The sequence below is a fragment of the Nocardioides sp. JCM 18999 genome, from assembly GCF_055391175.1.
This window is the reverse complement of record NZ_AP043887.1, coordinates 3,472,063-3,529,733: the sequence shown is the minus strand read 5'-3', so window position 1 is coordinate 3,529,733 and position 57,671 is coordinate 3,472,063. Positions and strand designations below refer to the sequence as shown.

Here is a 57,671-nt window from a genome sequence, read left to right as displayed (position 1 = left end):
GAGGCTATGACTCCTATGAACCTCTAACCGGATCGATCTCTCGTGAAATCCACTCCACGCCCTTACCTGGGGAAAACCACACCGGACTCCCGCTCGGTGGGCGTGCGTGGCAGGATTCAGATCCCATGTCCGCTCCCATGTCCTGACATGAACCCCGTCATGACCGCGAAAGGTCGTACACCGTGAAGTTCCGCGTCGACCGCGACGTCTTCGCCGAGGCCGTGGCCTGGGCTGCCCGCAGCCTGCCCGTCCGTCCGAGCACGCCCGTCCTCTCCGGACTCCTGATCGAGGCGACCGATGCCGGTCTGGTGCTCTCGAGCTTCGACTACGAGACGTCGGCTCGCGCCACGCTCACCGCCGAGGTCGCCGACGAGGGCACCGCCCTGGTCAGCGGGAAGCTCCTGGCCGACATCGTGCGCAGCCTCCCGGCCAAGCCGGTCGAGCTCGCCCTCGACGGCGCCCGGGTCAGCCTGACCTGCGGCTCGGCGCGGTTCAGCCTGCAGACGATGCCGGTCGAGGACTACCCGACGCTGCCCGAGATGCCGACCGCTGCCGGCACCGTGACCAGCGAGGACTTCGCCCACGCCGTGTCGCAGGCGGTCACCGCCGCCGGTCGTGACGACATGCTGCCGGTGCTCACCGGTGTCCGCCTCGAGATCGACGGCTCGACGATCTCGCTGCTGGCCACCGACCGCTTCCGGCTCTCGATCCGCGAGGTCGCCTGGAACCCCTCCACGCCCGACTCCACGCTGGCCGCCCTGGTCCCGGCGAAGGTCCTGGCCGACACGGCCAAGTCGCTCACCGCCGGGTCGGAGATCACGATCGCCCTGGCCACCGGCGGCGCCGGTGAGGGGATCATCGGCTTCGAGGGCCAGGTCGCCGGCGGAGTCCGCCGTACGACGACCCGCCTCCTCGACGGGGAGTTCCCCAAGGTGCGCAGCCTCTTCCCGACCGAGCACCTCACGGTCGCGAAGGTCTCCAAGGCCGAGCTGATCGACTCGGTCAAGCGCGTCTCCCTGGTCGCCGAGCGCAACACCGCGGTCCAGCTCGCCTTCAACGACGGCGTCCTCACCCTCGATGCCGGCAGCGGCGACGAGGCGCAGGCGTCGGAGTCGATCAGCGCTGACACCACCGGCGAGGACCTGACCACGGGCTTCAACCCGCAGTACCTGCTCGACGGACTGAACGCGATCGATGCCGGGGTGGTCGAGCTGGCCTTCACCCAGGCGTCCAAGCCGGTCGTCATCTCCGGCGCTGAGGACGCGGAGAACCAGTTCCGCTACCTGCTGATGCCGCGTCGTCTGCTCTCCTGACGACGCCACTCACCCGAACCAAGCCACGAACCACGCGAAGGAACCCGCCATGCATCTCGGTCTGATCGGTCTGGGCAAGATGGGCGGCAACATGCGCACGCGACTGCGCAACGCCGGCCACGAGGTCACCGGCTTCGACTTCAATCCGGACGTCACCGACGTGGCCAGCCTGGAGGAGCTCGTCGCCGCGCTGCCCTCGCCGAAGGTGGTCTGGGTGATGGTCCCCGCGGGCGACCCGACCCGCTCCACGATCGCCTCCCTCAAGGAGCTCCTCGGCGACGGCGACCTGGTCGTCGACGGCGGCAACTCGAAGTACACCGACGACGCGATCAACGCGGCCTCCCTGGCGGAGAAGGGCATCGGCTTCGTCGACTGCGGCGTCTCCGGCGGTGTCTGGGGCCTGCAGAACGGCTACGCCCTGATGTACGGCGGCAAGGCGGAGGACGCCGCCAAGGTGATGCCGGCGCTCGAGGCGCTCAAGCCGTCCCACACCGAGGACGGCCTGGTCCACTGCGGTCCGACCCCGGGTGCCGGGCACTTCGCCAAGATGGTTCACAACGGCATCGAGTACGCGATGATGCAGTCCTACGCCGAGGGCTGGGAGCTGCTCGAGAAGGTCGACATCGTCGAGAACGTCCCGGAGATCTTCGCCTCCTGGCGCACCGGCACCGTGGTCCGCTCCTGGCTGCTGGACCTGCTGGTCGACCAGATCCGCGCCGACGAGCACCTTGACGAGATCCGCGGCTACGCCGAGGACTCGGGTGAGGGTCGCTGGACCGTCGAGGCCGCCATCGAGAACGCCGTCCCCGTGCCGGCCATCTCCGCCTCCCTCTTCGCCCGCTTCGTCTCCCGCCAGGAGGACGACTACGCGATGAAGGCGATCGCCGCGATGCGCAACGGGTTCGGTGGTCACGCGGTGATCTCCGAGTCGGAGGCGTGACCCGCCCCCTCCGTCGTGATCGATAAAGAGATAAGTCGACTTATTGACTTTCGGAGGTGAGGGCGTCGCACGTCAGCCACCTCACCCTGCACAACTTCCGCTCCTACGCTGACGTCGAGGTTCCGCTCGACGCGGGCGTCACGGCGTTCGTCGGCCTCAACGGTCAGGGCAAGACCAACCTGGTCGAGGCGATCGACTACCTGTCCCGGCTGCAGTCACACCGGGTCGCCACGGATGCCCCACTGATCCGTGCCGGTGCCGAGCAGGCCCTCATCCGGGCCGCCGTCATCCGTGACGGGCGGACCGCGACGCTCGAGGTCGAGCTCAACCCGGGCCGGGCCAACCGGGCGCGGATCAACCGGTCACCGCTTCCCCGGACGCGGGACCTGATCGGCCTCGTCCGCACCGTCGTGTTCTCCCCCGAGGACCTGACCCTGGTCAAGGGCGACCCGTCCGACCGGCGCCGGTTCCTCGACGACCTCCTCGTCCTCCGGACGCCGCGCCTGGCCGGTGTCCGGGCCGACTACGAGAAGGTGCTCCGGCAACGCAACACCCTGCTCAAGTCCGCTCGCGCCCGTCGAGGTGCCGGAGCCGAGGGGATGCTCGCGACGCTCGGGGTCTGGGACGAGCAGCTGGCCCGCGCCGGTGCCGAGATCCTGGCCGCCCGGCTCTCCCTCGTCGACGCGCTCGGTCCCTACGTGGCGAAGGCCTACGAAGCCGTCGCCCGCGGGGCGACCCGCGACGACGCCGAGATCGAGTACCGCTCGTCGGTCGACCTGAGCGGCGTCGATCCCGCACTCGCCGGCGACCTGGGTGAGCGCGGCGTCGACGTCCGCCCACTGATCGAGCAGATCCTGCTGGCCGAGATCGACCGACGCCGTTCCGACGAGCTCGACCGCGCCGTCTCCCTCGTCGGGCCGCACCGCGACGACCTCGTCCTCACCATCGCCGGCGACGGCCAGCGGTTGCCGGTCAAGGGGTACGCCTCGCACGGGGAGTCCTGGTCGTTCGCGCTGGCGCTCAAGCTGGCCGCCTACGACCTGCTCCGATCCGAGGGCGACGACCCGATCCTGATCCTCGACGACGTCTTCGCCGAGCTCGACACCGGACGCCGGGAGCGGTTGGCCGACCTGGTCGCCGGTGCGGAGCAGGTGCTGGTCACGGCCGCGGTCGGTGCCGACGTACCCGAGGCGCTGCAGGGCACACGCTTCCTGGTCCGGGCCGGGGAGGTCTCACGTGAATCCTGAGGACGAGGCACCCGTGGGTGCGACGCCGCCGGAGGAGCCGGAGCCGGCACCCGACGGGCTGGACCTGGCCCGTTCCCTGACCCGGGCGGTGGCGAACGCGTCGCCACGGGCCAAGGCCCGCAACCGCAACCGTTCGTCGACGCGGAAGTCTCCCCGGGTGAGCGGGGCCCATCCGGACGACCGCGACCCGCAGCTGCTCGAAGGACTGGTGGGTCGGCTGGTCGAGGACCGCGGCTGGCAGGTCGACCTCAAGGTGCAGAGCGTGCTCAGCCGGTGGGCCGAGCTGGTCGGCGACCAGATCGGCGACCACTCCTCCCCGGAGACCTTCGCCGACGGGAAGCTCGTGGTCCGCACCGACTCGACCGCCTGGGCCACCCAGCTGCGCCTCTTCCTGCCCGACATCCTGCGCCGGCTCAACACCGAGCTCGGGCACGGAACGGTGCTCGAGATCGAGGTCCTCGGGCCGGTCGGACCGACCTGGAAGAAGGGCCCCCGATCCATCCGCGGGGCCCGTGGACCACGCGACACCTACGGCTGATCAGCGGCCCGGTCGCCATACAGACCCCTAGCCGTACCCCTCGGAACGGCTTCCAGAGGCGTTCTCTGCCCCTTTTGGGGCCATTTGGGGCTCTGGTTGTCCCCACCCTGAGGGCGTACCCTGAATTCCCGGGCGCTAGCCGGTACGATGAAGGGTGTGACCGATTCGGATCAGACCCCTGTGACCGACGCGCCTGACGGAGTCGAGGAGAACAGCTACGACGCCTCGGCGATCCAGGTCCTCGAAGGCCTGGAAGCGGTGCGCAAGCGTCCCGGTATGTACATCGGCTCGACCGGTGTCCGCGGCCTCCACCACCTGGTCTGGGAGATCGTCGACAACGCGGTCGACGAGGCCCTCGCCGGCTACTGCGACACCATCATCGTCACGCTCAACGACGACGGTTCGGTCAGCGTCGCCGACAACGGTCGTGGCATCCCGACCGACATCGCGCCCGGCCAGGAGCTTCCGGCCGCGACCCTCGCCCTGACCGTCCTGCACGCCGGTGGAAAGTTCGGCGGCGGCGGCTACAAGGTCTCCGGCGGTCTGCACGGTGTCGGCTCCTCGGTCGTCAACGCCCTCTCGGACCACCTCCGGATGGAGGTCCGCAACCGCGGCCAGGTCTGGGAGCAGGACTTCAGCCTCGGTGCCCCCGACTACGCGCTGCGCGCGGTCCGTCCGCTCGAGGACGGTGAGGGCACGGGCACCACGATCACCTGGACCGCCTCGCCCGACATCTTCGAGACCACGACCTACAACCTGGACACCATCGTCACGCGGTTCCGCGAGATGGCCTTTCTCAACAAGGGTCTGCGAATCATCCTGCGTGACCAGCGCCCCGAGGGTGCCGAGCTGGCCGACATCGTCGAGGACACGCTCGACGGCGAGGCCGTCGAGGTCGACGACACCGACCTGCACGCGGTCAGCGACGAGTCCGGCGCCCGCAGCCTGGAGCAGATCTTCCTCTACGAGCGCGGCCTGGCCGACTACGTCGACTTCCTGAACAAGCGCAAGCACGCGCTCTCCCCGGTGATCTCCTTCGAGGCCGAGACCGGCGACAGCGCGGCGAACCCGATGAGCCTCGAGCTCGCGATGCAGTGGCAGGGGTCGTCGTACAACGAATCGGTCCACACCTTCGCGAACACGATCAACACCCCCGAGGGCGGGACGCACGAAGAGGGCTTCCGTGCCGCGCTGACCAGCCTGATGAACCGCTGGGGCGAGGAGTGGGGCCTGATCAAGAAGAAGGAGGACCGACTCACGGGTGACGACATCCGTGAGGGTCTGACCGCGATCATCAGCCTCAAGATCTCCGAGCCGCAGTTCGAGGGTCAGACCAAGGCCAAGCTCGGCAACACCGAGGCCAAGGGCTTCACCCAGTCGACGGTCAACGACCAGCTCGGTGCTTGGCTGGAGCAGAACCCCGGTGAGGGCAAGGAGATCATCCGCAAGGCCCAGGCTGCGGCCACCGCCCGGATCGCTGCCCGCAAGGCGCGTGACCTGGCCCGCGGTCGCAAGGGTCTGCTCGGCAACGGTGCGCTCCCCGGCAAGCTGGCTGACTGCCAGTCGAACAACCCGGAGGAGTGCGAGGTCTTCATCGTCGAGGGTGACTCCGCCGGCGGCTCGGCCAAGACCGGTCGTGACCCGCGGATCCAGGCGATCCTCCCGATCCGAGGAAAGATCCTCAACGTCGAGAAGGCCCGCCTGGACAAGGTGCTCGCCAACCAGGAGGTCCAGGCGATCATCTCCGCCCTGGGCACCGGCGTGCACGACGAGTTCAACGCCGACAAGCTGCGGTACCACAAGATCGTGCTGATGGCCGATGCCGATGTCGACGGTCACCACATCAACACCCTGCTCCTGACCCTGCTGTTCCGGTTCATGCCGCAGCTGATCACCGAGGGGTACGTCTACCTCGCCCAGCCGCCGCTGTACCGGATCCGCTGGAACAAGCCGGCCGAGCACGAGTTCGTCTACTCCGACGCCGAGCGCGACGCGGTGATGAAGGACGGCCTCGCCAGCGGCAAGAAGCTCCCGAAGGAGCAGCCGGTCCAGCGGTACAAGGGTCTCGGCGAGATGAACGCGGACGAGCTGTGGGAGACCACGCTCGACCCCGACCAGCGGATCCTGCTCCAGGTGACGCTCGAGGACGCGGCCCAGGCCGACGAGATCTTCTCGATCCTCATGGGTGAGGACGTCGAGTCCCGACGCACCTTCATCCAGCGCAATGCCAAAGACGTTCGCTTCCTCGACATCTGATCTCGGAGTACTGACTCGTGACTGAGACCCCTACCCCCACGCCCGGAGGCGGCCGCATCCAGCCGGTCGAGCTGCAGCAGTCGATGCAGGCCTCCTACATCGACTACGCGATGGCCGTCATCGTCGGCCGCGCGCTGCCCGACGTCCGTGACGGGCTCAAGCCCGTCCACCGACGCGTGCTCTACGCCATGTACGACGGCGGCTACCGCCCCGACCGCGGGTTCAACAAGTGCGCCCGTGTCGTCGGTGAGGTGATGGGTATCTACCACCCGCACGGCGACTCGGCGATCTACGACACCTTGGTCCGCCTCACCCAGCCCTGGGTGATGCGCAACCCGCTGGTGATGGGCCAGGGGAACTTCGGTTCGCCCGGTAACGACCCCGCCGCGGCCATGCGATACACCGAGTGCCGGATGGCGCCGCTTGCCATGGAGATGGTCCGCGACATCACCGAGAACACGGTCGACTTCCAGCCGAACTACGACGGCAAGGAGCAGGAGCCGACGATCCTGCCGGCCCGGTTCCCGAACCTGCTGGTCAACGGCTCGGCCGGTATCGCGGTCGGTATGGCGACGAACATCCCGCCGCACAACCTGCGTGAGGTCGCCGAGGGCGCCACCTGGGCGCTCGAGCACCCCGACGCGACCCGCGAGGAGCTCCAGGACGCCCTGATCGAGCGGATCAAGGGGCCGGACTTCCCCAACGGGGCGCTCCTGGTCGGCCGCGCCGGCATCGAGCAGGCCTACCGCACCGGCCGTGGCTCGATCACCCAGCGCGCGGTGATCGAGATCGACGAGGACAACCGCGGTCGCACCTGCCTGGTCGTCACCGAGCTGCCCTACATGGTCAACCCGGACAACCTGGCGCTCAAGATCGCCGAGCTCGCCGACTCCGGTCGCGTGCAGGGCATCGCCGACGTCCGTGACGACACGTCGTCGCGGACGGGACAGCGCCTCGTCGTCGTGCTGAAGCGGGACGCGGTCGCCCGCGTCGTGCTCAACAACCTGCTCAAGCACACCGAGCTGCAGACGAACTTCAGCGCCAACATGCTGGCGCTGGTCGACGGTGTGCCGCGCACGCTGACGATCGACCAGTTCATCTCCAACTGGGTCGCCCACCAGATCGACGTGATCCAGCGCCGGACGGCGTACCGCCTGGCCGAGGCCGAGAAGCGGGCCCACATCCTGCGCGGTCTGGCCAAGGCGCTCGACATGCTCGACGAGGTGATCGCCCTCATCCGGCGCTCGCCGGACGTCGAGGACGCGCGGATCGGCCTGATGGGGCTGCTCGACGTCGACGAGGACCAGGCCAACGCCATCCTCGAGATGCAGCTGCGTCGCCTCGCCGCGCTGCAGCGCCAGCGGATCATCGACGAGCTCGCCGAGATCGAGCTCGAGATCGCCGACCTCAAGGACATCCTCGAGCAGCCCGTTCGCCAGCGCGCGATCGTGATCGAGGAGCTCGCCGCCATCGTCGACAAGTTCGGCGACGACCGGCGCTCGCAGTTCATCGCCGCCGACGGTGACCTGTCGATGGAGGACCTCATCCCCGATGAGGACCTCGTCGTCTCGATCACCCGTGGTGGCTACGCCAAGCGGACCCGCGCCGACCAGTACCGGCTGCAGAAGCGCGGCGGCAAGGGCGTGCGTGGCGCGACCCTGCGCGGCGACGACGTGGTCGAGCACTTCATCGCGACCACCAACCACCACTGGCTGCTGTTCTTCACCACCGCGGGTCGGGTCTACCGGACCAAGGCGTACAACCTGCCCGAGGCGGCACGTGACGCCAAGGGCGGCCACGTCGCCGGCCTGCTCTCGTTCCAGCCCGATGAGTCGATCGCGCAGGTGCTGGCGATCCGTGACTACGAGCAGGCGCCGTACCTCGTCCTCGCGACGCGGTCGGGTCTGGTGAAGAAGACCCGTCTGGCCGACTACAACTCCCCGCGCCAGGCCGGCGTCATCGCGATCAACTTCCGTGAGGACGACGACGAGCTGATCGGCGCCGAGCTGGTCAACTCCGACGACGACGTCCTGCTGGTCTCCCGCAAGGGTCAGGCCATCCGGTTCATCGCCGACGACACCCAGCTGCGTCCGATGGGTCGCGCCACGTCCGGTGTGTCGGGGATGAAGTTCCGTGACGGCGACGCGCTGCTGTCGATGTCGATCATCCGCGCCGAGGAAGCCGCCTCGGAGACCAGCGACGAGAACGTCCAGTACGTCTTCACCATCACCGACGGTGGCTTCGCCAAGCGCACCCGGATCTCGGACTACCGGATCCAGTCGCGTGGCGGTCTCGGGATCAAGGCGATGCAGCTCTCCGACGAGAAGCGCGGCTCGCTCGTGGGTGCGTTCATCGTCAAGGACGGCGACGAGATCCTCTCGATCACGGCCTCCGGGCAGGTCGTCCGGTCCCCGATCGACGACAACTTCTCGCCGAAGGGTCGCTCGACGATGGGGGTGAAGTTCGTCTCCCCGAAGAAGAACGACACCGTCGCGGTGGTCACCCGTTCGGTCGAGGCGCGTGACGAGGACGACGAGGCTGGCGACATCAGCGAGGCCAACGGCGATGAGGCGTCGCTGGAATCGGCGGCTAACCTCGAGGAGAACGGCAGCGTTGAGGCTGCCGAGCCGACTGAGACGCCGGAGGACTGATGGCCGACACCGACAACGCCGACACCGCCGTCCGCTCCGGACTGGGACAGCAGATCAAGGAGCGGCTCTCCGCCGCTGCCGAGGAGTTCAAGACGACCGCGGTCGGGGAGAACGGACCGGTGAAGGCCAGCGGGAAGCAGGCCCGCCGGGCCCGGCTCACCCTGTCCCGGGTCGACCCCTGGTCCGTGATGAAGGTGTCGTTCGTGCTCTCGATCGCGTTGGCGATCGTGACCGTCGTGGCCGTGTTCATCGTCTGGTCCGTGCTCGGTGCCGCCGGCGTGTGGGAGTCGATCAACTCCTCGGTCCGCGACGTCGTCGGCAACCAGGACAGCACCGAGTTCAACGTCGAGGACTACCTCGGCACCGGTCGGGTGATGGGCTTCACCGTGCTCGTCTCCGTGATCGACATCGTGCTGATCACCGCGATCGCGACGCTGGGTGCGTTCCTCTACAACATGGCCGCAGCGCTCGTCGGGGGCATCGACACGACGCTCACCGAGGAGCGGTGACGCCCCGATTTCGTCTCCCGGCGTCGCTCCGGTAAGTTTTTCCTCGGTCCAAAGGGCTTCCACCTGCGGACCACCTGCGCTTATAGCTCAGACGGTTAGAGCACCACACTGATAATGTGGGGGTCGGAGGTTCAAGTCCTCCTAAGCGCACGCGATAGACGGCTCGTGTCACCAGACGCGGGTCGTCTCTTCAGTTAGGGGTCGAGATGAAGAAGCTGATCGTCCTGGCGCTCGCGGTCATCGCCGCGATCTTCGCCAAGAAGCAGCTCGCCAAGTCGAACGCCGAGCGTGCCCTCTGGGCCGAGGCGACCGACACCGTCCCGCCCGCGAACTGAATCCCGAGCCGTCGTACGGCGGCCACCGGGGCCTTGGCGCAATTGGTAGCGCACCTGCTTTGCAAGCAGGGGGTTAGGGGTTCGAGTCCCCTAGGCTCCACACGATGGAACCCCAGGTGAGCCTGGGGTTTCTCTCATTTCGGGCTTCGATCGACTCCCGTACCCCAAGTGGCCCCAAATCCCGCTCCGAACTACTTGCCCGGTCACTTTTGGGGCCACTTGATGGTCAACCTGAGCCTCCGGAAGCAGCGATTCCGTAGGCGAACATGTCCCGGGATTGGTCTCCCAGTTCCGGAGCAGACCTTCCCACTCGTTCGCGAGAAATCGCTGCTCGCGGCCCAACCGATCGACATGCTCGTCCCGTCTACTGAGTGACAGCGTTTCGACGACAGGAGCCAGCGTGCGTAAGACCAGCGAGGCGGAGTACAGCGAGTTCGCCAGCTCCGCGTGGCCGCAGCTCTACCGCACGGCCGTGCTGATCGTGGCGGACCGGCAGCTGGCCGAGGACCTGGTCCAGTCCGCGTTGGTGAAGACCTACGTGGCCTGGCCGCGACTCCGCGAGCGGGACAAGGCGCTGGCCTTCGCCCGGCGGGTGATGGTCAACGTCGCTCGGGACTGGTTCCGGAAGCACTCGTGGTCGCACGAGTCCGTGACCGACACAGCACCCGACGACGGCGCAGTCCACGGCGATCACTCCGCCGCGCTGGTCGACCGTGTCGCCCTGGGCGATCTCCTGCGGGAGCTGCCCCTGGGTCAACGCTCGGTCGTCGCGCTGCGCTTCCTCGACGACCTGTCCGTGCAGGAGACCGCCGACCTGCTCAACGTGTCCACGGGCACGGTCAAGAGCCAGACCTCGGCCGCCCTCGCGGCCCTTCGTTCCTCCGCCCACCTCCTCCCGGAAGGCAGCCACCATGACTGACCAGCTGGTCGACCAGATCCGTACCCACGCCGCAGCCGAGCAGGTCCCGGACCTGGACCTCACCGGGGTCCTCCGCCGGGGCCGGCAGGCACGGCGACGTCGCTCCCTCACCCAACGCGGCATCGCGGTCGCGGCCGTGGGACTGGTCGCGGCGACCGCCGTGGTCGGAGCGAACCGGGGCAACGACGACCTCCGGCTGGATGCCAGCACCAGCATCACGGCGAGCGACGTCGGTCTGGTCTCGGCCGCCTACCGCTCCGGTGGTGCCTTCTCGCGGGGTGACACCCTCTGGTTCAGCGACCCCGAGTACGCCGTCGACCTCGGCGTCGAGATCCAGCTGATGTACTATACGGCCGACGGTGTCGTGGCCGGTGTGACGAACGACAACGCCGGCGACGTGAAGCGTGACTACGTCTACGTCGGCACCGACGGGTCGGTGCGGGAGCTCCACCTCCCGGGCAAGGTCGTGCCGGGAGCCGATGCTCAAGCGGATCGCTTCGCCTACCTGACCCAGGCCGGCACCGGATACACGATCCATGTCGTGGAGGCATCCACCGGACGCGAGCTCGCGACCCAGCCCTTCGACGCGGCGTACACCTGGGCCGGATGGGACGTTCCCCCGATCGGGCTCACCGGGGACTTCGTGGTCCTCGGCGTGGATGACGCCCAGCAGGTGATCAACTGGCGCACCGGCGACCGTGTTGCCGACGTCCCGGTCGGGCAGCTGCCGTCGACCGGCGGCGGACGGGCACTCGGCGGCGGGAACGGGGAGACCGTCTACCAGCTGGGCGACTCGACTCCGCTGCGGTCCACGAAGGACCTCGAGGTCTTCGATGAGTTCGATCGCGCCCACGAGCATCCCTCAGCCTGGAACACGCTGTCCCCCGACGGGCGGTTCGTCCTGACCACGAACACGATGCTGTCGTACGACGAGGATGGGCGCTTCCTCGGCGTTATCGCAGGGCCCGGTAGCGCCGAGGTGATCAAGGACCCGGTCGTCTATCTCACCGATGTCGCCACCGGCCACCGGATCACGCTGCCCGGCCACTCCAGGACCTACGGGTGGACGCCGGACGGACAGGTGATGCGGGTCGACGGCACCCAGATCACCACCTGTGAGAGCGCCACCGGGGACTGCACCACGCGGACGATGCCGGCCGGAAGCGGCACCATCCGGATGGCCGGGAAGTACCTCGGCTCCTGACCGTCTCGCCGCGGAGTGGGATTTCAGCGCGCCGCGGGCCCACCAGTCATACTCGGGCGGTGGACATCCAGGCCTCACCGCTGCTGCGCACGACGCGCGCTGCGCTGTTGGCCGCGGTCGTCCTGCTCGTGGGCGTGGTCGCGCACACCAGCGCCGGGGGTCTGCTCCCGGGGCCGGCGGGGATGGTCGCGCTCTACCTGATCACCCTCGCCGGATGCTCCCTGTTCCTGGGACGTGAGGCGTCGACCCTCAAGCTGGTCGCGCTCACGGTCGGAGGCCAGGCCTTCATCCACAGTGCCCTCGCCGCCGTCGCCGGCCACCGTGGCGACCACGGTCAGGTCGCGGCCCAGCACGTGGTGTCGTCGATGCCGCATCCGCGGATCGCGCCGACCACCGGGTCGGGGGCGTTGATGGACGCCCAGGACCGGCTGATGCAGGGACTGCCGCAGGGGCAGGCCGGGCCGACGGAGCTGGCGATCCCGGGCTGGGTCGTGCACACCTTCGCCGACATCACGGCGAACCCCCTGATGGCCTCGCTTCACATCGTCGCCGCCGTCCTGGTCGGGCTGTGGCTCGCGATGGGCGAGCGCGCGCTGTGGACGCTGATCAAGCTGGCCGCCAGCCGCTTCCACGCGCTGGTCGCCGACCTCGGCATCGCCGTCAGCGCCCAGGTCGCCGTCCTCCTCGGCATCGATCGGGTCACCCCCGTGCGGCCGGGCACCTACTTCCCTCTCCCGGTCCTCGCGGTGTGGTCGCGCGGCCCGGCACGGCGCGGCCCACCCGCCGCACTTCTCGCCCGCTAGAGCTCAGCTCCCCGGGCATCCGCATGTCTTCACCGCACCCACGAGGTGCGGTATCCCTACGTGCACGAGGAGATCCCGTGACCACCACGCTCGACCCCGCAGAGCCCGCGTCCAAGAAGCGCGGCCGCCCCACCCCGACCGGACTGTTCCGTGCCTTCTGGCGCTGGCACTTCTACGCCTCGTTCCTCGTCCTGCCCATCTTCGCGATGCTGGCGGCGACCGGACTGATCTACCTGTTCCGGTTCCAGATCGAACCGATGATGCATGCCGACGTGATGCGGGTGGAGCGCCCGGTCGGCCAGACCAACCAGACCAGCCTCGCCTTCCAGCTCGCCAAGGTGGAGGAGAAGTACCCCACCGCCCAGGTCAGCCTGATCCGCGAGGGTCGGGACGACGACGACGCCAACGCCTTCGCGATCACCCGAGCCGACGGTTCCACGACCGACGTCTTCGTCGACCCCTGGCACGCCAAGGTGCTCGGGTCGGTCAACCCCGACACGACGCTGTCCGGCTACGCCATCCGGCTGCACGGCGACCTGATGACCGGCAAGTGGGGCGACGGGCTGATCGAGGTCGCTGCCTGTTGGGCGATCGTGATGGCCCTGACCGGCTACTACCTCTTCTTCGCCGGCCGGGCCGCACGGCTGCGCCGCAAGGCCAAGAAGGCGGCCGGCGCCGCACTGCGTCACCGGCACGCCTGGGTCGGGGCCGTGGCCGGGATCGGGATCCTGTTCATGGTCTTCACCGGTCTGCCCTGGACGGGCTTCTGGGGCGAGAAGGTCCAGACGATCGCGACCAACAACGGCAGCTCGATGTGGAGCACCGACCCCGGGGCGATCTCCGAGCCGGGGTCGAAGCTCGACGAGTCCCTCCCGCACAGCCACGCCGTCCAGGTCCCGTGGGCGCAGGGCGACACCGAGGTCCCCACCTCCGACGCCGACCAGGGATCGGTGGCTGACGTCGACACCGCCGTCGTGGTGGCGGAGCAGAAGGGCCTCAAGCACCCGATGTCGATCGTCCTTCCCTCCGGGGACGGCGGCGTCTACTCGGTGATGGGCGATGCCTTCCACGACCCGAGCGACGAGCGGACCGTGCACGTCGACCAGTACTCGGGCCAGGTGCGCGGTGACTACAGCTTCGCCGACTACCCGCTGCTGGCGAAGGCGGTCTCGCAGGGCATCGGTCTGCACGAGGGACGCAGCCTCGGACTGGTGAGCTTCTGGGGCGCCGCCGCGTTCTGCGTGTCCATCTTGTTCCTCTGCGTCACCGGACCGCTGATGTGGTGGCGACGCCGGCCGTCCAACAGCAGCTCGATCGGGGCTCCGCGGGGCCGGTTGCCGATCAAGGGCACCTGGTGGTTGGCCGCCGCACTGGTCGGGCTGGGGCTGTTCCTGCCGCTCTTCGGCGCCACCCTCGTCGCCGTACTGCTGCTCGACCAGCTGGTCGTGCGGCGGGTTCCGGCGCTGAAGGCGGCGTTCGACACGGTCGACTGACACGGCCGGGGTGAGCGGGTCAGGATGTCGCCATGAACCTGACCCGCTCCCTCCAGTACGACGCCTCGGTCGCTGCGGTCGTCGCGATGATGCAGCACCCCGACTTCTGGGATCAGGTCGCCCAGGCGACCGCCGCGATCTCGAGCTCGACCACCGTGTCGGGCGGCGGGGACTCCGTCGTGGTGACGACCGACCAGCGTCAGGCCGTGACCGGCGTGCCCTCGTTCGCGAAGAAGTTCGTCGGGGAGAGCACGCAGGCGATCAGCACCCACACCTGGTCCGGCACGTCGGCCGACGTGGTGGTCGACGCCCCCGGGAAGCCGACCTCGATCACCGGGACCGTCGTGGTCGCCGAGGCGGGGACGGGCAGCACGCTGACCTACTCCTTGGAGGTCAAGGCGTCGGTGCCGTTGATCGGCGGCAAGCTGGAGAAGCTGGTCTGCGACCTCACCGGTGCCGGGTTCGACCTGGAGCAGGGTGTCGGCGCGACGTGGCTCGCCGAGCACGCCTGACGCGGTGTGGACCAGGCCACCTGAACAAAACCTGAGAAAGCCATAACAGCAACATGTTCTCGTCGTTGTGTCGGCAGTGGGCGGCGTCATGGGGGCGCCGCCCATGTCGAAGGGTGCCACTGCCGTGCGTCGACTTGTCCTTGCTCTCGCTGTCCTCCTCTCCGGGCTGATCCTGGTCACGCCCCAGGCCCAGGCCCATGTCGAGAGGCCGTCGTACTGGCCCGACCCGAAGCCCGACTGCACGGTCAAGCCGTGTGCCGGCGGTGCGGTCCCGACCGCGCGGACGTTGACCTCGTCGCTGAACAAGAAGCTGGTCGGCACCACCCGCGTCGTGTGCCAGAGGGACTCGATGAAGCGGGTCCGTGCCTCGATCAGCAAGGCGCGCAAGCGGGGCTACAACATCCGCCCGACCGACCACCGCACGTTCAGCAAGGCAGCGGCGCGCAACCTGCTCAAGATCAACAAGAAGCTGTTCAAGCAGTGCAAGTTCCGCGAGATCCAGCCGGCCGTGACCGCCTCGCGCAACAACGACCGCGTCGTCGTGATGCCGGGCCTCTACACCGAGCCGACCGCGGCGAAGCAGCCCACGCACGACAAGCGCTGCATCGCGAAGTGGGCCACCAAGGCTGACAGCGGCGACCCGGGTGCGCTCAGCCACGACTACCAGCTCAACTGCCCCAACGACGCCAACCTGGTCGCCGTGATCGGCCGCGGCCCGGACACCGCACCGCTGCCGGCCACGCCGCACGAGGACCGGCACGGCATCCCGAACGTCGGCTCCTGCATCCGCTGCAACGTCCAGCTCGAGGGCTCCGGCGTCAGCGCCGACGACGTGATCGTCGAGGCCGGCGATCCCAAGGCGGGCAACGGCGGACCCTCCGCCGCCGGTCACCGCAAGGACGTCGGCATCTTCGTCGACCGCGCCGACGGCTTCGTGCTGCGCAACGTCACCGTCCGGCACGCCCGCGAGCACGCCATCTACGTGATGGAGACCGACGGCTACCTGCTCGACCGGTTCAAGACCTACTACGCCGGCGGCTACGGCGTCCTCACCTTCGTCGAGGACCACGGCGTGATGCAGAACTGCGAGGCGATGGGCAGCGGCGACTCCGGGCTCTACCCCGGTTCGGGCGCCGACTCGACCGACAAGCGGTACGAGAAGTTCTACCCGAAGGCCCGCTTCAGCCAGGTCGTCCGGCTCTGCGACAGCCACCACAACGCGGGTGGCTTCTCCGGGACCAACAGCCACGGCACGCTGGTCGAGCACAACAACTTCTACGACAACGCGCTCGGCTACACGACCGACGTCTTCACGGCGCCGGGCCACCCCGGGTTCCCGCAGCACGGCAACACGATCCGGAACAACAACTTCTACAGCAACAACTTCAACCCGTACGTCGCCGGCAGCGACGTGGCGCCGTTCATCGCCTCACCCGTCGGCACCGGCCTCTGGCTCGCCGGCGGCAACGCGAACACGCTCGAGGGCAACCGGTTCTACGACAACTGGCGTCGCGGCGTGATGCTCTACGCCGTGCCGGACGCGACCGTGTGCGGTCCGATCATCGGCAGCACGACGCCGGTGCCCGGCTGCAGCACCACCGGGATCTCGACGTCGTACGACAACAAGTTCCACCACAACATCATGGGCGAGGCCCCGAACGGCGCGAAGAAGCCCAACGGCACCGACTTCTGGTGGGACAGCTTCGTCGGCAACACCGGCAACTGCTGGTGGAGCAACCGAGGGGCCGGCGGCGCCGCCGTCACCAGCGCACCCCCGGTGCTCCCGGACTGTGCCGGTGGCACCAACCCCGCGCTCAGCGTCGGGCTGCTCGACGTGGTCAACGAGGCCGAGCTGGTCGCGTGCCTGGCCGGCTTCCAGATCGCCGGATACCCGAACGGGGACAGCAACACCTGCTCCTGGACGGTGACGCCGAGCAAGCCGGGCACCGGCAGCCCGACCGCCCTGGCGGCGGCCGCCGGACCCAGCCGGGCCGACCAGCTGAGCATGTTCGCCGACATCTGCGCGGCGGGGTTCTCGCCGAAGCTGTGCTCCCCCTTCGCCGGCGTGCTGACCAGCCAGGTCGCCCGTCAGGCCGCCACGGCGACCGCGGAGAAGTGGGCCTCGGCCGCCATCACCGCGGTGCAGACCCCGGGAGCGCTGTCGAGCTTCACCTGCAGCTGGTGGCGCAAGGCCGACGCCAGCCACCGGCTCGGGATGGTGCAGCGGATCCGGAACTTCGCCACCGGCCCGATCAACGGCTCGCCGGGTGACGCCGCCTACGGGTACGGCGCCGGGATGACCGACGCCCGCGCCACGGAGCTGTTCGACGACCGGTGCAGCTTCTTCGGTGCCGGTCCGTTCGGCCTGTACAAGATCTACGGAGCCGCCGCACCGTTCGCCGCGCTGGCGGGCTGAGCCCCGGGGGCGGGCTGGGGCGCCTAGGATCGCCTCTCGTGACCACGCCGCACCCGAATCTCGACCACCTCGCCAACGCCCGTGACGTCGGCGAGGTGGTCAGCGGCGTCCGTCCCGGCGTGCTGCTGCGCAGTGACGCTCCCCTGGCGGGCGACGAGGCGCCGGGGATCGCCGCCTGGCCGCCGGCGACGGTGCTCGACCTGCGTGACACCGTCGAGGCGGTCTCGCACCACCCGCTGGCCGAGGAGGCCCGCGTGGTCTCCCTGCCGCTGCTCAGCGGCTCCAACCTGACCCAGATGCCGCAGAGCCTCGGCGAGGTCTACCTCGGCTTCCTGCAGCCGCCGCTGGCCGCGATCCTGGTCGACGTCATCACCGAGATCGCGACCGCGGCGACGCCGGTGCTCGTGCACTGCTCGGCCGGCAAGGACCGCACCGGGGTCTCGGTCGCGGCCGCGCTGGCGCTGGTCGGGGTCGACCGGCAGGCGATCATCGCCGACTACGTCCTCACCGCCGGTGCGATGGAGGGCGTGTGGGCCCGGATGGAGCGCTCGGTGGCCGGCTTCTCCGGCGGCGTCACGCTGGCGACCCTGCCCCAGTATCTCGCCGCAGCACCGGCCGACGCGATCGGTGACTTCCTCGACGCGCTCGACGCCGCGGGAGGCAACGCCTGGTTCCTCGGCCACGGCGGCACCCAGGAGACCCTCGACCGGTTGGCCGAGCGCCTGCTCGACTGAGCTCAGCGGCTGGGCTCAGTCGGTCGAGCGACCGGATCGGGGATGGCGGTAGGCACGCTCCACCGTCGCGATCCGCACCTCGTAGTCGTCGTACCAGGCGTCCTGGCCGCGCCGTTGCGCGATCGCGTGCTCGGAGACCAGCTTCCACGCGGCGGCCGCAGCATGGTCGACCCAGTAGGAGACCGTGATCCCGAGGTCTTCACGGGCCGACTCGACGCCGAGGAAGCCCGGCTGCTGCGCGGCCAGCGCCTCCATCCGGGCCGACATCACCGCGTAGCCCTGATCGCCCTCGGTGCGGGTCGAGGTGAAGATGACCGCGGTGTACGGCGGCTCCGGAGTCGAGGCGATGGTCACTGGATCCCCTGGTCGATGGCTAGGCTCGGCGAGTGATCTCCGATCATTCCATCGCCGACTTCCCGCCCCTCCTCGCGTACGGCGCCTGGTGGCTGCGGCAGCAGGTCTTCATCCTCGAGCAGGCCTGTCTCTACCCGGACCTCGACGGCCGTGACGCCGAGCCCGGCACGCGTCACGTCGTCCTGGTCGAGGACGACGACGTGGTCGGCTACCTCCGGGTGCTCGACGACGGTGACGAGTGGCGGATCGGGCGGGTGGTGCTGTCGATGGCCGCGCGGGGGCAGGGACTGGCCGACCAGCTGATGACCCACGCGTTGGCGATCACCGCCGAGCGTGAGCCGGAGCGCGACGTGGTGCTGGACGCCCAGACCCCGCTCACCGGCTGGTACGGCTCGCTCGGCTTCGAGCGTGACGGGGAGGACTTCTTCGAGGACTTCCTGCACACGCCCATGCGGCTCCGCCGCGGTTGAGGGCAGCGGCTCCGCCGCGGTTGAGGGCAGCGGCTCCGCCGCTGATCAGGACTCCACGTCGGAGAGATCGCGATCGGCGTGGGTGCCGGTGACTTTGTTGATCACCAACGTCAGCGCCCAGAGCGCCACCCCGATGCCGAGCAGGACCGCGGCGATCTTGTACTGCTCGGGATCGCGTCCGCTGAACGGCAGCACCAGGTAGACGCAGCAGACCGCCGCCGTCACCGCGGCGACGGGCCAGGTGCGGAAGTGCCGGTGCTCGACGGGGCTGCGGCGCAGCACCAGCACCGCCACGTTGACCACCGCGAAGACGCAGAGCAGCAGCAGCGCGGTGGTGCCGCCGAGGAGCGCGACGACCGAGCTCTCGGGATCGGCGTTGACGAAGACGACCAGGCCGAGACCGATCACGGTGGTGAAGATGATCGCGATCCACGGGGTGCGGCGGTTCTCATGGACCGTGGCCAGCACCTTCGGAAGCACCCCCGACCGGGACATCCCGTAGAGCAGCCGGCTCGCCATCATCATGTTGATCAGCGCGGTGTTGGCCACGGCGAACATCGAGATCCACGGCAGCAGGTCACCGATGGGGAAGTTGGGTGCGGCGGTCTCGACCACGGTCACCAGAGGAACCTCGCTGTTGGCCAGCTCACCGACCGGCACGATCGCGACGGCGCAGATTGAGACCAGCACGTAGATCACCGCGGTGATGCCGAGGCCGGTGAGCATCACCTTCGGGAAGATCTTCACCGGGTCCTTGGTCTCCTCGGCCATGTTGACCGAGTCCTCGAACCCGACCATCGCGAAGAAGGCGAGCGCGGTCGCGGTCGTGAGGGCGACCCAGGTGCTCTTGTCGTCCGGTGACTCGAAGACGGTCACCGCCTCCCAGTTGGGGTCCTTGTCGACCAGGAACCACAGCCCGATCATGATCACCAGCAGCAGGCCGGAGAGCTCGACCAGGGTCAGCACCACGTTGGTCCCGACCGACTCGGCGACGCCGCGGAAGTTGACCATCATCACGACCAGCAGGAAGCCGAGCGAGATCGCCATCAGGGACGGCTCGGTCGGGTCCGGTGCCGTCCCGCCGCTGAACGCGGTCAGCATGTTGACCGCGAACGCGCGCGACGCGGTCGCCGCCGACGTGATCCCCGAGCACATCACCGTGAACAGCACGATGAAGGTGACGAAGTGGATCCCGAACGCCTTGTGCACGTAGAGCGCGGCGCCGGCCGCCCGGGGGTACTTGGTGACCAGCTCGAGGTAGCTGAACGCGGTCAGCGTCGCGATCCCGAACGCGATCAGGAACGGCGCCCACGCGGCGCCGCCGACCTCGCCGGCGACCTGGCCGGTGAGGGCGTAGATGCCGGTGCCGAGGATGTCTCCGACGATGAGGAGCAGGAGGAGCTTCGGGCCGATGACCCGCTTGAGCTCCGGAGGCGTGCTGGGTGATGCGGTCGGTGCCTGGGTCATGACCGGTCTCCTGTCGCTGATCGCGCCGGGGTCAGTTCGTCCAGCACGATCAGGGTCTTGGTGCCGGTGAGCTTGCCCGTCTTGCGCATCTGGTTGACCACCCGAGCCAGGTGGTCCACGTTGTCCACCCGGACCCGGACCAGGGCGTCGGGATCACCGGCGATGGTGAGCATCTGCACGACTTCGGGCATCACCTGCAGATCGGCCCAGACCTCGCCGGTGTCGATCGAGCCCAGCACCCGGATCTCGATGAACGCCTCCAACGCTACGCCCGTGGCGGCGTAGTCGACGACGGTCGTGTAGCCCTGGATGACCCCGTCGCGTTCCATCCGGTCGATCCGGCGCTTCACCGGAGCCGGTGAGAGGCCGACCTCGGCGGCGATGTCGGCGACCGGACGGCGGGCGTCGGCGGTGAGCAGGGCGAGGATCTGGTGGTCGATGGCATCCACGCATCAATCGTACGTCCGACTCCCGGAATCAAGCGTCTGGAAGACGTCGAGATGGCTTAATCGTGCGGAGATCGCAGGGAACGTGCGTCAATGTTGCGCCAGCGACCGCCGGGGAGCAGTGTGATCCACGACACACACGGCCACGGAGGTGGGGTCCATGACCCGGAGCGTGACCACGCTCGACGAGCGCTACAGCGCGACCGCAGGAGAGGTTCCTCTCACCGGGATCCAGGCGCTGGTCCGGACCATGCTCGACCAGCGTCGCCTCGACGCGGCTCGCGGCCTGAGCACCGGCCTGTTCATCTCCGGCTACCAAGGCTCGCCGCTGGGCGGGATCGACCGCGAGGTGATCCGGCTCGAGCAGATGCTGACCCCCGCCGGGGTCGTCTTCCGCGCCGGCCTCAACGAGGAGCTCGCCGCGACCGCCGTCGCCGGCACCCAGCTCGTCGGAGAGCTCGACCACCGCACCGTCGACGGGATCACCGGCGTCTGGTTCGGCAAGAACCCCGGCCTGGACCGCGCCGCCGACGCCCTCCGCCACGGCAACCTCAGTGGGACCGCACCGCTGGGCGGAGCGGTCGCCTGGATCGGCGACGACCCGTCGAGCAAGTCCTCGACGCTTCCGAGCTCGTGCGAGCCGATGTGCCGCAGCCTGGTGATGCCGCTGCTCGCCCCCGGAACCGTCGAGGAGATCCTCAGCCTCGGCCTGCACGCCTTCGCGATGTCGCGGTACTCGGGACTGTGGACCGGACTCAAGATCGTCGCCGACGTGGCCGACTCCTCCGCGTTCGTCGAGGTCGGCGGTCTCCTCGACTCGATCCCCGACCTGACCCGACCCGGCACCTTCGCTCCCCCGACCCTGCTCCCTCCGTCCAACCTCGACGCCGAGTTCGACCAGATGACCGCCCGCCTCGAGCGTGCGATCGAGTACGCCGACGTGGCGGGTCTGAACCGGATCACGCACGAACCGCCTCGGGCACGGACCGCGATCGTCGCGGCCGGGCTGAGCTACCAGGCACTGCTGCGTGCGTTCAGCGACCTCGGCCTCGACGACACCGCGCTGGACGCCCACGGCATCCGCCTGGTCCAGCTCGGGATGCCCTGGCCGCTCGGGGTCGACTGCGCCCGCCGACTCTTCACCGGGGTCGAGCAGATCCTCGTGATCGAGGACAAGCTGCCCTTTCTGGAGGGCCTGATCCGCGAGGCCCTCTACGGCACCCCGGACCAGCCGGCGGTGCTCGGCAAGACCGACGCGGCCGGCGCCGCACTCCTCAGCCCGCGCAGCGAGCTGCTCTCCGACGACATCATCAGGGCCCTCGTCCGAGTGCTTCCCGAGCTCGCGCCGACCGTCTCGGTGCCCGCACCGCGCAGCCGGATCCGCCAGCTCACCCTGCTGCCCTCGCGCACCCCCGCGTTCTGCTCCGGGTGCCCGCACAGCATCTCGACCCGGGCCCAGGCCGACCAGCTCGTCGGCGTCGGGATCGGCTGCCACGCCATGGTCGCGCTGGAGAAGAACCCGACCGGACCCCAGCGGGGCAAGCTCGTCGGGATCACCCAGATGGGCGGTGAGGGCACGCAGTGGCTGGGCCTGGAGCCGTTCACGACCGACCGGCACTTCTTCCAGAACGTCGGCGACGGCACCTTCTACCACTCGGCGTCACTGGCGATCCGGGCTGCGGTCGCGGCCGGCGCCACGATGACCTACAAGCTGCTCTTCAACGACGCGGTCGCGATGACCGGCGGGCAGCACCCCTCGGGCCAGATGGACATCCCGACACTGACCCAGTGGCTGACGCTGGAGGGCGTCGGCCGGATCGTGATCACCACCGCCAACCCGCAGGCGTGGCGCGGCACCCGGTTCGGGCGCAACGTCGAGGTGCACCACCGCGACCGGCTGCAGGAGCTGCAGCGCACGCTCGAGGACGAGCCCGGGGTCAGCGTGCTGCTGCACATCGACCGCTGCGCCACCGAGGAGCGCCGGATGCGCAAGCGGGGCAAGGCCCCGATCCCGGCCGACCACGTCTGGATCAACGAGCGGGTCTGCGAGGGCTGCGGCGACTGCGGCGCCAAGTCGACCTGCCTGTCCGTCGTCCCGACCGAGACCGAGTTCGGCCGCAAGACCCAGATCCACCAGTCCTCGTGCAACCAGGACTTCTCCTGCCTCTCCGGTGACTGCCCCTCGTTCGTGATGGTGCGCACCCAGGGCCGTCCGAAGCCGCGCACCGTCCCCGACGTCGCCCTGCCCGAGCCGCAGCGGCGGGTCGGTTCCGAGGTGCTCGTCCGGATGCCCGGCATCGGCGGGACCGGGGTCGTGACCGTCTCGGCGATCCTGCAGATGGCGGCCTTCCTCGAGGGCCGCTACGCCGGCGGGCTCGAGCAGATCGGGCTGGCGCAGAAGGGCGGCCCGGTCATCTCCGACCTGCGCCTGGCCGACCACCCGATCACCGGCCAGCTCCGGGCGGGACGTGGCACCGTCGACGTACTCCTCGGGCTGGACCCGCTCGGTGCGGCCAGCGACGCCCACCTGGACTCGCTGCGCCCCGGCGCGATCGCGGTGGTCAACACCGGTGAGACCGCGACCGCCACGATGGTGCAGGACACCGGGACGACGATGCCGACCTGGCAGAGCCTGCGCACCCGGATCGACGCCGCGACGGGCGGCGACAACCTGTACGTCGACGCCGAGGGGCTGTCCAAGACGTTCTTCGCCGACCACCTGCCGGCCAACCTGATCACCATCGGTGCCGCCTACCAGCACGGCGCCCTGCCGATCTCGGCCGACGCCATCGAGCAGGCCATCCGGCTCAACGGCTCCGCGGTCGAGTCCAACCTGGCCGCCTTCCGCCTCGGCCGGATCGCCGCGCACGACCCGAGCCTGCTCGACGAGCACCAGCCGCGCAGCGCCGAGGAGGGCGAGCACCGACTCGACCGGCTCACCGGCGAGCTCCGGGCCTGGCAGGACCAGCGCACCGCCGACCGGTTCATCGCCGACGTCGCCGGCACCCGCGCGCAGGCACTGACCCAGGGCGCCCGGATGGACCAGGCCGACCGGATCGCCGCGGCGTACGCGGAGGGCCTCTTCAAGCTGACCGCCTACAAGGACGAGTACGAGGTCGCCCGACTGCACCTCGACGGCGTCGAGGCCGCTCGCCGTGACGCCTCGCTCGGTGAGCCGACCAAGGTCCGGATCATGCTGCACCCGCCCGTGCTGCGGGCCCTCGGGATGAAGCGCAAGATCGCCCTCGGCCGCTGGTTCGTGCCGGTGCTGCACCTGCTGGTGGCGCTGCGCTTCCTGCGCCGCAGCCGGCTCAACCCGTTCGGCTTCGGCACCGTCCGTCGCACCGAGCAGGCGCTGCCGGGCGAGTACCGCGCCGTCGCTGAGCGGGCACTCGACCGCACCCTCGACGAGGCGTCCCTCGACCTCGTCCTCGAACTCCTGGCCGCACCCGACCTGGTGCGCGGCTACGAGCACATCAAGCTCGCCAACGTCGAGCGCTACCGCGCCCGCGTCGATGAGCTGATGGCCCAGCTGGAGGCGCGAACCGCCGACCCAGCTCCCCTCTCGGGAAACCCCGCGCGGGTGGCGATCCTGCCCGCACAGTCGAAAGGAAACACACGTGAGCACCACCCGGGTCGAGCTCCCCGACGTCACGGCGTCTGAACAGCTCATCTTCTGCTCCGATCCCGAGATCGGCCTGACCGCGGTCATCGCCATCGACAACACCACGCTCGGCCCCGGCCTCGGTGGCGTCCGGATGCGCTCCTACCCCACGGTGTGGGACGGCGCCCGCGAAGCGCAGCGTCTCGCCCGCGCGATGACCGCGAAGAACGCCCTCGCCGACCTGCCGTACGGCGGCGCGAAGTCGGTCATCATCGACGACGGCTCCTCGACCGACCCGGTGGTGCGCGAGGCCTGGATGCGTCGCTTCGGCGAGTTCGTCGCCCGCCTCGACGGCGCCTACCTCCCCGGTGTGGACATGGGCACCTCGGCGACGGACCTGGCGCTGATGGCCGAGGCCGGCGCGGAGGCCACCTGCTCCCACGAGGACCCGTCGCCGTGGACGGCGCTCGGCGTGCACGAGTCGATCCGCAGCGCCTGCCGGCACGAGTTCGGCACCGAGAGCCTCGAAGGCGTCCGAGTCCTGGTCCAGGGCGTCGGACACGTCGGGCACTCGCTGGCCAAGCAGCTGCGCGAGCACGGTGCGGTCGTCACCGTCACCGACGTCGACGTGAATCGCGCTCACGACGTGGCCGCCGCGATCGGCGCCTCCGTGATCGGTCCCGACGAGGTGCTCGGCTTCGAGTGCGACGTCTGGGCTCCGTGCGCCACCGCCAAGGTGGTCTCGGTCGAGGTGCTGCCGCAGCTGCGCTGCAAGATCATCGCCGGCGCCGCCAACGACACCCTGACCGAGGAGTCGATCGCCGACCTGCTCGCCGAGCGCGGGATCCTCTACATCCCCGACTTCATCGCCAACGCCGGCGGCGTGATCCACATCCACGGCCTGCGGATGGAGTGGAAGCACGACCGGATCTCCCGCGCCGTCGAGGCCATCGGGGTCCGGGTCGACCGGCTGCTCGCCGACGCCGAGGCGCACGGGATCACCCCGCTGGCCGCGGCGGACCTGCAGCGCGACCGGATCCTGGCCGGCCACCCCGCCTGACGGCTGATTCGGTGGGCGTTGGCTGTCGACGTACCCTCCAGGTATGCCTGCTGACGTCCCACCGGAGTCGTGGTGGAGTCGCCGGATGTGGGGTGCCCACCTCGTCGGTGCGGTGCTGCTGGCGGCCGCCGTCGCGCTCGGCGCGTGGCAGTGGGGCGTGTGGCAGGACCACCGCACCGCCTCCCAGGTCGACCTGACGGGTGAGAGCCCCGTCCCCCTCGACGACGTCTTCGGCTCCGACGACCCGTTCCCGGGCGGGGACGTCGGACGCCCGGTGACGATCACCGGCGCCTGGGTCCCGACGGGGACCGTCTACGTCAGCGGCCGTGAGCACGACGGTGAGCAGGGCTACTGGGTGGTTACGCCGGTCGCCGTCGGCGGCGAGGGCGAGCCGGCGATCCCGGTCGTGCGCGGCTGGGTCCTCGACCCGGCGTCGGCTCCCGCGGCCCCGACCGGCGACGTCACCCTCACCGGCTGGCTGCAGCCGGGCGAGGGCACGCTCGAGGCCGACACCGATCCCAGCGACGACGAGCTGCCGCAGATGCGGATCGCCGACCTGATCCAGCACGTCGACCAGGACCTGTACGGCGGCTACGCGATCGCGACCGAGCCGACCGCCGGTCTGGCCGCCGCCGAGCTCGCCCAGCTCCCCAAGAGCGACGGCGGCGCCGGCCTGCGCAACTTCCTGTACGCGATCGAGTGGTGGTTCTTCGGCGCGTTCGCGCTGTTCCTGTGGTGGAAGTACGTCCAGGAGCTGCGCCACCCCGAGCAGGACGAGCGGGAGCCTGAGAACGCTCCTCAGGACGCCCCGGTAGCCTCGCAGCCGTGATCAAGCTCTTCACCGCCTACCGGATCCTCGCGATCGCGGTCGGCGTGCTCCTCCTCGCGGCCAGCATCGACTGGGTCCTGGTCCACTTCGTCAGCGAGGACATCCCGGACCTGTGGTGGCTGTGGATGATCCACGGCTACGTCTACATGGTCTACCTGATCGTCGCGGTGCCGTTCATCCGTCGCACCGGGTGGCCGCTGTCGTCCTTCGTCGCCATCATCGTCGCCGGCCTGATCCCGGTCCTGATGTTCTTCGTCGAGCACCGCGTCTCGAGCCGGTTCAAGGCCGAGCACCCCGAGCTGTTCGAGCCGGCACCAGCCACCGTCTAAGGTTGCTGCGTGACTTCAGCGATTCTGCACACCAACCGCGGCGACATCACCATCGAGCTCTTCCCGAACCAGGCTCCGGCCACGGTCGAGAACTTCGTCGGCCTCGCCAAGGGCGAGAAGGGCCAGGACGTGAAGTCCGGCCCGTTCTACGACGGCCTGATCTTCCACCGCGTCATCGAGGGCTTCATGCTCCAGGGTGGCTGCCCCCAGGGCACCGGCACCGGTGGCCCCGGCTACCAGTTCAAGGACGAGTTCACCTCCGAGCTCACCTTCAACAAGCCGTACCTGCTCGCCATGGCCAACGCCGGCCCGGGCACCAACGGCTCGCAGTTCTTCATCACCGTCGCCGAGACCCCGTGGCTCAACATGCGCCACACCATCTTCGGTGAGGTGACCGACGCCGCCTCGCAGGCCGTCGTCGACGCGATCGGCACCACCCCGACCGCCGCGGGTGACCGCCCGGTCGAGCCGGTCGTGATCGAGTCCGTCGAGATCATCGACTGACCCACCCCTGCTGCACCCATCTGACGTCTCACGATGAGTGACGCGACGCCCGCGCCCGGGGTTCCGACCTGTTATCGGCACCCCGGGCGCGAGACGCACATCCGGTGTCAGCGGTGCGACCGCCCCATCTGCCCTGACTGCATGGTCAGCGCGAGCGTGGGCTTCCAGTGCCCCGACTGCGTGCGCGAGGGCAACGAGAACGTGCGCCAGGCGCGCACGACGTACGGCGGCCTGATCCCTTCCGGTCGATCGATCGCCGTCGTCATCGTGATCATCAACGTCGTCGTGTGGGGACTGATCCAGCTCACCGGCGGCAACGGCTCCTCGCTCGTCCCGTGGCTGGCGATGCTGCCCAAGGGCTTCTGCGAGATCCCCGGCGAGAGCCTGATCGGGATCAACCAGCAGGTGTGCGACGTGAACGGCCTCGACTGGTATCCCGGCGTCGCCGACGGCGCCGTATGGCGGATGATCACGTCCGTCTTCGTCCAGGTGGGTCTCACGCACCTGTTCTTCAACGTGCTGAACGTCTGGATCCTCGGCTCGCAGCTCGAGGCCGTCTTCGGCAAGGCGCGCTTCCTGGCGATCTACCTGCTCTCGGGCTTCGCCGGGTCCGTGGCCGTCTACTGGTTCGGCTACGAGCACGGCCTCACCGTCGGCGCCTCGGGGGCGGTATTCGGTCTGCTGGGCGCGTTGCTCATCGTCGTACTCAAGACTCGGCAGGCCCCGCAGGGGATGCTGATCTGGATCGCGATCAGCGTCGCCTACAGCTTCGCGGTGCCGGGCATCTCCTGGCAGGCCCACCTCGGTGGCCTGGTCGGTGGTGCTGTGATCGCTGCGGCGATCGTGTGGGCACCGCGCGGCCCGAAGCGGGCGACGTACCAGTGGGGCGCCGTCGTCGCGATGGGCGTGCTGCTGGCGGCGCTCACCGTGCTGCGCACCGCCGTGCTCAACGCCTGAGCCGGTCGACGTCGGGCTACTTCAGCGGCCGGGCGTAGGAGAGGTCGCGCAGACCGGCGTATGCCGGCGCCGTGATCGAGCTCGCCCCCTGGATGCTCCAGCCGACCGCGATCGTCGGATCGGCCGCCGCCTCCCGGTAGAGGGAGACGTAGGAGTCCTGGTTGACCGCGTGCATCAGGAGGGTCGGGTTGCCGACCGCCTCGATCACGAACGGCTGCGGGTAGGGCACGCCCTGCAGGCTGATCGTGCTGCCGGTGCACTTGATCCCGGTGGTCGAGATGATCCGCTGACCGTTGATCGTCATCGCGGTCGCGCCGCCGCGCCAGAGCGCGTTCACGACCGCCTGGACGTCCTGCTGGTGGACGACCATCTGGTTGGCGGTGTCGTTGCTCGCCGCGGCGATCAGGTCGTCGTCGGCGTCCTGCATGGTCACGGCCACGCCCGCTCCGGTGACCTGGGTCGAGCCGGCGTCCGCGCGCAGCTGCTCCGCCTGGACGCGCAGCTTGCGCACCCCGGTGTCGGAGACCCGGGAGGTGAGGTCGTTGACCTCCGAGGTCAGGTCGCTGACCTGCTCCTCGAGCCCCTGGTAGCGCTGCGCCTCGCTCCCGACGAACTGGTAGAGGTCGACGTAACGCCCCGGGCGCAGGTCGGTGCCGTTGCTGTTGAGGGCGCTCACCACGAAGAGCGCGCCGCAGGTCCCGACGGCCACGGGGGTGCCGATCCGCCACGCGCGGGACCGCCAGGTGCGCGGCGGGGTGGTGTTCGGCTCAGACACATGGCCTAGGCTACGGCCCGTGTCTCGACTGAAGCGTTCCGGTGGCAAGGATGACGATGCTCTCCGCCACCTCGACGGCCCCCGCGAAAAGATCTTCACGGTCCGGTTCATCATCTCGCTGGCGCTGATCATCGCCGGCATCGCCTGGATCACCTTCTACTACGCGGTGGTCCGGCCGGGTGACGACGGCAAGGCGGGTGGCCCCGAGTTTCTGCAGAACTGGGGTCACTGGAACTACCTGATCGGATTCGGCCTCTTCTTCGCCGGTCTGATCTTCGCCGCGCACCCGTCGACCCCGCTGGGTCGCGGCCGGGGCGTCGTGGTCGGCATGCTCGGCTCCTTCCTCGCCGGTCTGATCTGGATCTGCGTCTTCTACGTCTTCAGCGACGACCTCTCGCCGATCTGGGTGATGAACGACTTGGGGCAGAAGAACCTCTTCGTCGGTATCGCCTTCATGGCAACCGGCTTCGTCTACGCCACGCGCTGGGAGTGAGCCCGGCCCGACCCGCGCTTCTCCTCAGAGCCTCCGCCCTCGGGCGGAGGCTCTGTCGTTTCGCTAGCCCTGCCGGATCTGCGCGCTGAGCAGCCGGGCGATCGTGACCAGGTCCCCCAGCGCGACGTTGACGTCGATCCGGTGCAGCCCCCAGGCCGGCCCCAGCGACTCCGGCAGCGTGTCGGGACGGACGTCGTCCGGATCGTCGGAGACCGAGACCTCGAGCCAGGTGAACCCGCCTCCGCTGCGGCAGCGGGCGCTGAGGTAGTCGGGCAACGCGACGAACGTCGTCGACGCCTTCCGCCCGGTGATCGCGGCGACCATCTCCGCCGGATACATCGGGTGCAGGTCGACCGAGCTACCGCCGCCCTCGAGCAGGGAACCGAGGTCGGTGCAGGCGGCGACCTGACCGGTCTGCTGGTCGGTGCGGCCGAAGATGGCGTTCGGCGGCGGCTGCGCGGCGTAGGAGTTGTAGGCGATCACGCAGCCGGTCTCCCCGGGCAGGGTGCACAGCGGCACCTGGATGAAGCTGCCCTCGGTCGGGCGGTCCGGAGCCGTCTTGACGTTCCCGCCGATCAGCATCGCCGTCACGAGCCGTGCGCGCAGGTCGGCCGCCTCGACGGTGGGCCCGTCGAGCTCCTCCTGCACCAGTCGGGTCAGCTGCATCGCGCCCTGGGAGTGCCCGATCAGGATGAAGGGCCGCCCGGGGTGGGTGTTGAGGTAGTCGTGGAACGCGGACCGGACGTCGTCGTGGGCCCGGTTGGTCAGCGCCGGGTCGTGCTTGCCGCCGCTGAGCAGGAGCGCGCGGGTGAACTGGCGGTAGACCGGCGCGTAGACGTCGCAGACCTCGGAGAAGGCACCCACCTGGGCGCGCGCCACGGCACGCAGCTCGGGAGTGATCTCCAGCGGGGCGTAGTCGGCCGTGGCCTCCGACACCGTCGGGTAGACGTAGAAGCAGTCGACCGGCAGGTCCGCGGCTCGCGGGGTCGAGCCCTCGGCCGTGCTGCCGTCGGCGCGGACGGTGGTGACGCTCAGTGGTGGCCGGCACGCGTCCTTCGCCCGGGCGGGGTGGCAGAGCCACACCGTCGGGTGCGTCACCGGCAGGTCGCTCGGTTCCGCGACCGACGCCGAGGGCGTGCTCGGTGCCGTCGGCGTGGCACGCCCGTCGTCCTCACCGCCGGCCGAACACCCCGCCGCGGCGAGCACGGCCACGAGCACTCCAGCGACGAGCAGGCGCCCTCGGTTCTCCACAGCCCCTGTTCTACACATCTGGGGAGAACCTTGTGGAGGAATTACACGCCTGTAGTTCTCCACAGGATCATCCCCAGCTGGGGATAAATCACTGGTCGCAGGGCGGCGGGTCGTTCGGTCCCAGCTCCACCCCGGGAGTCGGCGTGATGCAGGCCCCGACCTGGTTGCTGGGCACGTCCGTCGGCACGTACGTCGACACGAAGATCAGCACGGTGTCGCCCTGCTTCGCGGTGACGCCCTTGCCCGCGGTCGGGAACTGGTCGGTCACCGTTCCGGCCGGTTCGGTCGAAGCGGCGTCGGGCCGGTACTCCGGGTTGAAGCCCTGGTCCCGGATCGCCTGCTCGGCCTGGGACTGGTTCATCCCGATCACGTTCGGGACCTTCTTGGGTCCCTTCGAGATGGTTAGCGTGACCTGGGTGCCGTCCTCGACCAGCTCGCCGCTGCTCGGACTGGTCTCGACCACGGTGTCCTTGGGCTCGTCGCTGTCGGTGTCCTCGGTCTTCACCGTGAGCCCGAGCGCCTCGAGTGCCGCGGTGGCCTCCTCGGTGGTCTGACCGGTCAACGACGGGATCGTCACCTGCGGCTTGCCCTTGGAGAGCACGATCGAGACCGAGGCTCCGGGGTCGACGTACGTGTCCTGGACCGGGTCCTGCCGGATCACGCTGCCGTTCGGCACCGAGTCCGAGGACTCGTAGCTGTCCACGTTGACCGCGAGACCGGCGTCGCCGATCGCGACCCGGGCCTGCTGCTCGGTCAGTCCGACGAGCTGCGGCACCTGGACCTGCTCGGGGGCACCCGGGAACAGCTTGGGCCACAGCAGGATGCCAGCGACGATCAGCGCGATCACCAGCGCGACGATCCCGATGATCAGACCGGTGCGGCTCGGCTCGTCCTCGTCGTCGTCACTGAGCGGGATCAGCGGCGGCACCGGCGGTGCGGCGACCTGGGTGGCCGCGGCCGGGGCGACGGTGGTGATCGGCTGGCCGTCGAGGTAGCGCTCGATGTCGGCACGCATCTCGGCGGCCGACTGGTAGCGGTCGTCGACGCTCTTGGCGAGCGCCTTGAGCGCGATCGCGTCCAGGGCCGGCGGCAGCGTCGAGTCGTGGTCGCTCGGCGGCGTCGGCTGCTCCCGGACGTGCTGGTAGGCGACCGCGACCGGGGAGTCCCCGACGAACGGCGGCCGGCCGGTGAGGAGCTCGTAGAGCAGGCAGCCGGCGGAGTAGACGTCCGAGCGGGAGTCGACCTGCTCGCCGCGCGCCTGCTCCGGGGAGAGGTACTGCGCGGTGCCGACCACCGCGGCGGTCTGGGTCATCGTCGACTGGGCGTCCGACATCGCGCGGGCGATGCCGAAGTCCATCACCTTCACGTCGCCGCTCGGGGTGAGCATCACGTTGCCGGGCTTGATGTCGCGGTGGATGATCCCGGCGCGGTGGCTGTAGTCGAGCGCCGACAGGACGCCGGAGCTGATCTCGAGGGCACGCTCGGGCAGGATCTTGCGACCCTCACGGAGGATGTCGCGCAGCGTGCGGCCGGCGACGTACTCCATCACGATGTAGGGCTGGCGGATCTCGTGCCCGGCGCCGTCGTCGATGGTCTCCTCGCCGGTGTCGTAGACCGCGACGATCGCCGGGTGGTTGAGGCTGGCGCTGGACTGCGCCTCACGTCGGAAGCGGGCCTGGAAGGTCGCGTCGGAGGCGAGGTCGGTGCGCAGCCGCTTGACCGCGACCACGCGCCCGAGCCGGGTGTCGGTGCCCTTCCGGACCTCGGCCATCCCGCCGCGGCCGAGCAGCTCGCCCAGCTCGTAGCGGCCGCCCACGATCACGGGGGGCTTGCCTGCGCTGTTCTCCGCGTTCATCGCGTTTCCTTCCGGGCTGCAGGAGACGAGGTCTCCCCGCTGGGGGTCGCCGTGCTGGTCGGCGTGGTGGGTGTCTCGGTCGGCTCGGGGGTTTCCGTCGGAGCCGGGGTGGTGGGCGTGGGAGTCGGGGTGGGCAGCGGCCCGTAGAAGGCGACGTCGACCGTGTCGCCGGCGCTGAGGTTGGAGTTCGGCTCGATCGCCACGACGGTGTTCGGGGTCTGGTCGCCCGGGTTGGGCACCTGATGACTAGTCGGCCTCAGCTCGAGGCCTCTGAGGTCGGCCAGGACCGAATCGATGTCGGCGCCCACGTAGGAGGCCGGGTCGAGCGAGAACGTGCTCGGGGTCGCGGTCGGGCTCGTGCTGGGCGAGGTGTTCGCCGACGCGCTCGAGGGCTGCGACGACGGGCGCGGGGTGATCACGGGCTCGGGGGCGTTGTTGCGCAGCACCAGCCAGCCGATCAGACCGATCAGCACCACCACCGCGACCGTGGCGATGATCGCCCAGAGCGGCCACCGGTCGGACTCCTCCTCGGCCGCCGGCAGCGTGCCCGGTCCGGGCACCGGCGCCAGCACCTGCGTGGCGGGGTTGGAGACGAGCACCGGGGCCACCGGGTGCGTGCTGACCGTGGTCGTCGTGGCCGCGGGAACGACGGGCACCGGACCGGTGCCGTCGGCGGCCCGGATCGCGGCGGCGAAGGCCGCCCCGTCCTGGTAGCGCTCGGCGGGACGCTTGGTCAACGCCCGCATCACCACGGCGGCCAGGTCGGCAGGGACCGACGCCGGCAGCGGCGGTACGTCGTCGTTGAGGTGTGCCAACGCCGTCGCGACGGCGGTCTCCTTGTCGAAGGGCCGCGCCCCCGAGAGGCACTCGTAGGCGACCACGCCGAGCCCGTAGACGTCGGAGGCCGGGGAGGCGGCGTCGCCGCGGGCCTGCTCCGGGGAGAGGTACTGGGGGGTGCCCATCACCGCGCCGGTGCCGGTCAGCGCCATCGCCGACAGCGCGCGGGCGATGCCGAAGTCGGTGATCTTCACCTGCCGGTCGGCGGTGACCAGGATGTTGGCAGGCTTCACGTCGCGGTGCACGATCCCGGCCCGGTGGGCGACCGCGAGCGCGTCGCCGGTCTGCGCGACCAGGTGCCGGACCACGTCGGGATCCATCGGCTCCCCGTGCCGGATCAGCGCGGAGAGCGGTTGCCCGTCGACGAGCTCCATCACCAGGAACGGGCGCGGCACGCCGTCCTCGTCCAGGGACTGCCCGACGTCCCAGATCGCGGCGATCCCGGGCGCGGACAGGCTGCCGGCGTGCCGGGCCTCGGCCTCGAACCGGGCGCGGAAGATCGAGTCGCCGGCGTACTCACGGCGCAGCACCTTGAGCGCGATCGCCCGGTCGAGGGTGGTGTCCCACCCCTTCCAGACCTCGCCCATCCCGCCGGTGGCGATCAGGCTGTCGGCGCGGTAACGACCGGCGCCGTCGACGAAATGACTCATTTGAGCACCGCCTCCATCACGGCCTTGGCGATCGGGCCACCCCACTTGCCGCCGGCCACGTCGTCACGCGGGATGTCGGCGCTCTCGATCATCACCGCGACCGCCACCTTCGCCTTGGTCGCCGGCGCGAACGAGATGAACCAGGCGTACGGCGACACGTCGGGCTGACCGGACTGAGCCGTGCCCGTCTTGCCGGCGACCTTGATCCCCGGGATCGCCGCCGGGGAGGCGGTGCCGTCGTCGACGGTGGAGACCATCAGCTTGGTCACCTCGGCGGCGGTGCTGGGGCTGACCGCCTTCGAGAGCTCGGACGGCGGCGTGGTGTCGACGGTGTCGGAGTCCGCGGACTGCACCTCGTCGACCAGGTAGGGGTTCATGACCGAGCCGTTGTTGGCCAGCCCGGCGGCGACCATCGCCATCTGCAGCGGGGTCGCGCGGACCTCGAACTGGCCGAAGCCGGACTGGCCGGTCTGGGCCTTGTCCATCGCATTCGGGAACGTCGAGATCGCGGTCGTGCTCTTGCCGTTGGTGCCCTGCAGGTCGTCGAAGTAGACCCGGTTGAAGCCGAAGCCCTCGGCGGTCTCGGCCATGTTCTCGGCGCCGACCTGGACGGCGAGCTGGGCGAACGTGGTGTTGCAGGAGTTCTCCATCGCCTGGCGGAACGAGACGCCCTTGGTGGAGCTGCCGCAGGCCCGGCCCTCGTTGTCGATCAGCCCGGTCTCGCCGCTGGTGAGCGGCAGCTGGTAGGTCGGGCCGCCGGGGACGGTCGAGTCGGCGTCGTACCCCTCGTGCTCGATCGCCGCGGCGGCGGTGACCACCTTGAAGGTCGAGCCCGGCGGCAGCGCCATCTGGTTGGCCCGGTTGAGCAGCGGCTGGGCGTCGTCGGCGTTGAGCTTCGTGTAGGCCTTGGTGGCGGCGTCGAAGTCGTGGCTGGCCAGCTTGTTCGGGTCGAACGTCGGGGTGGTCGCCATCGCGAGGATCCGGCCGGTGCTGGGCTCGATCGCGACGACCGCGGCCTTGACGTCCTTGCCCGGCAGGTCGTTGATCCCGTCCCAGGCGGCCTTCTGCGCCTTGGCGTTGATGGTGATCTCGACGTTGCCGCCCTGCTGACCGTTGTCGCCGAGCAGGTCGATCATCCGCGGCACGAAGAGCCGGTCGTCCTCACCGGAGAGCACCTTGTTCTGCGAGCGCTCCAGGCCGGTGATCGCGCCGCCGTAGGCGTAGTAGCCGGTGAGGCCGGCGTACATCAGCGGGGACGGGTAGGTGCGCTGGAACTTGTAGAGGTCGTCGCTCGGCACCGACTCGGCGATCGGGGTGCGCCCGACCAGCAGGGCGCCGCGCTGGCGCGAGTACTCGGCGTCCACGACCCGACGGTTGCGAGCGTCACTGTTCCAGCGGTCGGCGCCGAAGGACTGCAGCCAGGTCTGGTTGACCAGCAGCGCGAGGAAGAGCAGGCCGACCAGGATCGACATCGTGCGGATGGGCTTGTTCATCTCAACCCACCTTGATGACCTGGGTCGCGGTGTCGTCGGTCGGGACCGACAGGTCCGGCAGCGGGCGGCGGGCGTGGTCGGAGATCCGCAGCAGCAGCGCGATGATCACCCAGTTGGTGACCAGGCTGGAGCCGCCGCTGGAGAGGAACGGTGTGGTCAGACCGGTCAGGGGGATGAGCCGCGTGACGCCGCCGATGACGGTGAAGACCTGGAGCCCGAAGGTGACCGCGAGACCGGTCGCCAGAAGCTTGCCGAAGTTGTCCCGGCTGATCAGGGCGATCCTCAAGCCGCGCTCGACGATCAGCGCGTAGAGCACGATCACGGCCATCACCGCGGTCAGACCGAGCTCCTCGCCGATGCTGGCGATGATGAAGTCGCTCTCCGCGTACGGCACCCGGGTGGGGCGGCCCTCGCCGAAGCCACGGCCGATCAGTCCGCCCCAGGCCTGGCCGAAGAGGCCCTCGACCAGCTGGTACGAACCGGGGCTGCGGTCGTAGAACGCCATCGGGTGCAGCCAGATGTCGAACCGGTTGCGGACGTGGGCCAGGAAACCGATCGAGCCGCTGAAGATCCAGATCGCGCCGACGCCGACCCCGAAGAGGGTGCCGCCGACGACCAGCCAGCCGACCCGTTCAGTGGCGACGTAGAGCATCACGATGAACAGGCCGAAGAAGAGCAGACCCGAGCCGAGGTCGCGCTGGAGCACCAGGACCGCGAGGCTGACCAGCCACATCGCGAGGATCGGGCCGAGGTCTCGACCGCGCGGCAGGTCGATCCCACCGACCCGCCGACCGGCCAAGGCGAGCGCATCTCGGTGCAGCACGAGGTAGCCGGCGAACGAGATCACCAGCAGCACCTTGGCGACCTCACCGGGCTGGAAGCTGAGCGAGCCGACGTTGATCCAGATCCGGGCGCCGTTCACGTTGCGGCCGATCCCGGGCAGCATCGGCAGCAGCAGGAGGACGACGGCCGCCAGGCCGCAGGTGTAGGTGAAGCGCTGCAGCACCCGGTGGTCGGCGATGAAGACCAGGGTGGCGATGAAGAGGCCGACGCCGAGGGTCATCCAGAACAGCTGCTTGGTGGCGAAGTCGGTGTCGCCGTGGGCCAGGTCGATCCGGTGGATGACCGCCAGCCCGAAGCCGTTGAGCGCCACCACGATCGGGAGCAGCACCGGGTCGGCGTACGGCGCCACGACGCGCAGCGTCAGGTGGGCCGCGATCGCGAGGGCGACCAGCCAGGCGCCGTACCCGTAGATGTCGGGCGGGACGTGGCCCTCCACGCCGAGACCGACGTAGGCGTAGGTGCCGAGGCCGACCACGAGGGCGACGACCAGCAGGACGAGCTCAGCGTTGCGACGACTGCGGTGCACGAATCCCGGCGCGGTCGGCGGAGCGGTGAGCGAGGACATCAGGGTGTCCCTTCGGTGCCGGTGTCGGTTTCGGCGGTGTCGGAGGCCGCGCGGTTCGCCAGTGTCTGGACGAACTTCTCGGCATCGGCCTCACTCGACTGGGTGACGCCCTGGCGCACGGCCGCGGCGTCGAAGGCCGACAGCGAGTCCATCGAGACGTCCGTGGTCTCGTACGGCGTGCCGAGGTCGAAGCCGAGCACCGAGGTCGGGATGCCGCGGAAGACCGCGACGTTGCCCTCGTGCTCGCCGACGTAGAACTGGCGTTGGGTCCATGCCACCGCGGTCGCGGCGGCGGCCCAGAGCAGACCGACCACGATCACGACGGCGAGCAGGCGGCGCAGCCAGAGGAAGCGCGCCGGGGGGCGCGGGGCGTAGCGGGCGGTCTCGGGGTCGATCGGGTCGTCGAACCGTGCACCGGCGGGGAGGTCGTCGCCGTCCTCCCGGTGCGGGAGCGGGTCGAGCTCGCCGGTGTCACCGCTGCGGTGGCCCTTGAAGATCTTGCGCCGGCGCATCTCCGCCGCCGCGCCGACCAGCTGCGGGATCGGGTCGACGGTGCGCTCGACGGTGACGTCGGCGACGATGCAGGTGACGTTGTCCGAGCTGCCCGCGTCCAGGCTGGCCCGGACCAGCTCGACCGCGGCGAAGTCGGGGCTGCCCGTGGTGAGGATGTCGTGCAGCCGGACGTCGTCGAGCGAGCCGCAGACGCCGTCGCTGCAGAACATCAGCCGGTCGCCGGCCTCGAGGTCGAGCACGATCAGGTCGGGTTCGACCTCCCGCTGGCCGTCGATCGCGCGCAGGATCAAGTTGCGGTGCGGGTGGACCCGCGCCTCGTCCTCGGTGATCCGGCCCTCGTCGACCAGCGTCTGCACGAAGGTGTGGTCGTGGGTGAGCTGGGTGAGCTCGCCGGCACGCAGCAGGTAGGCCCGGGAGTCCCCGACGTGGCCCAGGCCGAGCCGGGTGCCGTCGAAGAGCCCGACGGTGGCGGTGGTGCTGGTGCTCGACAGGGCCGGGTCGTCGCGGATCATCTCCGCGATCCGGCGGTGCGCCCGGTCGAGGCCGTCGGCGACGTTGCCCAGCAGCATGTCGGCGGTCATCTCGCCGTCGGCGGGGACGACGGGGGCGTGGTCGAGGTTGCGGATCTGTCCGACCGCGGTGCTGCTGGCGAGGTCACCGCGGGCCGCGCCGCCGACGCCGTCGCAGACCGCGAGCAGCCAGGGGCCGGCGTACCCGCTGTCCTGGTTGTCCTTGCGGATCCGGCCGACGTCGCTGATCGCGGCGAACTGGAGGAAGAGTCGATCCCCGGCGGTCATTTGCGCAGCTCCACCGTGGTCTTCCCGATCCGGACGGGCGTCCCGATCGTGAGGGCCGTCGGACGGGTCAGGCGCACGGTGCCGATGTAGGTGCCGTTGGTGGAGCCGAGGTCCTCGACGAACCACTGGTCGCCGTTGGTCGCGATCCGGGCGTGCCGGGTCGAGACGTAGTCGTCGTCGAGCCGGATCGCCGCGTCGGAGCCGCGACCGATCAGGATCGGGGCGCTGCTGAGCTCGACCCGCTGGCCCTTGCTCGGCCCGTCGACCACGAAGACGTGCGTGGGCACCGCGCGGCGGGGTCCGCGGGCCGGCTTCGGCTGGCCCTTGCGGTTGCCGTTGGTCTTCGGTTCGGCGCGAGCGCCGAACAGGTCCGAGCGCAGCACGCCGACGGTACTGAGCACGAAGATCCAGAGGATCGCCAAGAACGCGATCCTGATCAGGACGAGGGTCAGCTCAGACACGCGGCGCCTGAGGTTCTTCGATCAGGCGGACGGTGAGGACCGTGTTCCCGACCCGTACGTCGGCTCCGTCGTCGAGCACCGCGCTCTGCATCTTCTGCCCGTTGACGAGCATGCCGTTGGTCGAGCCGAGGTCGCGGACCTCGATCCGCGGGATCGGGCCGGAGCCGCTGAGCCGGAACTCGACGTGGCGACGGCTGACGCCGGGGTCGTTGATCCGGATGTCGGCGTCGCTGCCACGCCCCACCACCAGGGTGGAGTCGAGCGGGTGCCGGGTGCCGTTGACCTCGAGCACCGCGTAGGCGCGGGTCAGCCGGGTGTGGCTGGCGTCGCCGCTGACCTGGGCGCGGGACTGGCTGCGGATCCGGAACCGGCCGGTGGTGAGGTCCTCGGCCGGGTTGAAGTCGATGTGCACCGGGCCCGGGAAGGCGTAGCCCTGGGAGTCGGCGTAGCCGCGGAGCTGCTCGGCCAGCTCGGTCTCCAGCGCGGTGTCCATGGGGCGCAGACGCTCCAGGTCCGGGGTGCTGAGCTCGACGTGGAAGTCGTTGGGGACCAGCTTGCGCTGCCGGGAGATCACCTGGGCGTTGTTGTCGCACTCACGCTGGAGCGCCGCCGAGATCTCGACCGGCTGCACCGCGCTGCGGAAGGCGCGGGCGAAGACACCGGAGACGGCCTGCTCGAGGCGCTGCTCGAACCGCTGCAGCGGATTCATCCCCACCTCCCTCGCGTCGGTTCCGTCGATGGCATGCACGGATGGCGCGCCACGAGACCGGCGTCGGTCACCGGGCTCTCCTGATCGTATCGGGATCGGCTCAACCGACCGGGGACCTTGGCCCCGTCGGTGTCGCCTCGCGGGCTGGTGGCGCCCCCGGTTTGGGTCCTGAGCCCGCGCTCGGTTAGTCTTCGGATGCTTCAAGCGCGAGTGGCGGAATAGGCAGACGCGCACGGTTCAGGTCCGTGTGTCCGAAAGGACGTGGGGGTTCAACTCCCCCCTCGCGCACGCTTGATGGGGATATCCCCGAAACAAGAGCCAGGTTGGACACCGGTCCAATCTGGCTCTTGTGCTTTCCGAGCGAGTCGGTGGCCATCCCTGGGGCTACTTGGCCGGGTCGGGTCCGCAGCCAGCGGGCTTCCTATCGGGCACTGCAGCGAACGCGATCCTGTCTGCGGGTGCCCCCATGTCAACGTCGCTCCGGATATGAGCCGAGCCGGCAGCTCTCCCTGACTTTGGAGGCGGCGATCGACGATGAGGCTGCACGCCTGGCCGCGTTCGAGGATCCGGCTGAGGCGGTGCGTGCAGTCTCTGACCCGTTCATCGCGCTCGAGGACGCTCTCGAGGTGCTCGCAGGGCCGCGGCTTGCCGCAGTCGCGAAGCTGTACCGACCGCATGGCTCCTACGGTGAGGTCGCGAAGGTGACTGGTTTGTCGAAGACGCGAGTCGCACACCTCTACAAAGAAGCCCGCAGCCGCGGCCTGTAGGGCGAGTAAGCCGTTCGGGGAGGGGTCAGGCGTGCGTCCAGGCGCCGACCGCGACCGACTTCAAGCCTTCGATGAACGCGTCGTCCTCGACAGGAGCGGGCATGGCGAAGTCGGGGCCGAAGCCGGTGCGCAGCACCAGTGCCCCGAAGACCATGTGGAAGACCGCGGCCCGGGTCGGTGCCTGGGACGCGGGAGTCACCGATGCCGTCAGCTGATCGAAGAGTTCGGCCAAGGCCGTGCTCGACCCGACACCCTGGTCGCGGACGGTCGCGTTCGTCGCCGAGATGACAATGACCGCGTGCAAGAACCCACGGTGGGTCAGGAAGATCCGCGCGATCGTCTCGACCGCTGCCCCGACCACCTCCTCGACGGAGGCGATCTCCCGCGTTGACGACTCGGCGCGCACCGACTCCTCGACCACCCGGATCTGCTCGATCCCGTGCTCGTATACGGCCAGGAAGAGCGCGTCCTTATTAGGTGCCCGTCGATAGATCGTCGGGGGAGTCACGCCGGCACGATCGCAGACGGCGGCAATGGTGAACCCCTCACTGCCGCCCTCGGAGAGCACGGCGACGCCCGCATCCAGGACGCGCGCCCACGCCTCGCGACTCCGCTGCTGCTGGGCGGGGCGGACGGTGAGCTCCATGGCGCCAGTCTCCCTGATCGGACCTGCGGCTGACCTCTGACCCATCGGGTGCGCCCTCCTTGACATCCCGTGACCGGCATCACAGACTGGATAAACCGTAATGCTAGTTACCGTTAGGATTCAAGAATGAACGACGCGGAAGTGCCGTCGCCAGCCGGGCGAGTGGCAGTGATCGGATCGGGGCCGGCCGGCATGGCCGCCGCGCTCTCGGTGGCCCAGGCCGGACATCACGTCAAGGTCTTCGAGCGCTACCGCGAAGCCCGGCCCGCCGGAAACATCCTCAACCTGTGGCCACCGCCGCTGAAGGCCCTGGGAGCCATGGGGGTGGACACCGACGACCTCGGTGCACCGTGCCACGTGCAGTTCCGCAACCTCCACGGGAAAGTGCGCGTCGATGTCAAGCTCGCCCGCGAGGTGCAGGAGGAGTACCACGGCAGCTTCATCGGGCTGCTGCGGCCCGACCTCTACGAGCGGATGCTCGCGGCCGTTCCTCCCGGAGTCATGCAGTTCAACCGGAACGTCGAGCGGCTCAGTCGGGACGCCGACGCGGTCACCCTCCACTTCGACGACGGCAGCCAGGAGCAGTACGACGTCGTGATCGGCGCCGACGGCATCGACTCACTGGTGCGACGGACCTTGTGGGGTGACGCACCGAAGCGGGAGCACCGGCTCCACATCTTCGGGGGCTACACGTTCGACTCACCCGTCGGGGCGGTACCTGGCGAGGCGGTCCTCACCCATTCGCGCACCGTGCAGGGCAGCTGGACGGCGATCCGCTCGAAGGGGCGTGACGGGTATCAGTGGTGGGTGCTCGAGGCAGTTGACCCGGACGCTCCGGCGCCCGACGACCCGCATGCAGCGGCGACCCGACTGGGTGCCGAGTTCCCCGCGCCGCTACCGGGCCTCATCGCATCGACCGATCCGGAGCACGTGCAGCGGTGGGTGCTTCGCGACCGACCCGCCTTGCCGCAGTGGTCACAGGGCCGCGCCACCCTGGTCGGCGACGCGGCGCACCCCACGTCGCCGTACGCCGCCTATGGAGCGGGGATGGCGATCGAGGACGGATTCTTCGTGGGGCGTGCCTTGCGTGGTGTCGACCTGACCGATGCCGGGGCCGTCTCCGCGGCGCTGCAGGCCTACGAGGACCCGCGCAAGCCGCACACCGCGCAGCAGGTGAAGCTCGCCTACATGAACGGGAAGATCTTCCACCACACCCCGGCGCCGCTGAGGCCGGTCCGTGACTTCATCATGGACCGCACTCCCTTCCTGCAGAAGGTGGTCGGCGACGCTAGCCCGGGGGAGATCATGAAGCAGCTCGCGCTGATCGACGCAGCGATCTAGCTGGGCGTTCGGGGAGGGTACGCCGGTCAGGCGATGGCGGTGCGGTGGAGCATCGCCGCGTGACCGACCGGAGTGCCCTCCTCGATCCAGAGGCCCACCGACGAAGGGCTGAAGAGCTGCTCGATCGCAAGCAGGGCGGCGCCGATGACGCCCTCGCGGAAGTCGAGCGAAGCGCTCCGGACCACCAGATCGCTCCCCGCCAGATCGCTGGTCCGCTGGACCAACGTGCGCCTGAACCGGTCGACGACCTCGGGCCCGATACGCAGCGCTCCCCCGCCCAGCACCACAGTGCCCGGGTTGGCGAAGCTGACCAACGTGGCCACGGTCCGCGCGATCGCGTCCAGGCCCTCGTTGACTGCAGTCGAGGCCAGTGGATCACCGGCCGCCGCGGCGAGACCGATGTCCTGCGGGGTCAGGTTCCGTCCCTGCTTGAGCACTGCGGCGAGTGCTGGACTGGCCGCGGCCTGTGGCGTCAGCCGCTGGACCAATCCCCAGCCACCGGTGACAGCCTCGAGACACCCCGTCCGCCCGCATCGGCAGCGCAGGTCCGGGGCTTCACTGACCTGGATGTGGCCGATGTCGCCAGCCGCGCCGTTGTGACCACGGAAAACCGTGCCGTGGGAAACGAGACCGGCGCCGATGCCCATGTCGACCAGGATGTAGAGCAGGTCGTTGCCGTCGCTGGGCGTTCCCTTGTGCCATTCGCCCAACGCCATCACGTTCACGTCGTTGTCCACCCACACTGGAGCGTCGTAGCGCTCGCGGAACCAGGAGCGGACGTTGAATCCGTTCCATCCCGGCATGATCGGCGGTGCGACCAGGGCTCCGGTAGAGAAGTCCACCGGGCCGGCGACGCCGATCCCGAACGCCCAAGGCCGCGTCCGGGTCCGCTGGGCCAGCCGGGCAAACATGGCGTCGAGCCGTTCGAGGCTCTCGTTCGGACGGTCGGCCGACTCCCAGTCGACATGGGCGAAGTCGATCAGCGTGCCGTCGAGCGTTGTGACCGCAGCGGACATCTCGGTGGCGCCGATCACAGCGGAGTACACGTGACCCGCCTCGCTGCGCAACGTCAGCGTCCGGGACGGTCGGCCTCCCTGCGAGGGGGCCATCGCGCCGTCCTCGAGGAGGCCGACCTCCATCGCCTGCCGCACCCGCTGCGCGATCACCTTGCGGCCCAGCCCGGTCTCACGCTCGAGCTCGGGCCGGGTCACGGCCTGCCCGGTCCGGACGAGGTTGATCAACCGCCCGTAGATGAACGCATCCTGGGGGGAGGGAGCTGAGGAGACAGCTGTGGTCGTCACAGCAGCAGATCGTAATGTTCGGCAGGGCCAAAAGAGAAGGGTATCTCGCGACCGACTCCTCGGTGAGACCGCGGCGTTCGTGACATCACCCCGGTGAATGGGCTGGATCAGCAGGGTGCATGATGTGACCGTTGACATACGTGCCAAGCGAACATAAGTTGGAGAAAGTGATCGGGACCACATGCCCCGAACGCCTCTCGGAAACATCCACTCTGTACGCGGTCATGGCCGCCCGAGTTCTTCGGAGACACACATGCGAAGGTTGATTGGCGCGGCGGTCGTCGCGTCCCTGGTTGCTGCCACGGCGGCTTGTGGAAGCTCGTCGGGTGGCACCACCAATGGGGCCTCCACCGACTCGTTCACCCTGGCCGCGATCACGCCGCCATCCTCGTTCGCCATCGGCGCTATGGCCTCCAGCGGCCCCGAGGACCCGTACTACCAGGCCGTCTACGACAAGCTCCTCAGCGTCGGCACCGACGGTCAGCCGCAGGCCGACCTCGCCACCGAATGGACCTCCGGCGACAACGGCATGAGCTTGAACCTGACCTTGCGCGAAGGGGTGAAGTTCACCGACGGAGCGGCCTTCGACGCCGACGCGGTCAAGGCGAACCTCGAGCACGCCAAGGCGGCCAAGGGCGAGGCGGCCTCCGCGCTCGGATCCGTCACGAGCGTCGAAGTGGTCGACCCGACCCACGTCACACTTCAGCTCAACCGTCCCGACCCGGGCCTGACCGCGGCGCTGGCCCGCAGCTCCGGCTACATGGCCAGCCCGAAGGCGCTCGACTCCGCCGATCTGGCCACGAAGCCCGTCGGCTCCGGCCCCTACGTCCTGGACGCCAAGCAGAGCACCGCCGGCAGCGTCTACGTCTACACCCGCAACGAGGACTACTGGGACAAGGACGCCTTCCCGTACGACAAGCTCACCGTCCGCTACATCGAGGACATGAGCGCGACGGTCAACGGTCTGCGTTCTGGCCAGATCGACGCGACCGCGACCCAGGCCAGTGACCTGCTCGCCGCCGCGAAGCAGGCGAACCTGAACGTCAAGACCTTCTTCGGCGGCGGCCTTGACGGCCTCTACCTCTGGGACCGCGACGGCAAGATCGCCCCGGCTCTGAAGGACGTTCGTGTCCGTCAGGCGATCAACTACGCCACCAACCGCGACGCGATCCTCAAGTCCGTGAAGGGCGGCCTCGGCACCGTCACCGCCCAGGTCTTCCCGGAGGGATCCCTGGGCTATGACGAGGCGCTCGACAACGCCTACCCGTACGACCTGGACAAGGCCAAGCAGCTGATGGAAGAGGCCGGGTACGCCGACGGCTTCACGATCACGCTCCCCGACTTCTCGCCGGTCTACCCCGACGAGCAGGCTGCGATGACCGAGCTGCTCAAGTCGATCAACATCACGGTGAAGTACAAGCCGATCACGGGCGACCAGGTCGTCGGAAGCATCATGGGTGGGCAGTGGCCGCTGAACTACTTCACGCTCACCACCTCGTCGCCGTACGAGCTCATCGGCCTCACCATGACCGACCAGTCACCGTTCAACCCGTTCAAGAACAGCGACCCGGAGCTCACGAAGCTGATCAACGCGGCGTACGCCGCCACCGGCGACGACCAGGACGCCGCGCTCCAGGCGGTCAACAAGTACGTCGTCGACCAGGCGTGGTTCGCCCCGTGGGATGCCGTCGAGAGCGCGGCCATCACGGCCAAGGGCATCGACGTCACCACCGTGCCGGGCGTCAGCGTCCCGCCGCTGTCGGCCTACCAGCCGGCCAGCTGATCCCGTCCCCGCGTCCGCGGTCCTCAGAGGCCGCGGGCGCGGGGGCACACCAGATCCAACCCTCGGAGTTACCGTGTTCACCTTCCTGCTTCGCCGAATCGCTTCAGGCGTCGCCCTCGTCTTTGTCACGGCGACGGTCACGTTCTTCCTGACAGCCATGACCGGATCGGATCCGGCCCGCCGGATCCTCGGCCCCACCGCGACCCTCGACGAGGTCGCGGCGAAGCAGGCCGAGCTCGGCCTCGACCAGCCCGTCCTCCAGCGCTACTTCGACTGGTTGGGCGGTGTCCTCCACGGCGATCTCGGTATCTCCTGGTTCACCAACGAGTCGGTCACCACGCTCGTCTGGGCGGCCCTGCCGGTCACGCTTTCCCTCGTGGTCAGCGCCATCGTGCTGACGGCACTGATCAGCGTCGTGCTGGGTGTGGTCTCGGCCGTCCGCGGGGGATGGCTCGACAACGCCGTCCAGGTGCTCTCCATCGTCGGCTTCGCGATCCCCAGCTTCCTCGTCGGCCTCCTGCTCTCGGTGGTCTTCGCCGTCCAGCTCGGCGTCCTACCGGCCATCGGGTACACGCCGCTGAGCGTCGACCCTGCCGGGTGGCTGACCTCGATCACGCTCCCGGCCGTCGCGCTCACCGTCGGTGCCGTCGCGACCGTGTCCACCCAGACCCGCGGCTCGATGATCGAGGTGCTCAACCAGGACTACGTGCGGACGCTTCGCAGCCGTGGCCTACCGACCCGGAGCATCCTGCTCAAGCACGCACTACGCAATGCAGCCCCGGCATCCCTGACGATCCTCTCCCTGCAGTTCATCGCGCTGATCAGCGGTGCCGTCGTGATCGAGAAGGTCTTCGGACTCAACGGCATCGGCCAGCTCGCCACCTCGGCGGCCAGCCAGGGCGACGTTCCGCTCATCCTCGGCGTGGTCCTCCTCGTCGTCACCCTCGTCGTCATCGTGAACCTGCTCGCCGACCTCCTGCTCGGCTGGCTCAACCCCAAGGTGCGCATCGCATGAGCCTCTCCACCGATCCGTCCACGGCGGCCACCCTCGGCCACGCCATCGACCCCGAGATCAGACGCGCTGGCCTGCTCAAACGCCTCCTGCGCATTCCCACCGCCGTCATCGCGCTGGCGTGGCTCGCGGTGGTCATCGCCGCTGCCGTCCTCGCTCCGTTGTTGACCTCGCAGAGCCCCACCGACTCCGACATCGCCAATGCCCTGGCCCCGATGGGCGCCGGGCACCCGCTCGGGACCGACGGTGTCGGGACCGACGTCTGGGCCCAGCTGCTCTACGGCGCCCGCACCAGCCTCGTCGGTGCGCTGATTGTCGTGGTCGTCGCACTCCTGGTCGGCCTGCCTGCCGGACTGATCGCCGGCTACTTCCGTGGCCGCTTCGACGGCATCTCAACCTGGATTGCCAGCCTGCTGATGGCCCAGCCCGCGATCATCATCCTGCTCGTCGTCCTGACCCAGGTCGGGCGCAACACCGCCCTGGCGATGCTCGTCTTCGGATTCATCATCGCCCCCGGTGTCTTCCGGCTGGTCCGTGCCTCGGTGATCGCCGTGCGCGAAGAGCTCTTCGTCGACGCGGCGCGGGTCTCAGGCCTCACCGACCCCCGGCTGATCCGCCGTCACATCCTCCCGGTGGTCGTCGCTCCGACGGTGATCCAGATGTCGCAGATCCTCGGCATCGCAATCGTGGTTCAGGCCGGCCTGGAGTTCCTCGGTCTCGGCTCGGCCAACCAGGCCAGCTGGGGCGGCATGCTCAACGACGCCTTCCAGAACATCTACACCGCACCCCGACTGCTGGTCTGGCCCGCACTCGCGATCATTCTCACGGTCACCGCATGCGCTCTCCTGGGCAACTCCCTGCGGGACGCGCTCGGGGGTTCCCCCGCCCCGCGCCGCCGCCGGAAGCGAACGTCCGCTGGAAGCGCAGCCGCCGCTCTGCCTGGAGAGACCGGGGATGATGTCGCCCTGCAGATCGACAACCTCGTTGTGTCCTACCCGGGTACCGCGGGGGACCGGGAGGTCGTCCACGGAATCTCCTTGGCGATCCGCAAGGGCGAAGTCCTCGGCCTGGTCGGGGAGTCGGGCTCGGGCAAGTCACAAACGGCCTTCTCCGTGCTCGGGCTGCTGCCCGACGCGGCTTCGATGACCGCCGACCAGATCCAGTTCCACGGCGAGGACCTCACGGGGCTCTCCGGAGCCGCGATGAACCGGCTCCGTGGTCGACGTATCGGATACATCCCGCAGGAGCCGATGTCGAACCTCGACCCGTCCTTCCGGATCGGGTCGCAGCTCATCGAGCCCATGCGGCACCACCTCGGACTCTCCCGCAAGGATGCGAAGGCGGAAGCTCTCCGGCTCCTCGAACGGGTGGGCATCCGCGACTCCGAACGGGTCTTCAACGCCTACCCCCATCAGATCTCGGGTGGCATGGCGCAGCGCGTCCTCATCGCCGGTGCCGTCTCCTGCAACCCCGAGCTTCTGATCGCCGACGAGCCCACCACCGCACTCGACGTCACCGTCCAGGCGGAGGTGCTCGACCTGATCCGTGAGATCCAAGCCGAGCGTGAGATGGCCGTCCTGCTGGTGACCCACAACTTCGGTGTGGTCGCTGACATCTGCGACACCGTCGCGGTCATGCGGGAAGGCCTGATCGTCGAGGTGGCGAGCGCTGCCGACCTCTTCTCCGACCCACAGGACCCGTACACCCGGATGCTTCTCGACAGCTCCGTCGAGGGCGCGCCGGCCCGCAAGCCCCTGCCAGTGATGGGAGTCAGCCGATGACCGAGACCCCGCTCCTCGAGGTCGACCACCTCGCCGTCGAGTACGACGTCAAGGGATTCCGTCGTTCACCGATCCGTGTCCTGCACGGAGTCTCCCTCGACGTACGTCGGGGGGAAACCCTCGGTCTGGTCGGTGAGTCCGGCTCGGGCAAGACCACGCTCGGTCGCGCCGTTCTCGGCCTCGCGCCGGTGGCCGACGGTGAGATCCGTTTCGAAGGCCGGACGATTTCCGGCCTGGGCAAGAAGGAGCGCCGGGCGCTGAGCAGCGACATCCAGGTCGTGTTCCAGGACCCGTACACGTCGCTGAACCCGGCGATGACGATTGGCGACATCCTTGCCGAACCGCTCGCCGCAGGCGGCGTCACCAAGGGTGAGGCGCGCCAGAGGGTCAAGGACCTCCTCGACTCCGTCCACCTGCCCGCCGACGCCGCGCAGCGCTTGCCGCGCGAGTTCTCCGGCGGTCAGCGCCAGCGCGTCGCCATCGCCCGGGCCTTGTGCCGCGAGCCGAAGCTGATCGTCTGCGATGAACCCGTCAGTGCCCTCGACCTCTCTACCCAGGCCCGGGTCCTCGACCTCTTCGTCGAGATCCAGGAGCGCACCGGCGTCGCCTACCTCTTCGTCAGCCACGACCTCGCCGTCGTGCGCCACATCGCTCACCGGGTGGCGGTGATGTACCGCGGCGAGATCGTCGAGCTCGGCGACGGCGACACCGTCACATCGACGCCCGAGCACCCCTACACGCAGAAGCTCCTGCTCGCCTCGCCGGTCCCTGACCCGGTTGCGCAGGCAGCCCGTCGGGCTCGGCGTCTCGACGCCGCATCGTCGCGGGGCGATGCAGCGTGATGTCCACGACGCACCCTTCACGACGGGTCGGGGCCGGAATCATCGGAACCGGATTCATGGGGGAGGTCCACAGTCGAGCGATTCGACGGTCAGGAGCGGAACTTCGACGAATCGTCGGAGTCGATCTCGGGCAGAGCCGTAAAGCCGCGCAACGTCTCGGGATCGACCTCGTCACCGAGGATCTCGACACGCTGCTGGGCGATCCGGACATCGACGTCGTTCACGTGTGCACCCCCAACGCCACGCATGCCGACCTCGCCCGAGCGGTGATTGCGGCGGGCAAGCACGTGATCTGTGAGAAGCCCCTCGCCGTCACCGCGGCCGAAGCCGCCGACCTCACGGAACGCGCCGACCGCGCAGGAGTCGTCGCAACGGTTCCGTTCGTCTACCGGTTCTATCCGATGGTCCGAGAGGCACGGGCCCGACTCGCTTCCGGTACCTCCGGTGAGATCCGCCTGCTTCACGGGTCCTATCTGCAGGACTGGCTCGCCGAGAGCGACGACGACAACTGGCGTGTCTCGGCCGAGCACGGTGGGTCGTCACGAGCATTCGCCGACATCGGAGTCCACTGGTGCGACCTCCTCGAGTTCGTCACCGGTCACCGGATCGCTCGGGTCACCGCCCGCACTCTCATCGCGGTCCCCGAACGGTCAGGACGAAAGGTCACCACGGAGGACGCCGCCGTTCTCCTGCTCGAGACCGACCAGGGCGCCACAGGCACGCTCACGGTCAGCCAGATCAGTCCCGGGCGGAAGAACAGGCTCTGGTTCTCGGTCGACGCAGCTCGGGAGAGCCTGTCGTTCGACCAGGAGAATCCTGAATCGCTCTGGGTCGGCGGCCGCCAGGTCAACCAACAGCTTCTACGAGGCGTTGCCTCGCGCCCTGACGTCGCGCCCTACGCGATCCTTCCGTCCGGCCATCCCCAGGGTTACCAGGACTGCTTCGACGCCTTCGTCCGCGACACCTACACCGCCCTCGGTGGGCCGGTGCCGGACGGTCTCCCGACCTTCGCCGACGGGCTGCGTGCCGCCCGGATCACTGAAGCGGTGATCGAGTCTGCCGCCACCGGCACCTGGGTCGACATCGACGACACCCGCACCTCTGAACAGGAACTCATCGCATGACCAGGAACTACCCCCGATCAGTTGACGTCGCCATTGTCGGCAGTGGCCCTACCGGCGCCGCCTACGCCCGCATCCTCAGCGAGCTCAGCCCCGACGTCACGGTCGCGACCTTCGAGGTCGGGCCGCAGCTGACCGCCACGCCGGGAATGCACGTCAAGAACATCAGCGACCTCACCGAGCGTGCGGTCGCGCAGCGCCGCTCCGAGGGACCCGCCGCGCAGAGCACCGGTGGCCCCGTCGACACGATGGACGGGTACGCCGACGCGGCACCGCGCTTGGTCCGCCCCGGCACCTTCCTCCTGCCCGACGGCTACCGCCAGGAGGGTGAGGACGGTCTGCCCGCGGCGGCGATGTCGAGCAACGTCGGTGGCATGGGCGCGCACTGGACCGGTGCCTGCCCGCGGCCCGGTGGCCAGGAGCGGATCGCGTACCTCGACACCGACGGACAGCTCGACGAGCTGCTCGACGAGGCCGAGCGGCTGCTCAGCGTCGACGCCCGGGCGTTCGACGACGCTCCGTTCTCGGCCGAGGTCCGCAAGCGGCTCGGCGACGTCCTCGACACCGCTCGCAGCGAAGACCGGCGCGTGGCCTCGATGCCATTGGCAGTCGTCCGCCACGACGACGGCAGCCTCACCTGGTCCGGATCCGATGCCGTCTTCGGCGAGGCCACCCGGAACAACCCGAACTTCCAGCTCTTCGACGAGTCCCTCGTCGTTCGCGTCCTGACCGATGGAGCCAGGGCTGCCGGGGTGCGAGTCCGTGACCTGCAGTCGGGCGAGGAGCACGACGTAGCGGCCCGATTCGTAGTCGTCGCAGGAGACAGCCTTCGCACTCCCCAACTCCTCTGGGCGTCCGACATCCGTCCGCGCGCCCTCGGCCGCTACCTCAACGACCAGCCGCAGACCGTCTACGCCGTTCGTCTCCGCGACGTCGATGCGGACGAGGTCGCTGACGACGCACCCGAAGCGCCGGCGATCACCAAACAAAGCGGGGTCAACTGGGTTCCGTTCACCGACGACGAGCCGTTCCACGGCCAGGTGATGCAGCTCGACGCCTCGCCCGTGCCCCTCGCCGGAGACGAGCCGACCCGCGGCACGATCGTCGGGCTGGGCTGGTTCTGCGCCAAGGACCTGCAGGAGTCCGACCGGGTCGAGTTCGACGACGACGCCGTCGACGCCTACGGGATGCCGAAGATGCGGATCCACTACACCCTCAGCGAGGCCGACCGCCGCTCGATCGAGGCGTCCCGCGCGTCGATCCTGCGCGCTGCGGCCGCCCTGGGTGAGCCGCTCGACGACTCGGCCCCCCTGACCTTCCCGCCCGGCGCCTCCTTGCACTACCAAGGCAGCGTCCGGATGGGTGCCGTCGACGACGGCACCTCGGTGTGCGGCCCAACGTCCGAGGTGTGGTCCGTCGCCGGCCTCTTCGTCGCAGGCAACGGGGTCATCCCGACCTCAATCGCCTGCAACCCCACCCTCCTGGCTGTCGCCCTCGCAGTCGGCGGAGCCCGCGACATCTCGGCCCGAATGGCCACCCCACTCACCTCTCGCTCCGGCGAGGAAAGGAACTGACATGCTCGAACGGAACGTCATCCAGGGACGCGGCTTCCGCAACGTCGTCGAGGGCGGACAGGTCACGGGCTTCCAGTTCGACCTGCGCAACCCGAACTACCGTGGCGGCTGGGCCAGCCTCGTTGACGGCGTCGAGGTGATCATCGACGGCGAGAAGATCGAGAGCCACGTCCCGCTGTGGACCCTGCAGGGCCGGACCTTCACCCGAGACGAGCTCCGCGCCAGCGACCTGCGCTGGAGCCTCGACGAGCTCGCCCGGATCACCGTGCCCAAGCCCGGCGGGCTGAGCACCGGTGTCCACCAGGTCGAGGCCACGGTGTTCATCCGGCGCTCCTACTTCCCGCCGATGATCGAGCGTTCCTCCTTCAGCGCCGACCGGAGCGCCGTTATCGTGCCGCCCGCCCCTGCGGGCGACCTGAAGTGGTGCGTCTCGACCTACAGCTACGCCCAGGACATCAACACCCTGATGACGCTCGAGGACGTGCTCGCCGACGTCGCCGACCTGGGCGCGACCGGCATCGAGATCCTGGGTGAGGGCAACGTGCCGAGCTACCCGACGCCGGACGCCGCCTGGGTGGACCACTGGCACGGCCTCGTGCAGCGCTTCGGCCTGACCCCGACCAACTTCGGCTCCTGGGTCGACACCACCCGGTGGCACGACCGGGCGCTCACCGCTGAGGAGGCGACTGCCCAGCTTCAGCTCGACCTGCGTCTGGCCCACCAGCTCGGGTTCACGTCTGTGCGACCCAAGTTCGGTGTCACGTCCTGGCACCTCGACCCGCACCCGGTGTGGCGCGACGCAGTCCTGCGCTCCCTCGATCTCGCCGCCGATCTCGACGTTGTGATCTGCCCCGAGATCCACGCTCCCACGCCGATCAAGCACCCGGTCACCCAGGGCTACATCGACCTGATCGAGGAGACCGGCAGCGAGCATTTCAAGCTGCTCATCGACACCGGCATCTTCCAGACCGCACCCGTGCTCGAGAACGCTGAGGACATCGAGGTGATCGACGGGGGCGACATCCCCGAGCACCTCCGCCCGCTCAACGTCCCGATGGAGGACCTGCGCGAGGTGCTGCCGCACGTGCACTTCATCCAGGCGAAGTTCTTCGACATCGATGACGACCTGCACGACCTGCACATCCCGTGGGAGCCGATCCTCTCCACGCTGCGCGAGGCCGGCTGGTCGGGCTGGCTCTCGAGCGAGTACGAAGGCCGCCGCGACCCGTACCGCGGCGCGGACCAGGTCCGTCGCCAGCACGCTCTCCTGCGACGCCTGGTCGGTGCCGCCACGCCATGAGCACCACCGCGCTCGGCCCGCTCGCTGACGACCTGCGGAGCCCGTCCCGCCCCCACCGGCCAGGAATCCGGTGGTGGTGGGCGGCACCTCTCGTCGCCCAGGAGGCGGTCCGGGAGCTTCGCGCGATCGCCGAGGTCGGCTTCGGCGAGGTCGAGATCGCCTTCTCGCCCGATTCCTGGGCGACCTCGGGTCAACGGGAAAAGCTGGCCGTCGTCTTGGCCGAGGCAGACACCCTCGGCGTCGTCGTCTCGATGACGATGGGCGCCTCCTGGCCCGTCCGCACACCGAACTCCGGTGAGGGCACGGGGTACGCCGCCCAGGAGCTGCAATACGGACGCCTCGACCTGGCAGCGGGGCAACCCTGGGCCGGTCCCCCTCCGGCACCGTTCGACGCCGAGGAGTTCGACCAACCCCGTCGACTGGTCAACGTCGTGGCCGCTCGCGTGCTCGAGGACGGCTCGCGGCCGGCACTCCGCCCGGCCGCCGAGCGACCGCGGTGGGGCTCCCCAGTCCGGCCGACCGCTACGTCGACTGTCCTGGACCCCGGATCCCTCGTGGCGGTCGACGGCGCCACCGCGGAGCACGTCGCATGGACGCCGACCGACGACGGCCACTGGGTCCTCATCGCCAGCTGGTCCCGGGAGAACCGCGAGCACAACGCCAACCCGTTCGACGCCGAGGCAGCCCGTGCGGTGACCTCGTACCTCGACGAGCACCAGCTCGGCGCCGAGGCGACTGGTCACGTCGACGCCTCGCGGGGCGACTTCTTCGAGGACTCCCTCGAGCTCAATGCCGTCTCGGTCTTCTGGACGCCGCGACTCCTGGAGGAGTTCGCAGCCCGTCGTGGTTACGACGTCGCGCCGCTCCTGCCGCTGCTCTTCGTCCACGGCATGTCGAACTACTGGGTCCCCGACACCGAGCCGACACCTGACTTCACCCTCGCCGACGGCACGGCCGAGGCGGTCCGTCGCGACTACTACCGCACCCTGACCGACCTCTACGTCGACGAACACCTGGCGGCGTACCAGGAGTGGGCGCAGACTCACGGTCGCACCTTCAAGGCCCAGGTCTCCTACGGGCAGAACCTCGAACCGATGCGCAGTGCCCGGAAACTCGCCGCGCTCGGTGGTCACGTCGAGACCGAGTCACTCAACTCCGGAGACCGGGCACCGGTCCGGTCGACGCACCCGACGTGGAGGTTCGCGCTGGACCACCAGCGCTGCCTGGTCAGCGGCGTCCACCAGGCCGGACACACGCGCCTGTCCACGGAGCTCGGCGCCCAGTTCCTCAAGACCTACGAGCTCGACCTCAGCGACTACCGCGAGCTCATGGACAAGGCATGGTCCGTCGGCGTCTCGCGCCCCTATGTGCACGGTTTCGCCTATCAGCCTCCCGATGCGGAGTGGCCGGGCCAGCAGCGCTTCGGTGACTTCACCAGCGAGAGCTGGAACGACCGGCACTTCCCGCAGTGGTCCGCGTGGTCGAACCTCACCGCCTACTGGACGCGCGGCACACAGGTCCTCGAGAGCGGCATCGCTCGCGCCGATGTCGCGATCTACCGCGATGGCTTCCTCACCTCCGCCGCTCGAGGGTTCGCCACCCCGGACACCGAGGGCCTGAGCCCGCGGCACCTCGCCGACGCCCAGGGGCTCGAGGAGGACGGGTACGTCGTCCAGTTCGTCGACCCGGTGCTCCTCGAGGACGTCGAGTACGACGCCAACGGCACGCTGCTTCCCGCCACGGTCGGCTACCGGGCCGTCGTCATCGCCGACCGCGTGGTCTCCGTGCGGGCACTGAACCGGTTGGTCGGGGCCGCGCAGTCGGGACTCCGGATCGTCTTCCTCGGCGACTTGCCGACGACCCCGGTCTCGCACGGGGATGCCGACACCGACCTCGGAAACACCCTCGCCCAACTCCTCGCGCTGCCGAGCGTCGTCCGAGTGGAGACGGCCGCCGACGTCGCTGGCGCACTCGCCGATCTGTCGCTCTCGCCCCGGGTCGACACCCGCGGAACCCACCTCCTGGTTCAGGTCCGCGACCTGGATTCCCGCCGCGTGGCGCTGCTCTACAACCCGGCCGACCAGCCGGTCCGGGCCGCGGTCAACATCGAAGGGGCCGGCATCCCGTCGGTCATCGACCTGTGGACCGGTTCGGTCACCGCGTGTGTGCAGTACCGCGCCGACCAACAACGCACGACCGTTCCGGTGGTCGTGCCGCCCCGGGGCTGCACGGTCATCATTCTCGACCTCACCCGCGACCCGGCGGCCGGCGACGCTCCGTTGCACGTGGTCGACGAGATGCCCCATCGAGTCCACCATGTCGAAGGGCAGCTCGTCCTCCGGGCCGAGACGGCCGGCACCCGGCGACTCCGCCTCTCCGACGGCTCGGAGGCACGCGTCATCGCTCGCCCCGCCGAGCGCACGGTCGCCTCTGTGGGTCCCTACACCTGGCGGCTCGATGTCACGACGGTAGAACCCACCGGGCAGAGTCGCACGATCCGCATTGACGAGCTGCCCACACTCGCCGACTGGCGCGCGCTCGGTGAACTCGCAGGAGAGGCAGGCACCGGGACCTACGAGGGGACATTCACCATCCCCGCGGACTGGTTCGGCGCAGACCGCGGCGTTGAACTCGATCTCGGCCACGTCGCCGGCACCGCCCGAATCCAGGTCAACGGCCAGAACGTCGCCGACCTGGTCGGCGAGAGTCGACGGGTCGACGTCACGCCTCAGCTCCGCCCCGGTGCCAACACGCTGCGCGTCGTAGTCGCCTCCGTCCTCCGCAATGCCGTCACCCACCACCGAGGCACAAGCACGCGAACCGCGGAGGTCGGCCTCCGCGGCCCCGTCACGTTCACGCCGTACGTGGACGTCCCGATCAGCACCACAGCCCAGCACCGCCGAAAGGACACTCAATGAGTGAGCAGCGCCCCGTCATCCCGGGGTTCCACCCGGATCCCAGCATCTGCCGAGTGGGGGACGACTACTACCTGGTGAATTCGAGCTTCGAGTACGCCCCGGGCGTCCCGGTCTTCCACTCCACCGACCTGAGCTCGTGGACGTTGATCGGGCACGCCCTCAGTCGCCCCGGTCAGCTTGACGTCTCCAAGGCCGGCCCGTCGGGTGGCATCTTCGCCGCGACGATCCGGCACCACGACGGCCGGTTCTGGATGATCACCACCAACTGGGCCGACAACGGCGGCCAGCTGATCTCCTGGGCCGAGGACCCCGCCGGTGAGTGGTCGGACCCGGTCCGGATCCCGTCGGCGATCGGCATCGATCCCGACCTTGCCTGGGACGATGACGGCACCTGCCTCATGACGTACGCCGGCTTCGGCCCGAACGGCGGGGAAGGCATCGTCCAGTCCGCCATCGACCCGCTGACAGGGGAGGTGCTCACGGAGCGCCGGTGGCTGTGGGCCGGTGCGGGTGGCAAGTTTCCTGAGGGACCGCACCTGTACCGGATCGGTGCGTGGTGGTACCTCCTCGTGGCCGAGGGTGGCACCGAGCGCGGTCACGCGGTCACCATCGCGCGGGGTCCGTCCCCGCAGGGCCCCTTCGAGGGCTGCCCGGCCAACCCGATCCTCACTCGTCGCGGCTCCGACGACCCGGTGCAGTCCACCGGCCACTCCGACCTGGTGCAGCGTCCCGACGGAAGCTGGGCGATCGTCTACCACGGTGTCCGTGCCAGGGGTTCGAGCCCTGAGTGGCACGTGCTGGGTCGAGAGACCTTCGCGGATCACGTCGAGTGGGTCGACGGCTGGCCGCGGCTCACCACACACATCGACCCGCCGTCGACCGCTGCCGAGACTGTTTGGACGCTTGGCTCCGGTGACCTTCCGGCCGACTGGGTCGGCCAGGAGTGCTTCCCCGAGCAGGTGATGTCCCGCGTCGGTGGCACCTGGACGGTGACGGCGAGCGAGCACCCTTCCTTCGTCGGCCGCCGCCAGGAGCACCTCGTGATGAGCGTCCGCGCGCAGCTGGGCGGAGAAGGTGTCGGCGGGATCTCCGTCCGGATCGATCCGCGGCACGCGCTGGGCCTGGAGCGTGACGGCGACCGGGTTCGCTCGGTCTGGTCCGTTGGCGACGTGCGCCACGTTCTCAGCGAGCACGACGTCGAGGACGGCGACGTTCTCGAGCTCGCCAGCCGGGCCTCCGACGGGCACGAGTACTCGACGTCCCGCGGTCCCGACACCCTCGCTGCCGCGATCCTCCGAGACGGCCGTCGCATCGACCTCGGCGCGATCGACGGCCGTTACGTCTCCACGGAAGTTGCCGGCGGCATGACCGGTCGGATGGTCGGCGTCGACTGCCGGTCCGGGACCGTCTCGATCGACCTCTTCGAGTACCACGGGGAGTCCGATGCCGCCGAGCACTTCGACGGCTGGGTGGAAGGCGTGGTGGCATGAGTCGCCCGATCACGCTGTTCACTGGCCAGTGGGCCGACCTGCCGTTCGAGGAGGTTGTCCGGCTCGCCTCGGGCTGGGGCTACGACGGTCTCGAGGTCGCCTGCTGGGGCGACCACCTCGACCCGTGGCTCGCGGCCGAGGACGACTCCTACGTCCGCTCGAAGCTGGACCTGCTGGAGAAGTACGGGCTGCAGCTGCACGCGATCTCCAACCACCTCAAGGGTCAGGCGGTCTGCGACGACCCGATCGACGCACGCCACCGGGCGATCCTGTCCGACCGGATCTGGGGTGACGGCGACCCTGAGGGCGTCCGCCAGCGGGCCGCGGAGGAGATGAAGGTGACCGCCCGCGCCGCGCAACGGCTCGGCGTGAAGACGGTCGTCGGCTTCACCGGCTCCTCGATCTGGAAGTACGTGGCCATGTTCCCGCCCGCGACCGACGAGATGATCGCCGCCGGCTACCGCGACTTCGCCGACCGGTGGAACCCGATCCTCGACGTCTTCGACGAGTGCGGGGTGCGGTTCGCCCACGAGGTGCACCCCTCGGAGATTGCCTACGACTACTGGACGACGAAGGCGACGCTGGAGGCGATCGGGCACCGGGAGGCGTTCGGCCTCAACTGGGACCCGAGCCACATGATCTGGCAAGACATCGACCCCGTCG

General features: G+C 69.4%; 48 protein-coding genes and 3 tRNA genes (1 of these 51 running past the window's edge). 37 read left to right on the top strand and 14 right to left on the bottom strand.

The window, feature by feature from the left end; genetic code table 11:
- Positions 1–182 precede the first annotated feature (182 nt).
- The 17 genes from dnaN (at position 183) to ACZ5J1_RS17390 (ending at position 17,870) form a co-directional block, all read left to right on the top strand.
- Entirely contained in the window at positions 183–1,313 is a 1,131-nt protein-coding gene (gene dnaN, locus ACZ5J1_RS17470; RefSeq protein WP_464560828.1) for a DNA polymerase III subunit beta, read from the top strand.
- A 49-nt stretch (positions 1,314–1,362) separates the two neighbouring features.
- On the top strand, positions 1,363–2,253 hold the full coding sequence (gene gnd / locus ACZ5J1_RS17465; RefSeq protein ID WP_464560826.1) for a phosphogluconate dehydrogenase (NAD(+)-dependent, decarboxylating): 891 nt from the start codon (positions 1,363–1,365) through the stop codon (positions 2,251–2,253).
- A gap of 56 nt (positions 2,254–2,309) precedes the next feature.
- Positions 2,310–3,500: a DNA replication/repair protein RecF gene (gene recF, locus ACZ5J1_RS17460; RefSeq protein WP_464560824.1), complete on the top strand. Its 1,191-nt coding sequence runs from the start codon at positions 2,310–2,312 to the stop codon at positions 3,498–3,500.
- A gap of 13 nt (positions 3,501–3,513) precedes the next feature.
- Complete coding sequence (locus ACZ5J1_RS17455) at positions 3,514–4,038, top strand: DciA family protein (protein WP_464560822.1); 525 nt, start codon at positions 3,514–3,516, stop codon at positions 4,036–4,038.
- A 147-nt stretch (positions 4,039–4,185) separates the two neighbouring features.
- Positions 4,186–6,294 carry a DNA topoisomerase (ATP-hydrolyzing) subunit B gene (gene gyrB / locus ACZ5J1_RS17450; protein WP_464560820.1) on the top strand — a complete coding sequence of 703 codons (2,109 nt, stop codon included), beginning with the start codon at positions 4,186–4,188 and terminating at the stop codon, positions 6,292–6,294.
- Between the two features lie 17 nt (positions 6,295–6,311).
- A complete protein-coding gene (gene gyrA / locus ACZ5J1_RS17445; RefSeq protein ID WP_464560818.1) occupies positions 6,312–8,945 on the top strand; it encodes a DNA gyrase subunit A in 2,634 nt (877 codons plus the stop codon).
- On the top strand, positions 8,945–9,454 hold the full coding sequence (locus tag ACZ5J1_RS17440) for a DUF3566 domain-containing protein (protein WP_464560816.1): 510 nt from the start codon (positions 8,945–8,947) through the stop codon (positions 9,452–9,454). Before gyrA ends, ACZ5J1_RS17440 begins: the two co-directional genes overlap by 1 nt.
- 76 nt (positions 9,455–9,530) lie before the next feature.
- Positions 9,531–9,604, top strand: a tRNA-Ile gene (locus ACZ5J1_RS17435).
- Between the two features lie 56 nt (positions 9,605–9,660).
- Entirely contained in the window at positions 9,661–9,789 is a 129-nt protein-coding gene (locus ACZ5J1_RS17430) for a DLW-39 family protein (RefSeq protein ID WP_464560814.1), read from the top strand.
- A 27-nt stretch (positions 9,790–9,816) separates the two neighbouring features.
- A tRNA-Ala gene (locus ACZ5J1_RS17425) sits at positions 9,817–9,889 on the top strand.
- A 300-nt stretch (positions 9,890–10,189) separates the two neighbouring features.
- Positions 10,190–10,708 (top strand): SigE family RNA polymerase sigma factor, encoded by a 519-nt coding sequence (locus ACZ5J1_RS17420; protein WP_464560812.1) that lies wholly within the window; start codon positions 10,190–10,192, stop codon positions 10,706–10,708.
- Entirely contained in the window at positions 10,701–11,912 is a 1,212-nt protein-coding gene (locus tag ACZ5J1_RS17415; RefSeq protein ID WP_464560810.1) for a hypothetical protein, read from the top strand. The genes ACZ5J1_RS17420 and ACZ5J1_RS17415 overlap by 8 nt, the downstream gene beginning before the upstream one ends.
- Positions 11,913–11,971: 59 nt before the next feature.
- Complete coding sequence (locus tag ACZ5J1_RS17410; protein WP_464560808.1) at positions 11,972–12,715, top strand: hypothetical protein; 744 nt, start codon at positions 11,972–11,974, stop codon at positions 12,713–12,715.
- Between the two features lie 77 nt (positions 12,716–12,792).
- Positions 12,793–14,208, top strand: coding sequence for a PepSY-associated TM helix domain-containing protein (locus ACZ5J1_RS17405; RefSeq protein WP_464560806.1), 1,416 nt, complete (start codon positions 12,793–12,795; stop codon positions 14,206–14,208).
- Between the two features lie 32 nt (positions 14,209–14,240).
- On the top strand, positions 14,241–14,720 hold the full coding sequence (locus ACZ5J1_RS17400; RefSeq protein WP_464560804.1) for a DUF2505 domain-containing protein: 480 nt from the start codon (positions 14,241–14,243) through the stop codon (positions 14,718–14,720).
- A 124-nt stretch (positions 14,721–14,844) separates the two neighbouring features.
- A complete protein-coding gene (locus ACZ5J1_RS17395) occupies positions 14,845–17,136 on the top strand; it encodes a right-handed parallel beta-helix repeat-containing protein (protein WP_464560802.1) in 2,292 nt (763 codons plus the stop codon).
- Positions 17,137–17,174: 38 nt separating this feature from the next.
- A complete protein-coding gene (locus ACZ5J1_RS17390) occupies positions 17,175–17,870 on the top strand; it encodes a tyrosine-protein phosphatase (protein WP_464560800.1) in 696 nt (231 codons plus the stop codon).
- 15 nt (positions 17,871–17,885) lie between these two features.
- On the opposite strand, the gene ACZ5J1_RS17385 is transcribed toward ACZ5J1_RS17390, so the two are convergent.
- On the bottom strand, positions 17,886–18,224 hold the full coding sequence (locus ACZ5J1_RS17385; protein WP_464560798.1) for an antibiotic biosynthesis monooxygenase family protein: 339 nt from the start codon (positions 18,222–18,224) through the stop codon (positions 17,886–17,888).
- A gap of 32 nt (positions 18,225–18,256) precedes the next feature.
- Between ACZ5J1_RS17385 and ACZ5J1_RS17380 the strand changes: the two genes are divergently transcribed.
- Positions 18,257–18,694 carry a GNAT family N-acetyltransferase gene (locus ACZ5J1_RS17380; protein ID WP_464560796.1) on the top strand — a complete coding sequence of 146 codons (438 nt, stop codon included), beginning with the start codon at positions 18,257–18,259 and terminating at the stop codon, positions 18,692–18,694.
- Positions 18,695–18,739: 45 nt separating this feature from the next.
- Here the strand turns inward: ACZ5J1_RS17380 and ACZ5J1_RS17375 are convergent, their stop codons facing one another.
- Both ACZ5J1_RS17375 and ACZ5J1_RS17370 read right to left on the bottom strand, forming a co-directional pair.
- The gene (locus tag ACZ5J1_RS17375) at positions 18,740–20,161 is read right to left on the bottom strand and encodes an APC family permease (protein ID WP_464560795.1); all 1,422 of its coding nucleotides are present in this window, start codon (positions 20,159–20,161) and stop codon (positions 18,740–18,742) included.
- Positions 20,158–20,610 (bottom strand): Lrp/AsnC family transcriptional regulator, encoded by a 453-nt coding sequence (locus ACZ5J1_RS17370; protein WP_464560794.1) that lies wholly within the window; start codon positions 20,608–20,610, stop codon positions 20,158–20,160. The genes ACZ5J1_RS17375 and ACZ5J1_RS17370 overlap by 4 nt, the downstream gene beginning before the upstream one ends.
- Positions 20,611–20,767: 157 nt before the next feature.
- On the opposite strand from ACZ5J1_RS17370, the gene ACZ5J1_RS17365 reads away from it, so the two are divergent.
- From ACZ5J1_RS17365 to ACZ5J1_RS17340, 6 genes are read left to right on the top strand one after another with little or no spacing between them, the layout of a single operon-like run.
- The gene (locus tag ACZ5J1_RS17365) at positions 20,768–24,271 is read left to right on the top strand and encodes an indolepyruvate ferredoxin oxidoreductase family protein (RefSeq protein WP_464560793.1); all 3,504 of its coding nucleotides are present in this window, start codon (positions 20,768–20,770) and stop codon (positions 24,269–24,271) included.
- Positions 24,228–25,271: a Glu/Leu/Phe/Val dehydrogenase family protein gene (locus ACZ5J1_RS17360; protein ID WP_464560792.1), complete on the top strand. Its 1,044-nt coding sequence runs from the start codon at positions 24,228–24,230 to the stop codon at positions 25,269–25,271. The genes ACZ5J1_RS17365 and ACZ5J1_RS17360 overlap by 44 nt, the downstream gene beginning before the upstream one ends.
- A 43-nt stretch (positions 25,272–25,314) precedes the next feature.
- Positions 25,315–26,100 carry an SURF1 family protein gene (locus ACZ5J1_RS17355; protein WP_464560791.1) on the top strand — a complete coding sequence of 262 codons (786 nt, stop codon included), beginning with the start codon at positions 25,315–25,317 and terminating at the stop codon, positions 26,098–26,100.
- Positions 26,097–26,429 carry a DUF3817 domain-containing protein gene (locus ACZ5J1_RS17350; RefSeq protein WP_464560790.1) on the top strand — a complete coding sequence of 111 codons (333 nt, stop codon included), beginning with the start codon at positions 26,097–26,099 and terminating at the stop codon, positions 26,427–26,429. The genes ACZ5J1_RS17355 and ACZ5J1_RS17350 overlap by 4 nt, the downstream gene beginning before the upstream one ends.
- 9 nt (positions 26,430–26,438) lie before the next feature.
- Complete coding sequence (locus ACZ5J1_RS17345) at positions 26,439–26,933, top strand: peptidylprolyl isomerase (protein ID WP_464560789.1); 495 nt, start codon at positions 26,439–26,441, stop codon at positions 26,931–26,933.
- Positions 26,934–26,966: 33 nt separating this feature from the next.
- On the top strand, positions 26,967–27,890 hold the full coding sequence (locus tag ACZ5J1_RS17340; RefSeq protein WP_464560788.1) for a rhomboid family intramembrane serine protease: 924 nt from the start codon (positions 26,967–26,969) through the stop codon (positions 27,888–27,890).
- A 16-nt stretch (positions 27,891–27,906) separates the two neighbouring features.
- Here the strand turns inward: ACZ5J1_RS17340 and ACZ5J1_RS17335 are convergent, their stop codons facing one another.
- Positions 27,907–28,665 (bottom strand): DUF881 domain-containing protein, encoded by a 759-nt coding sequence (locus tag ACZ5J1_RS17335; RefSeq protein WP_464560787.1) that lies wholly within the window; start codon positions 28,663–28,665, stop codon positions 27,907–27,909.
- A 19-nt stretch (positions 28,666–28,684) separates the two neighbouring features.
- Between ACZ5J1_RS17335 and ACZ5J1_RS17330 the strand changes: the two genes are divergently transcribed.
- A complete protein-coding gene (locus ACZ5J1_RS17330) occupies positions 28,685–29,158 on the top strand; it encodes a cell division protein CrgA (protein WP_464560786.1) in 474 nt (157 codons plus the stop codon).
- A 63-nt stretch (positions 29,159–29,221) separates the two neighbouring features.
- On the opposite strand, the gene ACZ5J1_RS17325 is transcribed toward ACZ5J1_RS17330, so the two are convergent.
- From ACZ5J1_RS17325 to ACZ5J1_RS17290, 8 genes are all read right to left on the bottom strand, one after another.
- On the bottom strand, positions 29,222–30,409 hold the full coding sequence (locus ACZ5J1_RS17325) for a DUF3089 domain-containing protein (protein ID WP_464560785.1): 1,188 nt from the start codon (positions 30,407–30,409) through the stop codon (positions 29,222–29,224).
- An 88-nt stretch (positions 30,410–30,497) separates the two neighbouring features.
- Positions 30,498–32,264, bottom strand: a complete 1,767-nt coding sequence (gene pknB, locus ACZ5J1_RS17320; protein ID WP_464560784.1) for a Stk1 family PASTA domain-containing Ser/Thr kinase — start codon at positions 32,262–32,264, stop codon at positions 30,498–30,500.
- A complete protein-coding gene (locus ACZ5J1_RS17315) occupies positions 32,261–33,751 on the bottom strand; it encodes a protein kinase domain-containing protein (protein ID WP_464560783.1) in 1,491 nt (496 codons plus the stop codon). Before ACZ5J1_RS17315 ends, pknB begins: the two co-directional genes overlap by 4 nt.
- Positions 33,748–35,244, bottom strand: a complete 1,497-nt coding sequence (locus ACZ5J1_RS17310) for a peptidoglycan D,D-transpeptidase FtsI family protein (RefSeq protein WP_464560782.1) — start codon at positions 35,242–35,244, stop codon at positions 33,748–33,750. The genes ACZ5J1_RS17315 and ACZ5J1_RS17310 overlap by 4 nt, the downstream gene beginning before the upstream one ends.
- A 1-nt stretch (position 35,245) precedes the next feature.
- Complete coding sequence (locus ACZ5J1_RS17305) at positions 35,246–36,652, bottom strand: FtsW/RodA/SpoVE family cell cycle protein (protein ID WP_464560781.1); 1,407 nt, start codon at positions 36,650–36,652, stop codon at positions 35,246–35,248.
- Entirely contained in the window at positions 36,652–37,962 is a 1,311-nt protein-coding gene (locus ACZ5J1_RS17300) for a PP2C family protein-serine/threonine phosphatase (RefSeq protein WP_464560780.1), read from the bottom strand. The genes ACZ5J1_RS17305 and ACZ5J1_RS17300 overlap by 1 nt, the downstream gene beginning before the upstream one ends.
- On the bottom strand, positions 37,959–38,423 hold the full coding sequence (locus ACZ5J1_RS17295) for an FHA domain-containing protein FhaB/FipA (protein ID WP_464560779.1): 465 nt from the start codon (positions 38,421–38,423) through the stop codon (positions 37,959–37,961). Before ACZ5J1_RS17295 ends, ACZ5J1_RS17300 begins: the two co-directional genes overlap by 4 nt.
- Positions 38,416–39,132 (bottom strand): FhaA domain-containing protein, encoded by a 717-nt coding sequence (locus ACZ5J1_RS17290; protein WP_464560778.1) that lies wholly within the window; start codon positions 39,130–39,132, stop codon positions 38,416–38,418. The genes ACZ5J1_RS17295 and ACZ5J1_RS17290 overlap by 8 nt, the downstream gene beginning before the upstream one ends.
- 204 nt (positions 39,133–39,336) lie before the next feature.
- On the opposite strand from ACZ5J1_RS17290, the gene ACZ5J1_RS17285 reads away from it, so the two are divergent.
- Positions 39,337–39,420: transfer RNA gene (locus ACZ5J1_RS17285), tRNA-Leu, on the top strand.
- Between the two features lie 504 nt (positions 39,421–39,924).
- Here ACZ5J1_RS17285 and ACZ5J1_RS17280 read toward each other — a convergent pair.
- Positions 39,925–40,545, bottom strand: coding sequence for a TetR/AcrR family transcriptional regulator (locus ACZ5J1_RS17280; RefSeq protein WP_464560777.1), 621 nt, complete (start codon positions 40,543–40,545; stop codon positions 39,925–39,927).
- 126 nt (positions 40,546–40,671) lie between these two features.
- Here ACZ5J1_RS17280 and ACZ5J1_RS17275 point away from each other — a divergent pair, with 126 nt between their 5' ends.
- Positions 40,672–41,886: an FAD-dependent oxidoreductase gene (locus ACZ5J1_RS17275; protein ID WP_464560776.1), complete on the top strand. Its 1,215-nt coding sequence runs from the start codon at positions 40,672–40,674 to the stop codon at positions 41,884–41,886.
- A 26-nt stretch (positions 41,887–41,912) separates the two neighbouring features.
- On the opposite strand, the gene ACZ5J1_RS17270 is transcribed toward ACZ5J1_RS17275, so the two are convergent.
- Complete coding sequence (locus ACZ5J1_RS17270; protein WP_464560775.1) at positions 41,913–43,187, bottom strand: ROK family protein; 1,275 nt, start codon at positions 43,185–43,187, stop codon at positions 41,913–41,915.
- Between the two features lie 253 nt (positions 43,188–43,440).
- Here ACZ5J1_RS17270 and ACZ5J1_RS17265 point away from each other — a divergent pair, with 253 nt between their 5' ends.
- The 10 genes in view from ACZ5J1_RS17265 to ACZ5J1_RS17220 are tightly spaced (at most 56 nt apart) and all read left to right on the top strand, a layout consistent with a single transcriptional unit that may run on beyond the window.
- Positions 43,441–44,970 carry an ABC transporter substrate-binding protein gene (locus ACZ5J1_RS17265; protein ID WP_464560774.1) on the top strand — a complete coding sequence of 510 codons (1,530 nt, stop codon included), beginning with the start codon at positions 43,441–43,443 and terminating at the stop codon, positions 44,968–44,970.
- Positions 44,870–45,985, top strand: a complete 1,116-nt coding sequence (locus ACZ5J1_RS17260; RefSeq protein ID WP_464560773.1) for an ABC transporter permease — start codon at positions 44,870–44,872, stop codon at positions 45,983–45,985. Before ACZ5J1_RS17265 ends, ACZ5J1_RS17260 begins: the two co-directional genes overlap by 101 nt.
- Complete coding sequence (locus tag ACZ5J1_RS17255) at positions 45,982–47,763, top strand: dipeptide/oligopeptide/nickel ABC transporter permease/ATP-binding protein (protein WP_464560772.1); 1,782 nt, start codon at positions 45,982–45,984, stop codon at positions 47,761–47,763. The genes ACZ5J1_RS17260 and ACZ5J1_RS17255 overlap by 4 nt, the downstream gene beginning before the upstream one ends.
- Positions 47,760–48,605, top strand: coding sequence for an ATP-binding cassette domain-containing protein (locus ACZ5J1_RS17250; protein WP_464560771.1), 846 nt, complete (start codon positions 47,760–47,762; stop codon positions 48,603–48,605). Before ACZ5J1_RS17255 ends, ACZ5J1_RS17250 begins: the two co-directional genes overlap by 4 nt.
- 56 nt (positions 48,606–48,661) lie before the next feature.
- On the top strand, positions 48,662–49,729 hold the full coding sequence (locus ACZ5J1_RS17245) for a Gfo/Idh/MocA family protein (RefSeq protein ID WP_464560770.1): 1,068 nt from the start codon (positions 48,662–48,664) through the stop codon (positions 49,727–49,729).
- Complete coding sequence (locus ACZ5J1_RS17240) at positions 49,726–51,300, top strand: GMC oxidoreductase (RefSeq protein ID WP_464560769.1); 1,575 nt, start codon at positions 49,726–49,728, stop codon at positions 51,298–51,300. The genes ACZ5J1_RS17245 and ACZ5J1_RS17240 overlap by 4 nt, the downstream gene beginning before the upstream one ends.
- A gap of 1 nt (position 51,301) precedes the next feature.
- Entirely contained in the window at positions 51,302–52,600 is a 1,299-nt protein-coding gene (locus ACZ5J1_RS17235) for a C-glycoside deglycosidase beta subunit domain-containing protein (protein WP_464560768.1), read from the top strand.
- A complete protein-coding gene (locus ACZ5J1_RS17230; protein WP_464560767.1) occupies positions 52,597–55,518 on the top strand; it encodes a glycosyl hydrolase in 2,922 nt (973 codons plus the stop codon). Before ACZ5J1_RS17235 ends, ACZ5J1_RS17230 begins: the two co-directional genes overlap by 4 nt.
- Positions 55,515–57,008, top strand: coding sequence for a glycoside hydrolase family 43 protein (locus ACZ5J1_RS17225; RefSeq protein ID WP_464560766.1), 1,494 nt, complete (start codon positions 55,515–55,517; stop codon positions 57,006–57,008). The genes ACZ5J1_RS17230 and ACZ5J1_RS17225 overlap by 4 nt, the downstream gene beginning before the upstream one ends.
- On the top strand, positions 57,005–57,671 hold the 5' portion of the coding sequence (locus ACZ5J1_RS17220) for a sugar phosphate isomerase/epimerase family protein (RefSeq protein ID WP_464560765.1). The gene runs 338 nt beyond the window's last position; 667 of the gene's 1,005 nt are visible here — the first part of the coding sequence; it begins with the start codon at positions 57,005–57,007; its stop codon lies beyond the right edge, outside the window. The genes ACZ5J1_RS17225 and ACZ5J1_RS17220 overlap by 4 nt, the downstream gene beginning before the upstream one ends.

What these genes read in the sequence shown, in the direction of transcription:
- ACZ5J1_RS17305 (WP_464560781.1), bottom strand. Translation starts at nt 36,652, where the DNA reads ATGTCCTCGCTCACCGCTCCGCCGACCGCGCCGGGATTCGTGCACCGC.
- ACZ5J1_RS17300 (WP_464560780.1), bottom strand. Translation starts at nt 37,962, where the DNA reads ATGACCGCCGGGGATCGACTCTTCCTCCAGTTCGCCGCGATCAGCGAC.
- ACZ5J1_RS17235 (WP_464560768.1), top strand. Translation starts at nt 51,302, where the DNA reads ATGCTCGAACGGAACGTCATCCAGGGACGCGGCTTCCGCAACGTCGTC.
- ACZ5J1_RS17265 (WP_464560774.1), top strand. Translation starts at nt 43,441, where the DNA reads ATGCGAAGGTTGATTGGCGCGGCGGTCGTCGCGTCCCTGGTTGCTGCC.
- ACZ5J1_RS17315 (WP_464560783.1), bottom strand. Translation starts at nt 33,751, where the DNA reads ATGAGTCATTTCGTCGACGGCGCCGGTCGTTACCGCGCCGACAGCCTG.
- ACZ5J1_RS17290 (WP_464560778.1), bottom strand. Translation starts at nt 39,132, where the DNA reads ATGAATCCGCTGCAGCGGTTCGAGCAGCGCCTCGAGCAGGCCGTCTCC.
- gnd (WP_464560826.1), top strand. Translation starts at nt 1,363, where the DNA reads ATGCATCTCGGTCTGATCGGTCTGGGCAAGATGGGCGGCAACATGCGC.
- pknB (WP_464560784.1), bottom strand. Translation starts at nt 32,264, where the DNA reads ATGAACGCGGAGAACAGCGCAGGCAAGCCCCCCGTGATCGTGGGCGGC.
- ACZ5J1_RS17415 (WP_464560810.1), top strand. Translation starts at nt 10,701, where the DNA reads ATGACTGACCAGCTGGTCGACCAGATCCGTACCCACGCCGCAGCCGAG.
- ACZ5J1_RS17440 (WP_464560816.1), top strand. Translation starts at nt 8,945, where the DNA reads ATGGCCGACACCGACAACGCCGACACCGCCGTCCGCTCCGGACTGGGA.
- ACZ5J1_RS17355 (WP_464560791.1), top strand. Translation starts at nt 25,315, where the DNA reads ATGCCTGCTGACGTCCCACCGGAGTCGTGGTGGAGTCGCCGGATGTGG.
- ACZ5J1_RS17225 (WP_464560766.1), top strand. Translation starts at nt 55,515, where the DNA reads ATGAGTGAGCAGCGCCCCGTCATCCCGGGGTTCCACCCGGATCCCAGC.
- ACZ5J1_RS17430 (WP_464560814.1), top strand. Translation starts at nt 9,661, where the DNA reads ATGAAGAAGCTGATCGTCCTGGCGCTCGCGGTCATCGCCGCGATCTTC.
- ACZ5J1_RS17260 (WP_464560773.1), top strand. Translation starts at nt 44,870, where the DNA reads ATGCCGTCGAGAGCGCGGCCATCACGGCCAAGGGCATCGACGTCACCA.
- ACZ5J1_RS17250 (WP_464560771.1), top strand. Translation starts at nt 47,760, where the DNA reads ATGACCGAGACCCCGCTCCTCGAGGTCGACCACCTCGCCGTCGAGTAC.
- ACZ5J1_RS17230 (WP_464560767.1), top strand. Translation starts at nt 52,597, where the DNA reads ATGAGCACCACCGCGCTCGGCCCGCTCGCTGACGACCTGCGGAGCCCG.
- ACZ5J1_RS17365 (WP_464560793.1), top strand. Translation starts at nt 20,768, where the DNA reads ATGACCCGGAGCGTGACCACGCTCGACGAGCGCTACAGCGCGACCGCA.
- ACZ5J1_RS17375 (WP_464560795.1), bottom strand. Translation starts at nt 20,161, where the DNA reads ATGACCCAGGCACCGACCGCATCACCCAGCACGCCTCCGGAGCTCAAG.
- gyrB (WP_464560820.1), top strand. Translation starts at nt 4,186, where the DNA reads ATGAAGGGTGTGACCGATTCGGATCAGACCCCTGTGACCGACGCGCCT.
- ACZ5J1_RS17280 (WP_464560777.1), bottom strand. Translation starts at nt 40,545, where the DNA reads ATGGAGCTCACCGTCCGCCCCGCCCAGCAGCAGCGGAGTCGCGAGGCG.
- ACZ5J1_RS17255 (WP_464560772.1), top strand. Translation starts at nt 45,982, where the DNA reads ATGAGCCTCTCCACCGATCCGTCCACGGCGGCCACCCTCGGCCACGCC.
- ACZ5J1_RS17275 (WP_464560776.1), top strand. Translation starts at nt 40,672, where the DNA reads ATGAACGACGCGGAAGTGCCGTCGCCAGCCGGGCGAGTGGCAGTGATC.
- ACZ5J1_RS17400 (WP_464560804.1), top strand. Translation starts at nt 14,241, where the DNA reads ATGAACCTGACCCGCTCCCTCCAGTACGACGCCTCGGTCGCTGCGGTC.
- ACZ5J1_RS17340 (WP_464560788.1), top strand. Translation starts at nt 26,967, where the DNA reads ATGAGTGACGCGACGCCCGCGCCCGGGGTTCCGACCTGTTATCGGCAC.
- ACZ5J1_RS17310 (WP_464560782.1), bottom strand. Translation starts at nt 35,244, where the DNA reads ATGAACAAGCCCATCCGCACGATGTCGATCCTGGTCGGCCTGCTCTTC.
- ACZ5J1_RS17240 (WP_464560769.1), top strand. Translation starts at nt 49,726, where the DNA reads ATGACCAGGAACTACCCCCGATCAGTTGACGTCGCCATTGTCGGCAGT.
- ACZ5J1_RS17245 (WP_464560770.1), top strand. Translation starts at nt 48,662, where the DNA reads ATGGGGGAGGTCCACAGTCGAGCGATTCGACGGTCAGGAGCGGAACTT.